Source organism: Bacillus sp. B4EP4a (assembly GCF_006680105.1).
In the GTDB taxonomy this organism is placed as follows: domain Bacteria; phylum Bacillota; class Bacilli; order Bacillales; family DSM-1321; genus Peribacillus; species Peribacillus simplex_E.
This window is the reverse complement of sequence record NZ_VHIK01000003.1, coordinates 115,343-173,013: the sequence shown is the minus strand read 5'-3', so window position 1 is coordinate 173,013 and position 57,671 is coordinate 115,343. Positions and strand designations below refer to the sequence as shown.

Below are 57,671 nucleotides of genomic sequence, written 5' to 3'. Positions count from 1 at the left end.
TTGAAGTAAATCCACGTTCAAGCCGAACCGTTCCATTCTTAAGTAAAATTACGAACGTGCCGATGGCTAACTTAGCCACAAAGGTCATCTTGGGCCACACGCTTGAAAGCCAAGGTTACAAATCGGGGTTAGTGCCAGAACAAACTGGAGTCTATGTGAAAGTGCCGGTCTTCTCTTTTGCGAAATTAAGAGGTGTGGACATCTCACTCGGACCTGAAATGAAATCGACTGGTGAAGTAATGGGGAAAGATAGCACTCTTGAAAAGGCTTTATACAAAGGGCTGGTCGCTTCCGGTTTCAAAATTAAGGGGCATGGTTCGGTGTTATTGACGATATCTGATAAAGATAAGCAAGAAGCGCTACTTTTAGCAAGACGTTTCCATAATATCGGTTTCAAGCTGATAGCCACCAGCGGAACCGCTGCCTTATTGAAGCAATCCGGCATCCCTACTGCGATTGTCGGTAAAATTGGCGAAGAAGGTACAAACCTGCTGGATGTTATCCGGAACGGGGAAGCACAATTTGTCATAAATACTTTGACAAAAGGTAAGCAGCCGGCCCGAGATGGTTTCAGAATCCGACGTGAATCGGTTGAAAATGGAGTGACATGCCTAACATCACTTGATACGGCAGAAGCTATTTTAAGAGTGATAGAATCCATGACTTTCTCGGCAGAAGCAATGGGAAAAACGGAAAAAAGTCGTGAGGTGAGCTATATATGATCAAGAAGGAAAGAATGAAGGTGTTAAATCATAAGGAACTGGCCCCATCCATTTTTGAACTTACTCTGCAAGGTGAATTGGTTTCAGAGATGAATCAGCCAGGCCAGTTTGTCCAAGTCAAGACAACAGATGGCACTGAGCCATTGTTAAGACGCCCGATTTCAATTTCTTCTTACAACAACAGTGAAAAACAGTTCACGATGATATACCGCGCTGAAGGTAAAGGAACGACGCTGTTATCACAGCGTAAAGAGGCGGAAGCGGTCGATATCCTTGGACCCCTTGGCAACGGATTTCCCGTTCATGAGGCCAAAAAGGGCGAAACGGCATTATTGGTTGGTGGCGGGATTGGGGTCCCGCCCCTGTATCAATTATCACGGATGTTGGTTGCGAAAGGTGTTAAGGTAATCCATGTATTGGGCTTCCAGACCAAGTCAGCCATCTTTTACGAAAAAGAATTCAGTGAATTAGGTGATACTTATATTGCCACGGTGGATGGTTCATATGGGACAAAAGGATTTGTTACGACTGTAATAGACAACCTGGAGCAAGAGTTTGCAACGATCTTTTCATGCGGGCCGACACCAATGTTAAAAGCGTTGGAAGCGGGCTATCGTGAGAAAAAGCTTTACCTGTCCCTTGAGGAAAGGATGGGGTGCGGCATCGGTGCATGCTTTGCCTGCGTGTGTCATACAGGGGATGATCCAACTGGTTTCAGTTATAAAAAGGTATGCAGTGATGGACCCGTATTCCGGGCAGGAGAGGTGGTATTATGAGCAGGCTTTCAGTTGAATTACCAGGATTAAACTTGAAAAACCCGGTCATGCCAGCATCTGGATGCTTTGGATTCGGCCGTGAATACAGTCAATTTTTCGACTTGGATATTCTTGGGGCGATCATGATCAAAGCGACCACTCCTGAGCCGAGGTTCGGTAACCCGACTCCGCGTGTTGCGGAAACCTCTTCGGGAATGCTGAACGCTATCGGTCTGCAGAATCCAGGTTTAGAAAAGGTCATCAGTGAAGAATTGGCCTGGCTAGGTGGGTATGATGTTCCCATCATCGCCAACGTTGCCGGTTCGCAAATAGATGACTATGTAAAGGTAGCCAGTGATATAAGTAAGGTGGGGAATGTAAAAGCACTTGAATTGAATATCTCTTGTCCGAATGTAAAAGAAGGTGGCATTGCTTTCGGTACGGTGCCGGAAGTTGCTAAAGAGGTGACCAAGGCGGTTAAGGAAGTGTCTTCCGTCCCTGTATATGTGAAGCTTTCACCGAATGTCAGTAATATTGTGGAAATGGCTAAAGCCGTAGAAGAAGGCGGTGCCGACGGTTTGACAATGATAAATACATTAGTCGGCATGCGATTGGATTTAAAAACTGGCAGACCGATCCTTTCTAACAGGACGGGTGGGTTATCTGGTCCTGCAATAAAACCTGTTGCGCTCCGGATGATTTATGAGGTAAGCCAGCAAGTGTCTATTCCGATCATCGGAATGGGCGGCATCGCTACAGCGGAAGACGTCATTGAATTTTTCTATGCGGGTGCAAGTGCCGTTGCGGTGGGAACCGCTAACTTCGTGGATCCCTTTGTATGCCCGACCATCATCGAAGAATTACCGAAATTGTTGGATGAGCTCGGATTTGACCATATTTCAGAATGTACCGGAAGGAGCTGGAAGCAGAATGAAGCAGTCACTAATTATCGCTCTTGATTTCCCTGACCTCATTCAAACAGAAGAATTCCTAAAACAGTTCCATTCGGAAAAACTGGCTGTAAAAGTGGGGATGGAATTATTTTATCAGAATGGACCATCAATAATTTCTTTCGTAAAAGAGCAAGGCCACGATGTGTTTTTGGACTTGAAGCTTCATGATATTCCGAATACGGTCAAAATGGCCATGACAGGATTGGCAACTTTAGGGGCTGACATGGTCAATGTACATGCGGCGGGTGGACAAAAGATGATGGAAGCAGCCATGGAAGGTTTGGATAAGGGAACGTCCGCTGGTAAAAAACGTCCATTATGCATAGGGGTTACCCAACTGACGAGCACGTCACAAGAACAAATGAATGTTGAGCAAAACATTGCCGGATCTCTGGAGGACTCGGTCCTCCATTATGCAAAACTTACTAGACAGGCAGGATTGGATGGCGTCGTCTGTTCCACCCATGAAGTAAAGAACATACATGAACGCATCGGTCATGAATTCTTAACGGTCACACCTGGAATCCGAAGTGCAGGTGGACAGGCGCATGATCAAAAGAGAATTGCCACGCCTGAACAGGCTAGGGATTTTGGAGCGGATGCCATCGTTGTAGGGAGAGCCATAACGGGGGCGGCAGATCCATTAAGGGCGTATTTGGATATGAAAGCAGCTTGGGAGGGAATATCATGTTAAATAATAAGATAGCTGAACATCTATTGGAAATAAAAGCAGTGTACCTACAGCCGAATGACCCCTTTACTTGGGCATCTGGAATTCAATCACCCATTTATTGTGACAACCGCTTAACCCTTTCATACCCAGAGGTTCGCAATGAAATAGCGGAAGGATTGAAAGGATTGATTGAACAGAATTTCCCTGAGGCTGAACTGATTGCAGGCACAGCAACTGCCGGCATTCCGCATGCAGCTTGGGTGAGTGAAAAATTAAATGCACCGATGTGCTATGTTCGATCCAAAGCCAAGGAGCACGGAAAGGGCAATCAAATCGAAGGCCGTGCTGTTCCAGGACAAAAAGTGGTGGTTGTGGAAGACTTGATTTCAACCGGCGGAAGTGTGATTACTGCTGTTAATGCACTGAAAGAAGCTGGCTGTGATGTTCTAGGAGTCGTTTCAATCTTTACTTATGAATTGGAAAAAGGAAAAGAAAAATTCGATGCTGAGGGCATTATTAACCATTCATTGAGTGACTACTCGACTTTGATAAAAGTCGCTAATGAAAAAGGGTACATCACAGCAGAAGAATTGGAAAAGCTAAAAAAATGGCGGGAGAATCCAGCTGATACGGCTTGGATTTCTGCATGAAAATAGAGGTGGCCCAATCACAAAGGATTGGGCCACCTCTATTTTTTTACCTTTCAATCCTTTACAGCTTCCTTTAAGCGTATGACAGTATCGGCATCAGGTGTAATATATACGGTCTGCTGCTGGTCGTAGATCACGAACCCGGGTTTGGAACCATTCGGTTTCTTAACATGGCGAACTTGTGTGAAGTCAACGGGCACTGAGCTCGATTGCTGTGCTTTACTGAAGAAAGCTGCTAATACGGCTGCCTCTTTTATCGTTTTTTCACTTGGCGATTCATTTCGAATCACAACATGTGAGCCAGGTATATCTTTGGTATGAAGCCATATTTCATCACGGCGTGCAAACTTATTCGTTAGATAATCATTTTGTTTATTATTCTTCCCGACAAAAATGAGATCTCCATCTGTAGCATAATATGTTTCAAGCTGCGGTTTTGCATTTGCAGGCTTTTTCATGCCTTTTTTCTTTTTTTGCCTAATGTATCCTTCTTCCTGAAGTTCTTCGCGAATCTCCTCTATATCTCTGGGTGAAGCTGATTGGAGCTGCTGATGCAAGGCTTCAAAGTAGGCCAATTCCAATTTTGTTTTTTCGATTTGTTCTTGGACGACTCCGACTGCATTTTTGGACTTTTGGTATCTGGAGAAGTACTTCTGTGCATTATCTGATGGATTTTTTAATGGGTCAAGCGGGATGGTGACCATACTTTGTTCTTCATCATAATAATTGACGACTTCTATTTCCTTCATGCCTTTTTTCATTTGATATAGATTAGCTGTAAGAAGCTCACCGAACAACTGATACTGTTCTCCGCGTTCCGTATCTTTTAATGTACGTTCGAGCTTCCCGATTTTTTTTGAGTTTTTTTCTATTTCATTAGTAATGAAACGTTCTACATCCTGGCTCTTTTGCTTAACCCGATCTCTTTCTGCCTTTCCGAAGTAATAGCGGTCGAGCATCTCGCTCAATGAAGGAAATGTACGTTGATTCCCATTCAGATGCTCTAGTGGAAGCATATAAAAAACTTCTTTATTTCCATCTTGTTTGATCATCGCAGTATAGTATTGCTCCGAGATTTCTTGGATAATCTTTAAAAAAGCTGATGGAAGGGTCGTGCTGTTGGCAAGTCCAGCCCGGTAAACGGCTTCCTTTGCAACTAATGGTGAAACTCCAGAAAAATGGGCAACAAGCTGTCGATCCAGCTTTCCTGCATTGAAGTCAATATTCTTCCTTATATCGTCCTCGGTAGCCTCGAATGGATTCTTCTTTTCTTGAGCGGGCGGGGCCAAATATTCCTGGCCAGGCAATATCGCCCGATAACTGTTAACGGCATGTGAAACATGCTTAATGCTGTCCAAAATCATATTTCGTTCTTTATCGACTAAAACAATGTTGCTGTGACGCCCCATGATTTCGATGATTAACTGCTTTTGAGAGACATCCCCAAGCTCATTGCGGCCCTTCACTTCAAAAATGATCATTCTATCAAGTCCATATTGATAAATATTTTCTATCGTATAGCCCTCGAGGTGCTTCCTAAGAAGCATACAGAACATGGGTGCCTCTTTGGGATTTTCATAACTCTCTTCGGTCATTTGCACCCTCGAATAACTTGGGTGGGCTGATAATAGGAGCTTATGGTTCTTACCTCCAGCACGAACAACCAGTATTACTTCATTTTTATAAGGCTGATGTACCTTATTGATTCGTCCACCTTTTAATAAAGAAGCGATTTCTTCCGTCATCGCTTTCGTGAATAATCCATCAAATGACATTCTATTTTTACTTCCTTTACATAAGATTTTCTAAGAACTCATTTTGGCTGCCCATTTTAGCTAATCCCAATTTTTTAGCGAACTGGGTGAAAAGCTGGAGTTGTTAGTTCAGGTAAATTGAATGGCTACTTTTTTTGGTTCCAGAGATTAAATACAAATTTGGGTCCATTCATCATGATTAGCGGTCGTTCATTCATTAAATTATCCGGATCGTTCTTCTTTCCGCAATTCTGTTTAATTATAGCATTATTTTGGACGAGTCTGAATAATCATGGAAGAAGAGCAGGTTGTTTTATGTATCGGTAAGCAGGCAGGTGTTGGATGAGTAAAGCAAAAAGCGCCTGTTGAGATGTATACAGGAGCCTATTTCATTCTATTCAAAGGGATGTGTGATACTTGATGGAGTTCAAGGAAATGAATAATCAAGAAATGGAGAAAGCGCTTCAAACAAACGTTACACACGGTTTGGACGATGATGAAGTAAAGGACAGGCTGCGAAAGCATGGCTTTAACGAATTGAAGGAAGGAGAAAAACAGTCAGCCATTCTTTTATTTTTCGCCCAATTCAAAGATTTCATGGTCATAGTTTTACTTGCCGCGACCTTAGTCTCCGGGATATTGGGTGAATATATCGATGCGATTGCCATCATGGCGATTGTTTTTTTGAATGGATTACTTGGGTTTTTTCAAGAACGGAAGGCCGAGAAATCCCTGGATGCCCTAAAGGAAATGGCTGCGCCGCAAGTTAACATACTTCGGGATGGCCAGTGGCTGAAAGTCCCATCGAGAGAAGTCGTAGTAGGGGATATCCTGAAGTTTTCGAGTGGTGACCGAATTGGTGCCGATTTACGGATCATCGACCAGTCAAGCCTTGAAATAGAAGAGTCTGCACTTACCGGCGAGTCACTCCCGGCCGTTAAATGTTCTGATCCATTGATGAATGAGGTTGAAGGTATCGGTGATCAGGAAAATATGGCGTTTATGGGAACGATGGTAACAAGAGGAAATGGGGTAGGAATCGTAATCGCTACAGGAATGAATACGGCGATGGGCAAGATTGCGGATCTCTTGCAGACTGCAGAAACAAAAGAAACACCGCTTCAACGGAGGTTGGAGCAGCTAGGCAAAATTTTGATCGTCACGGCTTTAATATTAACTGTAATCGTGGTCCTGACTGGCGTCATTCAAGGGCATGATCTTTATACGATGTTTTTGGCCGGGGTATCTTTGGCTGTTGCGGCGATTCCTGAAGGCTTGCCAGCCATTGTGACCGTAGCATTGTCTTTGGGCGTTCAGCGTATGATCAAACAAAAAGCGATTGTCCGCAAGCTTCCTGCCGTAGAAACGCTTGGCTGCGCAACGGTGATTTGCTCAGATAAGACAGGTACACTGACACAAAACAAAATGACGGTGACGAAGGTCTGGAGTGGAGGGAAAACTTGGGATGTTGGCGGTACTGGTTATAATCCTGTCGGAGAGTTTTCCTTAGAGGGAGTTTCAGTTGCCCCGAAAAACCATAATGCCTTGCTTCAAATAATTACATTCGGCATGCTCTGTAATAAAGCCGAGTTAAAGGAGGATGGTAAACGATATATTTTGGACGGTGATCCGACAGAAGGGGCGATGTTGGTCACGGCAATGAAAGCGGGCTTGACGAGGGAACACTTGTCTAAGAGGTTTACGATAGTCAAGGAGTTTCCATTTGACTCGAGCCGCAAAATGATGAGTGTCATAGTGAAGGATGATAAAGATAATCATTTCGTCATCGTAAAAGGGGCCCCTGATGTATTGATCGCCCAGTCCGACACGATTCTTTGGGAAGGAAAATCGGAAATATTGAATCAGAAGAGTAAGGAAAGGGTGCAACAGGACATGAATGAGCTTGCCTCTCAGGCACTTCGAATGATTGCTGTTGGTTATAAACCCCTTTCAAAAGGAACGATTTTGCTTCATGAAACCGAAGCTGAACGCAATTTGACCTTCATGGGACTGCAAGGCATGATCGATCCCCCACGTCCGGAAGTGAAGCAGGCAGTTAAGGAATGCAGGGATGCCGGAATCAAAACTGTCATGATTACTGGCGACCATGTAATAACAGCAAAGGCAATAGCTAAAGAACTTGGTATTTTAAAAGGAAAAGACCGCGTACTAGAAGGACGGCAATTGGCCGACATGGAAGTAGGGGAACTTGAGGAAGTTGTTGAAAGTGTTTCGGTATTTGCCCGCGTTTCCCCGGAACATAAGTTGAAAATCGTAAAAGCCTTGCAAAATAAAGGACATGTAGTTGCAATGACAGGGGATGGTGTCAATGATGCCCCTGCGATAAAATCAGCGGATATTGGTATATCCATGGGTATCACGGGTACTGATGTCGCTAAGGAAGCTTCTTCCTTGATATTGGTTGACGACAATTTTGCCACAATTAAATCGGCCATCAAAGAAGGCAGGAATATTTACGAAAACATCAGGAAGTTCATCCGTTATCTGCTTGCTTCCAATGTTGGGGAGATTTTGGTCATGTTTTTTGCGATGCTATGTGCCTTGCCGTTACCTTTGATACCAATCCAGATCTTATTCGTGAACCTTGTTACCGACGGACTGCCTGCGATGGCATTGGGACTGGATTCCGCAGAAGAAGATGTAATGAAAAGAAATCCAAGAAATGCTAATGAAGGTGTTTTTGGAAGAGGGCTTGGCTGGAAGATCATCTCTCGTGGTTTTCTGATCGGGATTTCTACATTGATCGCATTTTATGTGGTATACCGTGCAAATCCGGATAATCTTGCTTATGCACAAACGATTGCGTTCGCTACCTTGGTCCTGGCTCAGCTAATACATGTATTCGATTGCCGAAGCGAACGTTCGATCTTCTCGAGAAATCCATTCGGTAACCTTTATCTAGTGGGGGCGGTACTGTCCTCCCTATTATTGATGGTAGCCGTCATGTATGTGCAGCCTCTACAAACAATCTTTCATACGGTACCGATTTCGGGAAGGGATTGGCTATTAGTTATAGGGATGGCATCCATTCCAACTTTTTTACTGGCTGGAACCTTTTTAGCAAGAAAAGCACAATGATATATGATATAATCTTTAAGGTGGTAGAGTCATGCTCTATTGCCTTTTTATTTTTGTAGTATTTTATTTGTGAGCTTAAGTTTTCGTGCTGTAGCTAATATATAATGAAAGTTAAAGGCCAAATTACTACATTATGTTTGATAGGATGTGGAACCATGGTTACCAGTATGACGGGCTATGGAAGAGAAGAAGCGGAAAACGAACAGGTCAAGGTTTTTGCCGAAATTAAGACCGTGAACCATCGTTTTTGTGAATATACGATTCGGATTCCGCGCCAGCTTTTGGTTTTGGAAGAAAAGGTAAAGAAGAAGGCGAATCAATACATAAGAAGGGGACGGGTGGAAATCTTCATCACAGTGGAAGGTGAGAGCCTGGTTTCCAAAAAGGTGAAGATCGATTGGAATCTTGCGGATCAGTATGTGGGTTTGATGGATGAAGTCAAGCGAAAGTACAATCTGGAAAGTTCCATTGCATTACAGGATATGCTGCAACTTGAATCGATTTTCATAACGGAAGAAGTACCTGCGGTTCCTGCCGATTTGGAATCCCTGTTATTGAAGGCTGTCACGGGGGCATTGGAAAATCTGAAAAAAATGCGGAACCTGGAAGGTCAGGAACTGGCCTTGGACATGAAACGCCAGCTGAAAAAGTTCGGTGAGATTGTAGCAGGGGTCAAAATGCATGCACCTTCAGTCGTCGAGAAATATAAAGCCCGGTTGGAAATCAAACTGGCTGAGTTGACTGAAGGATTGATTGAAGATAGCCGCATTGTTACAGAAGCGGCCATTTTTGCTGATAAATGTGATATAAATGAAGAACTGACCAGACTCGATAGCCATGTACAGCAATTTTCAAGGACGCTTACCCATAGTGAACCAATTGGAAGGAAACTTGACTTCCTTGTCCAGGAAATGAACAGGGAAGTCAATACGATTGGATCAAAGGCAAATGATTCGGCCATTACCAAAGAAGTGGTGGAAATGAAAAGTCTTCTTGAAAAATTAAAGGAACAGGTTCAAAATATCGAGTAGTCGGTTTATGATGAACCTAACAAGGTGACAATAGATATGAATGGGGGACAAAAATGTCAATAAAGCTCATTAATATTGGTTTTGGGAATATCGTTTCCGCAAACCGGATCGTATCAATCGTGAGCCCGGAATCGGCTCCGATCAAAAGGATCATCCAAGACGCCCGGGACCGCGGATCCTTAATAGATGCTACATATGGTAGAAGAACCAGGGCCGTAATAATTACAGACAGCGACCATGTTATCTTATCTGCCGTTCAACCGGAAACGGTTGCCGCACGGCTCCAAGATAGAGATGACAGCGTAGAAGAGGGGTAACTGAAACAATATGAGAGAAAAAGGTTTATTAATCGTTTTGTCCGGTCCATCCGGTGTTGGTAAAGGAACTGTAAGGAAGGCAATTTTTTCACAGCCAGGAACGGCATTCGAATATTCAATTTCGATGACGACACGGCTGCCACGCCATGGTGAAGTGGACGGAGTGGACTATTTCTTCAAAAAACGCGAGGAATTCGAAGCACTTATCGAAGAAGGAAAATTGCTGGAATATGCTGAGTTCGTCGGTAATTATTATGGAACACCCGTGGATTATGTCCGTGAAACAATCGATTCCGGAAAAGATGTATTTCTGGAAATAGAAGTTCAAGGAGCTAAACAGGTCCGGGAGAAATTCCCTGAAGGACTTTTCATTTTCCTTGCTCCTCCGAGTTTGACTGAACTCGAAAGCCGCATCGTTACTCGCGGAACCGAGACGGAGGAAGCGATAAAAGGAAGGATGAAGGTGGCTAAGGAAGAAATAGAACTTATGGATCTGTACGATTATGTTGTTGAAAATGATCATGTGGATGCCGCATGTGCGCGAATTAATGCAATTGTAATTGCCGAGCATTGCCGTCGGGAAAGAGTTGCTGTTTTATATAAAAAAATGTTGGAGGCGGAATAAATTATGTTATATCCATCAATTGATTCTCTATTACTTAAAATCGATTCTAAATACTCACTTGTATCAGTGGCGGCTAAACGCGCCAGGGAAATGCAAATTAAAGATAACTGCCTCGTAAAACCGGTTTCCCATAAAGCGGTAGGTCGTGCCCTTGAAGAAATTCATTCCGGTAAATTGACTTATGATAATTCTTACGAGGAAAACTAAGAGAACACATAGCTTGACCTATCGGGCCTGACACCCTAAAGCAAACAGGAGCGTTACATTTGGAAAGTGCTTCCTTCCTGCGGCCAAGGTGTCAGGCCTGTTTGTTTTGATTTTTTTAAAAGTAACCAAAGTCATAGATGAAATCCTGAAAGATATGGAATGTTGGGGGAATCCATATGATATTGCGCATTTCAAATGAAATTTCTTCGGTTTTCCGTCATAATTAGAAAAAAAGAATGTATAGTTAGGGGAAATTTGCATGCTTATCGATAAAAAAGTACTTCTTTGTGTCACCGGCGGGATTGCTGTATATAAGGCTGCTGCCCTGACAAGTAAATTAACTCAGGAAGGTGCGCATGTAAAAGTGATCATGAGTGAATCGGCACGTAAGTTCGTGACGCCGCTCACCTTTCAGGCACTTTCGAGAAATGATGTTTATACAGATACTTTTGATGAGAAGGATTCTTCAGTCATTGCCCACATCGACTTGGCTGATTGGGCTGATATCATCCTGTTGGCCCCAGCTACAGCCAATGTCATTGGCAAGGTGGCCAATGGAATCGCGGATGATATGATCACGACCACGCTACTGGCAACGGAAGCACCTGTTTGGGTTGCGCCGGCAATGAATGTGCACATGTACGCCCATCCAGCGGTTCAGAAAAATATGGAGACACTTCGGTCGTTTGGATATCAATTCATTGAACCGGGTGAAGGGTATTTGGCCTGCGGTTATGTAGGAAAAGGGCGATTGGAGGAACCGGAAACAATCGTGGAACATCTTAATCGATATTTCGGTGAACGCAAATCACAGAAACAGCCTCTTAAAGGAAAGAAATATTTGATAACGGCAGGACCGACTCGTGAAGCGGTTGATCCGGTGCGTTACGTGACGAATCATTCCAGCGGCAAAATGGGCTATGCCCTAGCCGAAGAGGCAATTGAAATGGGTGCTGAAGTGACATTGATTACTGGCCCCGTGAACTTGACGCCACCTTTCAAGGCTAGAGTAATACCAGTGGAATCGGCAGCGGATATGTATGATGCGGTATTCGATCAGTTCGATTCCAGTGACGTCGTAATCATGACGGCTGCAGTGGCGGACTATAAACCAAAGATTTATCATGCTCAAAAGATGAAAAAGCAGCCAGGGGAAAATGTGATTGAATTTGAACGGACAAAGGATATCCTTAAGGAACTCGGTGAAAATAAAACTCATCAGATCTTGGTAGGTTTTGCGGCTGAAACGAACAACGTCGAAGAATACGCTAGAGGAAAATTAGTCAAAAAGAACGCAGATATGATCGTTGCCAATAATGTTACCGTCGCAGGGGCAGGATTTGGAACGGATACGAACATCGTGACCATTTACGATAAAGATGGAAGTGCGATCGAACTTCCAAAAATGAGTAAAGCGGATATAGCTAAAAGCATCCTGGCAGAAGTATCCCGCATGCAAAAGGAATGATGTCTTATGGATATAGCATCCGTCATCGTGGATGTACCTGCTAAACAAACGGATCGAGAATTCGACTATCGCATACCTGAAAAGTGGAACCAAGTCATCAAGCCCGGAATGCGGGTCATCGTCCCATTCGGTCCAAGAATGGTGCAGGGATTCGTCACAGGCTTAAAAGCTAAAAGCGACTTTGCGAAATTACGCAATATAAAGGAACCAATGGATTTGGAGCCTATCCTTAATGATGAATTGCTGCAGCTTGGTGACTGGTTGACTAAAGAGGCGATGTGTTTTAAAATTTCAGCGCTGCAGGCCATGCTTCCGGCAGCGATGAAAGCAAAGTATGAAAAAGTTATTAAAGTCGTTGAAGATAAAAAGGAGCAGCTGCCTCTCTTCATTCAAAACCTTTTCGGAAAAAATGATTCAATATCCTGGAAAGACGTGATTGAAGGGGAGAACGCCTCCCTCTTCCAAAAGGAAATGCAAAATGGCAATCTTGAACTCGTATATAATGTGAAAAACCGACTAAATAAGAAGACGGTCCGTGTCATTAAATCTTTGCTTTCCCCTAAGGAACTGAAAGAAATGGCATCAGCCATGTCCAGCCATGCAAAAAAACAACAGGAACTCCTTCAATACTTTATTGAACATCAAGAACCCATTCCGTTAAAGGAATTGCTTGAATTGATAAACACATCGAGCGGTACCGTCAAATCCCTAGTGGCAAAAGGGGCTTTGGCGGAAATGGATCAAGAAATATACCGTGATCCGTATGAAAACCGTGTGTTCGAAAAATCCACACCCTTTACACTAACAGCTGAACAAACAGCTGCCTTGAAGCCCATCAACGAGAAAATACATCATGATGAACATGATGTCTTTCTTTTATATGGTGTAACAGGCAGCGGGAAGACGGAAGTGTATCTACAGGCAATTGCCTCTGTCATTGAAAAAGGGAAGGAAGCCATCATGCTTGTACCTGAAATCTCCTTAACGCCACAGACAGTGAAGCGGTTTAAGGAACGATTTGGTGAGCAGGTAGCTGTCATGCATAGCGGTTTATCCGTAGGTGAAAAATATGATGAATGGCGGAAAATTCATCGTAAGGAAGTTAAAGTGGTGGTGGGGGCGCGTTCAGCCGTGTTTGCTCCTTTTGAAAACCTGGGGCTGATCATCATTGATGAAGAACATGAATCCAGTTATAAGCAAGAAGAAACCCCAAGGTACCACGCCAGGGATGTTGCCGTTGAAAGAGCAAAATCATATAAGTGTCCGGTAATTCTTGGCAGCGCCACACCTACACTTGAATCTTTTGCGCGTGCCAAGAAAAACGTCTATAAATTATTGACCCTTAGCCAGAGGATGAATAAAAATGCGTTGCCAGCAGTGGATATTGTAGATATGAGGGAAGAACTAAGAACGGGAAATCGTTCCATGTTTTCGGAGCTGCTCTTTACCAAGCTGAAAGACCGGCTTGAGAAGGGAGAGCAAACAGTCCTGATGCTAAATAAAAGGGGACATTCTTCCTTTGTGATGTGCCGAAGCTGCGGATTGGTCATCAACTGCCCTAATTGTGACATTTCACTTACTTATCATCGCTTTAATGATATAATGAAATGCCATTATTGTGGGTTTGAAGAGGGAATGCCTTCCGTTTGCCCTGAATGTGAAAGTGAACATATAAGGTTCTTCGGTACAGGCACTCAAAAGGTTGAAGAAGAGCTAGCAAAAATCCTCCCTGAAGCACGGGTCATACGAATGGATGTTGACACGACGAGCAAGAAAGGTTCACATGAGCGGTTGCTGAATGCTTTTGGTGAAGGGAAGGCCGATATATTGCTAGGTACCCAAATGATAGCAAAAGGCCTTGATTTTCCTAATATCACTCTTGTTGGAGTCCTATCAGCTGATACGATGCTGCATCTGCCTGATTTCCGTTCTTCTGAAAAGACATTCCAGCTGCTGACACAGGTAAGCGGAAGGGCGGGACGTCATCAGCTTCCGGGAGAAGTGGTCATCCAAACCTATACGCCTGAGCATTACAGCATCGAGCTTTCTGCCTTACAGGATTTTGATGCTTTTTATGAACGGGAGATGCATCTAAGGAGGCAAAGTCATTACCCTCCCTATTATTATGTTGTCCTTATAACCGTTTCACATGAAGACTTAATGAAGACGGTCAGTGTTACTGAAAAAATCACCAATTATTTAGGCTCACGATTGAATCGGGATTCTATCGTACTAGGTCCGGTTGCTTCTCCCATTAGTCGAATCAACAATAGATATCGCTATCAATGTCTGATAAAATACAAACGAGAGCCGGACCTTAATCAGCATCTACGCACACTTTTGGAGCATTACCAAAAAGAAACCGCTCAAAATCATCTGCAGATTTCAATAGATTTAAATCCACAGATCATGATGTAATTGTTTAAGAGATGGATGATTACCGCGAGCTGTTACAGCTTGCGTTTTTATATAATGAAGTGTTGTTTTTCATATCTAGGAGGGTACCTTTAATTTTGGCTATTTTACCGATTGTCTTGTTTCCTGAAAAAATTTTAGAACAAAAATGCGATAAAGTAACAAGTTTTGATAAAAAGTTGGCAAAGCTGTTAAATAATATGTATGAAACGATGGTGGAGGCGGATGGCGTTGGACTTGCAGCACCTCAGGTTGGCGTGAAAAAGCAAGTGGCCGTCGTTGAAATAGAGGAAGGATCAGGTGCTATCGAACTGATTAATCCGGAAGTGCTGGAAGTGGAAGGCGAACAGACAGGTGTTGAAGGATGCTTGAGCTTCCCGAGTTTATATGGCGAAGTATCGCGTCCATACCGTGTCAAAGTCCGGGCACAAGACCGAAAAGGATCGTTTTTCGAGATAGAAGCGGAGGATTTCCTCGCGAGGGCCCTTCAGCACGAAATTGATCATCTGCAAGGAGTTTTATTTACAAGTAAGGTTTCCCGGTATATTTCGGAAGAAGAGTTAGAAAGGTTTGGGGAAGAATGACAAAAATTATATTTATGGGTACGCCGGACTTTTCAGTGCCGGTATTGAGAAGAATCATTGATGAAGGGTATGAAGTGATCGCTGTGGTCACACAGCCCGATCGTCCAGTAGGTCGCAAAAAGGTGCTGACGCCGCCGCCAGTTAAGGTCGAAGCCGAAAAGCAGGGGATTCCCGTTTATCAGCCCGAAAAAATCCGTGAAAAAGAAGAACTTGAAAAAATCATTGCATTGAATCCTGACTTAGTGGTGACGGCTGCTTTCGGTCAAATCCTTCCGAATGAATTGCTGGATGCCCCTAAGTACGGCTGTATTAATGTACATGCCTCCCTGCTTCCTGAACTGCGTGGAGGGGCGCCAATTCATTATTCCATTTTACAAGGGAAAGAAAAGACGGGAATAACCATCATGTACATGGCGGAAAAATTGGATGCCGGTGATATATTGACTCAGGCGGAAGTTATTATAGAGGAAGAAGACAATGTAGGTTCACTGCATGATAAATTAAGCAAGATAGGATCGGATTTACTTGCAGAGACGCTTCCGAAACTTATAAATCAGGAGTTACAGGCGATCAAGCAGGATGAGGCAAAAGCGTCTTTTGCGCCTAACATAAAACGGTCTGAGGAAAAAATCGACTGGTCGAAATCAGGGGAAGACATCTATAACCATGTACGTGGCCTGAATCCTTGGCCTGTTGCTTATACAACCTTAGACGGGGCCATTTTGAAAATTTGGCAGGTAAAGAAACTTGAAGATGGCAATCAGGCAGTGCCGGGCACGGTCATTGATGTACAAAGTGATGGTTTCATCGTTTCGACAGGCAATGAGACGGCAATACTAGTTACAGAACTGCAGCCTTCAGGGAAGAAAAAAATGCCGGCGAAAGATTATTTGCGTGGAGCCGGATCGTTCATTAAAGCAGGCATGAAGTTAGGAGAACAGAATGAAGCAAACTAAAAAGGGAGTACGTGAAATCGCTCTCGATATCTTGGAATCTGTAGAGAAAAACCAATCCTACAGTAACCTATTATTGAACAATTTGATTAAAAAGCACCAGTTATCCGCCGTGGACAGCGGACTGCTTACAGAAATAAGCTACGGTACCATACAGCGGAAGATGACTTTGGATTATTATTTGAACCCATATATTAAACAACCGAAAAAAACGCAAAGCTGGGTCATCAATTTACTTAGACTTTCCGTTTACCAAATGGTCTATTTAGATAAAGTGCCTGATCATGCAATCATTTTCGAGGCCGTCGAAATTTCCAAAAAGCGCGGGCATAAAGGTACATCTTCGATGGTAAATGGTGTACTTCGTAATATTCAAAGAAATGGTGTTCCTTCTTTAGGTGATATTAAAGATGATCTGGAACGGCTTTCCATAGAAGTAAGTCACCCAATTTGGTTGGTCAAGCGTTGGGTAGAGCAATTTGGTTTTGAAAAAACCAAGGAAATGTGTGAAATCAACTTAACTGCGCCTTTACAGACGGGACGGGTTAATTTAAAGAAGATTTCACGCCGTGAACTGATCAGCATATTAACGGAAGAAGGATATGATGTTGAAGCAAGTGAAGTCGTTCCCGAAGCAATCGTCAGCTATAAAGGGAATCTTGCTCATTCAGAAAGCTACAAATTAGGGTATTTATCGATTCAGGACGAGAGTTCAATGCTTGTAGCCCATGCATTAGGTGCGAATGAAAATGATGCTGTACTCGATTGCTGTGCTGCACCTGGAGGGAAAACGACACATATCGCAGAAGGCTTGACCACTGGACAAGTATATGCGCTCGACCTTCATGAGCATAAGGTCAAGCTCATTAAAGAGCAGGCTGAGCGCCTTAAACTCAGAAACAATATTAAGACAATGGCCCTTGATAGCAGGAATGTGCAAGAACACTTTAATAAGGAAGGGTTTGACAGGGTGCTGATCGATGCACCATGTTCCGGATTGGGAGTCATGCGCCGGAAGCCTGATGTAAAGTACACTAAAACAAAAGATGATATAATGAAACTCTCAAGTATACAAAAACAATTATTGGAATCGGCTGCCCCGCTTGTCAAACAAGGCGGACGGTTAGTATATAGTACCTGTACGGTGGATAAAGAAGAAAATGACAAAGTCGCTGCAGCATTTTTGGAAAGCCATCCGGATTTTGAAAGCGATGCAACCTTGTCCACAAGAATGCCTGAAAGCGTTCAGCCATTTATCGAGGGTCATACGCTGCAAGTTTTTCCGCAATATTTTAGCAGTGACGGATTCTTTATTGCGAGTTTTAGAAAGAAGGTGCTGTAATGGCAGAAATCACTAAATCATCTAGAGTAAGAAAAGACACGACACCAGAAAAACCATCGATCTACTCATTAGAGCTTCACCAAATTAAAGAATGGCTTATTCAAAATGGAGAGAAGGCATTCCGGGCCGAACAAGTATATGACTGGCTTTATAAAAAGCGTGTCTCCAGTTTTGAAGATATGTCCAACCTTTCGAAAACATTACGGGATAAGCTGGAATCACAATTCACCTTCACGACATTGAAGACTTTGATTCAGCAAACGTCCAATGACGGAACGATGAAGTTTTTATTTGAACTCCATGATGGATATTCGATTGAAACGGTGCTGATGCGCCATGAATACGGAAACTCCATTTGCGTGACAACGCAGGTAGGATGTAGAATTGGCTGTACATTCTGTGCATCGACATTAGGCGGTTTAAAGCGTAATCTTGAATCAGGGGAAATTGTTGCCCAGGTCGTTAAAGTTCAGCAAGCACTTGACGAATCGGAAGAACGTGTTAGTTCTGTCGTTATCATGGGAATCGGTGAACCGTTTGATAACTACGATAATATGATGTCATTCTTGAAGAATATAAACCATGAAAAGGGCTTGAACATCGGGGCGCGTCATATTACCGTTTCCACAAGTGGAATCATTCCTAAAATCTATAAGTTTGCCGAAGAAAGCATGCAAATAAACTTTGCTGTTTCCCTTCATGCACCGAATACGGAATTGAGAAGTAAATTGATGCCGATCAATAAGGCCTACAAACTTCCAGACTTGATTGAAGCCATCAAATACTATACAGAAAAAACAGGTCGCCGTGTAAGTTTTGAATATGGTCTATTCGGTGGCGAAAATGATACAGTGGAGCACGCAGAAGAATTAGCAAGTTTAATAAAAGGGATAAAATGCCATGTTAACTTAATACCGGTTAACTATGTACCTGAACGCAACTATGTACGTACACCTCGGGACCAAATTTTTGAGTTTGAAAAAACATTGAAGAAGCTCGGCATTAATGTAACGATCCGAAGGGAACAAGGCAGTGATATTGACGCAGCCTGCGGCCAGCTTCGGGCCAAGGAGCGCAAAGAAGAGACGAGGTGACCCTATGAGGGCAATATTTAAGACAGACCGTGGAAAAGTCCGCCAGCATAATGAAGATAATGGCGGAATCTTTAAAAACTCGGAAGGCGTTCGCCTTGCCATCGTTGCAGATGGCATGGGCGGCCACCGTGCCGGGGATGTAGCCAGTGCAATGACGATAGACCTTCTGAAAAAGGGCTGGGAAGCATCTACAGGTATCGAAACGGCAAATGAGGCCGAGGATTGGCTGAAGCAGCAAATCGTCTTGGTCAATCAGTTGCTTTTTGAACATGCTGAATCGAATACGGAATGTAAGGGCATGGGGACCACCATTGTTGCAGCCATTTGCACCGACAAGTTTGCTACCATTGCTAACATCGGGGACAGCCGATGTTATTTGTATAATGAGAGCGGTTTTAAGCAGGTCACGGAAGACCATTCACTTGTTAATGAATTGGTCCGTTCCGGGCAGATTTCAAAGGAAGATGCCGAAAACCACCCACGGAAAAATGTTTTATTACGAGCCCTGGGGACAGAAATGCAAGTGGAAATGGACATTATGACTGTCATCTTCGAAGAAAATGATTTACTATTGCTTTGTTCGGATGGATTGACGAATAAAGTGAGTGAACAGGAACTGGAAGAAACCATAACCAATGAACAGTCACTTGAAGAAAAGGCGAATTCATTAATAGATAAGGCCAATCACTACGGTGGGGAAGATAATATCACCCTTGTGCTTGTTCAATTTACTGAAGAAAGTGAAAGCAGGTGAATTGAATGTTGATTGGTAGAAGAATCAACGGCCGTTATAAACTGATCGAGATGGTCGGCGGCGGCGGTATGGCGAATGTTTACCTTGCAAGGGATATGATCTTAGATAGGGACGTTGCATTGAAAATCCTTCGCATGGACTTTAATAATGACGAAGAGTTCATCAAGCGCTTCAATCGGGAAGCCCAATCGGCAACCAGTTTGGCCCATCCCAATATCGTAAGCATTTATGATGTTGGTGAAGAAGATTCAATCTATTATATTGTAATGGAATACGTGGACGGTTTTACTCTAAAGCAATACATACAAAAATATTATCCAATTCCAGTTGATGAAGCCCTGGATATCATGAAGCAAATCACGGCAGCGATTTCCCATGCCCATCACAATGGGATTATCCATCGTGACATCAAGCCACAGAACATTTTGATAGATAAAGAAGGAACCGTCAAGATTACGGACTTCGGTATTGCATTGGCCCTAAGTGCAACAAACATAACGCAGACCAACGCAGTCTTGGGCTCGGTTCATTACTTATCTCCGGAACAGGCCAGAGGCGGTATGGCCAATAAGAAATCGGACATTTATTCACTGGGCATCGTCATGTTTGAATTGTTGACGGGGAGATTGCCTTTTTCGGGTGAATCAGCCGTTTCGATCGCGCTTAAACATTTACAATCGGAAACTCCTTCGCCAAAACGCTGGAACTCTGAAATACCTCAGAGTGTGGAAAATATTATCCTGAAAGCGACAGCCAAAGATTCATATTACCGCTATGATAGCGTGGACTCAATGGAAGATGACATGCGGACTTCGCTTAATCCTGAGCGTTCAAATGAACTGCCTTTTGCCATTCCTGAAGATCATGATGCAACAAAAGCCATCCCCGTCATAACGGATGATCAGATTTCAAGCGTGGATGAGACAATCATAAGGGGTCCGGAAAAAAATACATTGGTCTATGCGGACGATGAAGAAAGTGAATCAGAAGCAGAGAGTAAATCGAAAAAGAAACAGAAAAAACAAAAGAAACAGAAAAAACAAAAAATCAAGTCGGAACATAAAGGTAAAAAACGAAAGAGCATGCCTGCGATCTTGGTGACCACCTTTTTAGTTCTTGCCCTGCTTGCTGTTTTATCTGTCACTGTTTTACCTCCCCTCCTTGTTTCGAAGGAAGTGACGATCCCGGACCTTAAAGGGGAAAAATTGGATGATGCCATTACTGAATTGCTTGAAATGGATTTGGAAATTGGGGACACGATCGAGATTGAAGATGAAGAGGTCGAAGCTGGTCTTGTGATCAAAACCAACCCTAAGGAAGGTAAGACGGTCAAGGAAGGTGCAGTGATCGATATTTATCAAAGCATTGGCAAAGAGACGATTTCATTGTCCAGTTATGAAGGTCGAGACTACTCTGATGTTAAATCCCTTCTTGAAAAAATGGGATTCAAAAACATAAGCGTGACCGAAAAATATGATGACAGTGCTGCCGGCACGATCATAGATCAATCGCCCTCGGGTGCCACTGAGGTCGTACCATCCGAAACGGAGCTTGAGCTAACGGTCAGTAAAGGGGCAGATCTGCTGAGCTTGAAGAACTTAACTGGGTTCAATCAAGCTGGCCTTGATGATTATTCCAATGAAAGTGGAATAAAGATCGATGTCGAAGAAGAAATCTATGATGATACAGTAGCAGAGGGGCTTGTCATTTCCCAGTCACCCGAACCTGCTACGAAGGTGGAAAAGGGCAGTACTGTGAAAGTGGTCATTTCAAAAGGGAAAGAAGAGATTCCTCCCAAGAGTGTAACGGAGGAAATCAAAATCGAGTATGATCCGGTTGAGCCAGGCAAAACGCAAAAAATACAAATTTTCATCGAGGATATCGACAATAGCATGACGGAGCCTCAAGAAACATTCTTTATCTTGGATGATGCCAAAAGAACGATCGAATTAATGGTTTCCCCGGATAAGAAAGCAGGATATAAAGTCATGCGGGACAATCAGGTCATCATTGACGAATCCGTCTCATATCCAGAATAAATTTAATAATTAGGAGTGTGGTTATGCCCGAAGGAAAAATTATCAAAGCATTAAGTGGATTTTATTATGTCCTTGATGGTGAAGAGGTCTATCAATGCCGCGGACGGGGAGTGTTCAGGAAAAATAAGGTAACGCCGCTTGTGGGTGATTATGTGGTTTTTGAAGCGGAAAATAAAACGGACGGGACCGTGACCGAAATAAAACCGCGAAAGAATGAATTGATTCGTCCGCAAATCTCGAATGTAGACCAGGCTATCCTTGTCTTTTCAGCAGTAGAGCCTGATTTCAGTCCGGCATTGCTTGATCGATTCCTCGTACTGATCGAAGATAACGAAATCGAACCCATTATCGTCGTGACGAAACTTGACTTGGTTACGGCTGAAAACCAAAAGAAATTGTCTCAGTATATCAAGGACTATCAGAAACTTGGCTATACTGTACTGGAAACATCTTCAGTTACTGCTGGAGGAATTGAAGGACTAGTGCCGTATTTAGAAGGAAAAACCAGTGTATTTGCCGGTCAGTCCGGCGTTGGGAAATCGTCTTTGCTGAATGCAATCAATCCTGACTTGGCTTTAAAGACGGATGACATTTCATCACATCTGGGTCGTGGGAAGCATACCACCCGCCACGTTGAATTGATTCATATTGGCTCTGGACTTGTCGCAGATACTCCAGGGTTCAGTTCACTTGAATTCATGGAAATGGAAGCTGAACGGTTATCTTATTGCTTCCCGGAAATGCATAAGTATGGGGAAGACTGTAAATTCCGTGCCTGCCTGCACGATAAAGAACCGAAGTGTGCAGTGAAGGAAGCGGTTGACGCCGGGGAAATTCCACGTTATCGATATGAGCATTATATGCAATTCTTAGAAGAAATCAGAGATAGAAAGCCGAGGTATTAAAATGGTTAAAATCGCACCATCCATTTTATCAGCTGACTTTGCAAAATTGGGAGAAGAAATTCTTGATGTGGAAAGGGGCGGAGCGGATTTAATCCATGTGGATGTCATGGATGGGCATTTCGTGCCGAATATAACGATAGGCTCACTAATTGTTGATGCTATCCGCCCGGTGACAAAACTTCCGCTTGATGTTCATTTAATGATCGAACAACCTGATCGTTATATCGAGGCTTTTGCGAAAGCGGGAGCCGATTATATAACTGTACATGTAGAGGCATGCACTCATTTGCATCGGACGATACAATTGATTAAATCTTTTGGTGTAAAGGCAGGCGTGGTGCTTAATCCAGCCACTCCGGCTTCCTTAATCCATCCTATAATCGAAGATATTGACATGGTATTGTTGATGACGGTCAATCCGGGTTTTGGCGGGCAAAAGTTCATTAAATCCGTTCTGCCGAAAATTGCCGAAGTGAAGGCGATGGCAGAAATGTATAATCAAAACCTCGAAATAGAGATTGATGGAGGAGTGAATGAAGAAACGGCTAAACTATGTATTGAACAAGGGGCGACAGTCCTGGTGGCCGGCTCGGCAATATATAATCAAGAAGATCGACACGCAGCGATTCAAAAGATTCGGGGAAAGTGATATAGGCCGACACTATCATATTCGTATGATGGTGGTCGGCTTTTTTTATCAATTAAACAAAGGCACCTTGGATATGATTAGATATAGAAAAGGATGATTTCAATGATTATTAGTATAATGGCTGGAGGTCCGGAATGCTTTTGGCCGGATCTGAAATGGTATGTGGAGAAGACTGATCTTTGGGTCGGGGTTGATAGGGGAGTATGGTCCTTGCTTGAAAAAGGTATCGAACCTAAGTACGGTTTTGGGGATTTTGATTCAGTTTCGGAAGGCGAATACAAGAAGATTGAGCAAAGGCTGGAACAAATCAATCTATATTCTTCGGAAAAGGATGAAACGGATTTAGAGATTGCATTTAAATGGGCAATAGGGCAAAAGCCAAGTGAAATTCATATCCTGGGCGCTACAGGGGGAAGAATGGACCATTTTCTTGGAAATATCCAGCTGCTCCAAAAAGAAAGTGTCCTCCCTTATCATGGCGATATAGAAATATACATAGTCGATCGGCAAAATATATTCACAGTAAAGACAGCAGGTTCATATGATGTCACTGCTTTGAAAGATAAGAAATACTTGTCATTGCTTCCTGTAACGGCGGAAGTCACCGGCATTACACTTTCGGGTTTCAAATACCCACTGAATGATGCAAGCGTGGAAATAGGTTCGACGCTTTGCATCAGCAATGAACTAATTTCCGATTCTGGGAATGTTTCATTTGAGAAAGGCATATTAATGGTGATAAGAAGCAGTGATTAAAATTCATGCTTAGAGCAGATTCGGATATAATTACGATCATCCTATATCCGCTTAAAAGCTTATGTTGTAATAGAAAAATTCCACTTCATCTTTAATTGTGGGATGCAAAGAGGAGGGGCATGATGAAATTTTATACGATTAAATTGCCAAAAGTTCTGGGCAGTTTGGTAAGGGCTATGCTCGGAGCGTTTAAAAAAGGCTGATACTTATCTCCATGACACCTCTCAAATTCAGGGAGGTGTTATTTTTCGGTAAAAGGGGAAGCCATCCATTAATGGGTGAAGGCTTTCTTCCTTGATGCAGACCAGCCTTGATCAACGAATTGAAACCTTCCCCATTAATACTGGCCATTACAAGTAAAAAGGCATCCTAAGAGGATGCCGTAACATTATACGCGTTCTACTTTGCCCGATTTAAGAGCTCTTGCAGAAACGTATACACGTTTAGGTTTACCGTCAACTAAAATACGTACTTTTTGAAGGTTAGCGCCCCATGTACGCTTGCTAGCGTTCATTGCGTGAGAGCGGCTGTTACCAGAACGAGTTCTTCTTCCAGTGATTACACATTTACGTGCCATGTTAAATTCCCTCCTAACTACAACAAGCTTAAGTTTTTCGCAGTCGTCTTAAGTCTTTGTAAAATACTTTAATAATTTATCATACCTACCGTTAGAATGCAATACTTCAGTTAATTACTTTCAAGAAAAAAACCTTGACATACATACTTCAAAATTGAATTATATACAGTACCGTATGACATTTACTTTTAAAACCATAGACATTATAGTAAAATGTCTTTAGTTGATTTGATTTTTTGGGAGGGAAAAGAAAATGTCTATCGAATTACAAACGAAGTATGGACAAATTGACATCTCTAATGATGTTATCGCTACTGTAGCAGGCGGAGCAGCCGTGGATTGCTACGGAATTATAGGAATGGCTTCCAAAAAACAATTTAAAGACGGCATTGCCGAAATTTTAAGAAAAGAAAACTTTACTAAGGGTGTAATAGTCCGTCAAGAAGAAGAAGAAGTTCATATCGATATGTATATTATCGTAAGTTATGGAACGAAAATCTCGGAAGTTGCACATAATGTGCAATCAAAGGTAAAGTATACTCTGGACAAAACTGTAGGATTAGCTGTTGATTCCGTCAACATTTTTGTGCAGGGAGTTCGTGTGACGAACCCTTAAATATAGGAGGAAAGTTTTGTGTCAATTACAAGTTTAAACGGAAAGCGCTTTGCAGAAATGATCATTCAAGGTGCCAACCATTTAGCGGCTAATGCCCAAATGGTTGATGCGTTGAATGTTTTCCCTGTTCCAGATGGAGATACAGGAACGAATATGAATTTATCGATGACTTCGGGAGCGAAGGAAGTGCAAAATAACGTCCAGGAACACATCGGGAAAGTGGGTACGTCCCTTTCAAGAGGACTGCTAATGGGCGCACGCGGCAATTCAGGAGTAATCCTTTCGCAACTGTTCCGCGGTTTTGCTAAAGCGATTGAACATAAATCGGAAATCAATAGTGAAGAATTTGCCCAAGCTTTTGAAGCAGGGGTTCAGACAGCTTATAAAGCTGTAATGAAACCTGTTGAAGGAACCATTTTAACGGTTGCAAAAGATGCGGCCAAGCAAGCGGTTTCATCAGCAGCAAGGCACCAAGACCTTATTCAAGTAATGGAAGAAATCGTTAGTGAGGCCAATGCCTCATTAAAACGCACACCGGATCTTCTTCCAGTCTTAAAAGAAGTGGGAGTCGTTGATAGCGGTGGGCAAGGGTTGGTGTTCGTTTATGAAGGTTTCCTTGCTGAGCTGAAAGGTGAAGCCCTTCCAGTCCGATCTTCAAATGGTCCAAGCATGGACGACATGATCAGTGCCGAACATCACATGAATGTACAAGGGCATATGAATACGGAAGATATCGTGTATGGCTACTGTACGGAATTCATGGTCCGATTGGAAAGTGAAAAACTTGCCAATCAACCATTTGATGAAGAAAAATTCAGAAATGATTTAAGTGAATACGGAGATTCATTATTAGTCATCTCAGATGATGAAGTCGTCAAAGTACATATTCACTCGGAACAGCCTGGCACGTGCCTGAATTATGGACAGCAATATGGTAGTTTAATAAAAATGAAAATCGATAATATGCGTGAACAGCATACTGCGATTGTCGGTGAGACGAATACACCGCTTCAAACTAAACCGTCCACCAAAGAGAAGTACGCTGTAGTGTCAGTGGCGATGGGTGCTGGCATCAGTGAATTATTCAAAAGCATCGGCGCTAAGTCCATCATCGAAGGCGGCCAAACGATGAATCCTAGCACGGAAGATATCGTTAAAGCTGTCGAAGAGGCATATGCAGATCATGTGATCATCTTGCCTAATAATAAAAATATCATCATGGCGGCCAATCAGGCTGCAGATGTGCTTGGGGATCATGTGACTGTCATTCCAACGAAAACAGTACCACAGGGAATGGCTGCATTGTTATCATTCAACCCTTCACTTGATGCTGAAGCGAATAAAAAAGCGATGATCGAAGCCCTTTCGCATGTGAAAACGGGCCAGATTACTTATGCTGTCCGGGATACAAACATTGACGGTCTAGCAATCGAGACCGGGGACTTCATGGGAATTGCTGAAGGCACCATCAAAGTGAAGGATAAAGACATGACTCAGGCGGCAAAAGATCTTCTCTCCGATATGATTGACGAAGATTCGGAAATCCTTACCATTTTATATGGGGAAGATGCCACTGCTGAAGATGTCGAAAATCTTGTTGCGTTTTGTAATGAGAATTTCGAAGACGTTGAAGTTGAAGTCCATAATGGGAAACAACCTTTATATTCTTTTATTTTTTCAATTGAATAAGTAGAGGATCATGAAGATAAGGGAGACTTATTCGTCATAATTTTTGAAGGATCCTGAAAAAAATAAAAGGCAATAAACTGCATATGTCATTAGGCTATGCAGTTTTATTTTTTTGAAAAGAAGGATTACGGACAGCGTGATTGTAATTACAATATATCAGGCTTTATTATTTAACTACTCCCAGTGTACAAAAGGAGGAGCAAATCATGAAATTTAGAAGTGTATTCGATATAATTGGTCCTGTTATGATCGGCCCCTCTAGTTCCCATACAGCAGGAGCAGCAAGGATCGGTAGGGTTGCCAGGAATTTATTCGACCGGGAACCAAAATGGGCACATATTTCTTTTTACGGATCGTTTGCCAAAACCTATAAAGGCCATGGAACGGATGTAGCCATTGTAGGAGGCTTACTTGATTTTGATACATTTGATGAGAGAATCAAAGAATCGCTGGAACTAGCCCGCAAAAAGAAAATGAAAATTACTTTTCGGGAAGAAGAAGCAGTGCCGGAACATCCCAATACTGCAAAAATAACAGTTGGTGATGATGATGGTGAACTGGAACTTGTCGGAATATCGATTGGCGGGGGAAAGATCGAAATCGTCGAACTGAATGGGTTTAAATTGAGGCTCTCCGGGCACAACCCTGCCATACTCGTCGTTCATGATGATCGATTTGGTGCCATTGCCAATGTTTCAAACATATTAGCCAAGCATCAAATCAATATTGGCCAGATGGAAGTCTCCCGAAAAGAGAAAGGGAAGATGGCCTTGATGACGATTGAAGTGGACCATAACCTAGAGGATCACGTCATCGCTGAAATTACGGCACTCCCCAACATCACTCAAGTAGCAAGGATTGTGGATTGACAGGGCAATCGTTTCCACTTAGGAAGGAGAATGAATCATGTTTCGAAATGTAGCGGAATTAGTAGAATTAGCTGAATCAAAGCAGAAAAGAATTTCAACGCTGATGATAGAGCAGGAAATGGAAGTAACGGGAAAAAGCCGTGAAGAAATCATCCGCCAGATGGGTGTCAACCTGGATGTAATGGAACAGGCAGTTGAAAAAGGACTTCAAGGTGTACGGTCCGTTTCCGGCCTGACGGGAGGGGATGCAGTTCTTCTTCAGAATTACATTAAATCCGGAAATTCCTTATCCGGTGAACTGCTGTTGGATGCGGTAAGCAAAGCCGTGGCAACAAACGAAGTGAACGCAGCCATGGGAACGATTTGTGCGACACCGACTGCCGGATCTGCTGGTGTTGTGCCTGGAACACTTTTTGCTTTGCAAAATAAATTAAAACCGACTCGGGAACAAAAAATTGAGTTCCTATTTACAGCAGGGGCTTTTGGTTTTGTTGTTGCGAATAATGCTTCGATCTCTGGAGCCGCAGGGGGCTGTCAGGCGGAGGTCGGTTCTGCCTCGGGCATGGCAGCTGCAGCCATCGTTGAAATGGCAGGTGGGACACCGGCACAAAGTGCAGAAGCGATGGCTATCACATTAAAGAACATGCTTGGTCTTGTATGTGACCCTGTTGCTGGGCTTGTGGAAGTGCCTTGTGTGAAGCGGAATGCCATGGGTGCAGCCAATGCAATGGTTGCCGCAGATATGGCGTTAGCGGGGATCACAAGCCGGATACCGTGTGATGAAGTGATTGATGCGATGTATAAAATCGGGCAAACGATGCCATCGGCACTTAGGGAAACTGCACAAGGAGGTTTAGCGGCTACACCGACTGGGCGGGAGTTGGAAGCGAAAATCTTTGGCTTGCCGCTGAATAAGAAGTGAAAGCAACTATACAGGAACCCATAACAGCAGTAAAAGGAATTGGGGCCGAAACGGCGGCAGCGTTGGGGGAAATGGGGATCCATACCGTCGCGGATCTCCTTGAGCATCTCCCATATCGCTATGAAGATTACCGGTTGAGGGATTTGGAAACGGTCGAGCACGATGAGCGGGTTACCGTGGAAGGCAAGGTTCATACGGTGCCCACTTTAGGATACTTCGGAAAGAAAAAATCTAGGCTTACGATTAAAGTATTGACTGGGAGATATTTAATAAATGTCATTTTTTTTAACCAGCCATACCTGAAGCAAAAGCTCGCGATAGGTGAAACCGTAACAGTTACAGGGAAGTGGGATCGTCATCGCCAAACCATTACAGGGTCGGAATGCCACGTTGGTGATCGTAGCCGGGAGAAAGAGTTCGAACCGGTGTACTCAGTGAAAGGCAGCATTACGGTCAAGGGTCTCCGCCGCTTTATCTCCAATGCATTTTCTGAATATGGGGCAATGATAGAAGAGAATCTGCCCCCGCAATTATTGACGGCATACAAACTGATGCCTCGTAACGATGCTCTTCATACAATGCATTTCCCTCTATCGGCCAATGAGGTGAAAAAGGCTCGACGCCGTTTTGTGTATGAAGAGTTTTTATTGTTTCAACTTAAAATGCAGGCACTTCGTAAAGTGCAGAGGGAGCAGTCAAAAGGGATAGGACAGGAGTTTGACATGGAGCAGCTGGAAGCGTTCATTGGAACTCTCCCTTTTCCTTTGACGAACGCTCAAAATAGGGTCGTCGAGGAAATAATGAATGACATGAAATCTCCTTACCGGATGAATCGTCTACTTCAAGGGGATGTCGGGTCTGGAAAAACGGTGGTTGCCGCCATATGCCTGAAGGCGACGATTACAGCAGGTTTCCAAGGTGCACTTATGGTCCCGACGGAAATCTTGGCTGAGCAGCATTCACAATCCCTGAAGGCAATGTTGGAACCGAGTGGAGTAAAGGTCGCATTGTTGACAAGTTCGGTAAAAGGCAAAAAACGCAAGGAACTATTGCAAATGTTGGAATCCGGTGAGTTAGATCTTTTGATAGGAACTCATGCATTGATACAGGATGAAGTGAATTTTCGGAATCTAGGTCTTGTCATAACGGATGAACAACATCGTTTCGGAGTGGAACAGCGCCGCATCCTTCGTGAAAAAGGTACGAATCCAGATGTCCTTTTCATGACGGCAACACCGATTCCGCGAACGCTTGCAATTACAGTGTTTGGGGAAATGGACGTCTCCACGATCGATGAAATGCCTGCCGGGCGAAAAGCGATAGAAACCTATTGGGCGAAACACCAAATGCTTGATCGGATCTTAACCTTTGTCGAAAAGGAACTAAAGAAAGGGAGACAGGCTTACGTCATCTGTCCCTTGATTGAGGAGTCGGAGAAACTCGATTCTTTACAGAATGTTCTCGATGTTCATGCAATGCTGACACAATACTTTGCAAACAGGTACAAAGTGGGTCTTATGCATGGAAGGCTGCCCGCGGATGAAAAAGATGAAGTGATGCAGCAGTTTAGTGCCAATGAAGCACAAATCCTTGTTTCTACGACGGTTGTCGAAGTTGGGGTGAATGTTCCAAATGCAACGGTAATGGTCATTTATGATGCAGAACGGTTTGGGCTTTCACAGTTGCATCAGTTACGCGGAAGAGTTGGGCGGGGGAGTGATCAGTCCTTTTGCATACTGCTGGCTGATCCGAAAACGGAAGTCGGCAAAGAACGGATGAAAATAATGACCGAGACAAACGATGGTTTTGCCCTTTCCGAAAAAGATTTGGAACTTCGTGGCCCCGGGGACTTCTTCGGTAAAAAACAAAGCGGCCTTCCCGAGTTCAAGGTAGCCGACATGGTCCATGATTATAGGACCCTGGAAGTGGCAAGGACGGATGCAGCAAAATTGATTGCCTCCCAAAGCTTTTGGCATTCCCCGGAGTATACTCCGCTTCGGAACTATTTAGAGGGGACGGGCGTATTCACGGGAGAAAAGCTAGACTGAACTGAATGAAAAACCAATAGCAGATTGTGAGATTTTACGCAATATCTTGCAATCTGTTTTTAAAATATATATACTACTATTAGTACCTAGTCATAATACTACGGATGGTGACCTTCAAATGCGAAGAAATAAGAAGGAACGCCAGCAATTATTAATCGAAACGATTAAACAGAATCCTTTTGTAACGGATGAGGAGCTGGCTGAAAAATATTCGGTGAGCGTCCAGACCATTAGGCTTGACCGTCTTGAATTATCGATACCGGAACTGCGTGAGCGTATTAAAAGCGTTGCCGAGAAAAAATTCAGTGACGAAATCAGGGCATTGCCTTTGGATGAGATCATCGGGGAAGTAATTGACCTTAATTTAGATGATAATGCAATTTCGATTTTGGATATAAATAAAGAGCATGTCTTTAAGCGGAATGGAATTGCAAGGGGACATCACCTTTTTGCCCAAGCGAATTCATTGGCTGTAGCAGTCATAAATGATGAACTGGCATTAACTGCAAAAGCATCCATTTTATTTACTCGTTCTGTAAAGGAAAATGAAAGAGTGGTAGCTAAAGCGAGGGTTAAAAGCGTGGACCACACCAACGATCGTTCCGTGGTGGAAGTCAGAAGCTACGTGGGTAATGAACTGGTTTTTAAAGGCGAGTTCGAAATGTATCGCTCTTAACTTTCTAGTAAAGGATGAAAGAAAATGAAGATTACGATAGATGCCATGGGTGGCGATAATGCTCCCGAGGCACAGGTTTTGGGAGCGATGAAAGCTGTCGAGAATTTTTCCGATGTGGAAATCACCTTGATAGGCAATCAAGCTGAAATTAACCAATACTTAGCGAAACATGACCGTATAAGGGTTATACATACTGATGAAAAAATATTGAGTACCGATGAACCGGTTCGTGCGGTCCGGCGCAAGAAAAGCGCCTCGATGGTGTTGGCAGCACAGCAAGTGGCTGACGGAGAAGCCGATGCATGTATTTCTTCCGGCAATACAGGGGCGCTAATGGCTGCGGGCTTGTTTGTGGTCGGAAGGATAGAAGGAATTGAACGTCCGGCATTGGCTCCCACCCTTCCGACAATCGATGGTAAAGGTTTTGTGCTACTGGATGTAGGTGCGAACTCCGATGCGAAACCGGAGCATCTCCTTCAATTCGCCATAATGGGGTCTGTTTATGCACAAAAAGTGCGGGGAATCGAAAAGCCCCGTGTCGGATTACTTAATATTGGCACAGAAGAAAAAAAAGGGAATGAACTGACAAAGCATGCCTTTACATTACTGCAGCAATCATCGGAGATATCCTTTATAGGTAACGTAGAGGCAAGGGACCTCCTGAACGGGCCGGCAGATGTTGTCGTAACGGACGGCTTCACGGGAAATATGGTATTAAAGACGCTTGAAGGTACTGCTATGGGCGTATTCAAAATGGTGAAAACGGCTTTGATGAGCAATCTCAAGAGTAAGTTGGCCGCAGCAATGGTAAAGCCTGAACTAAAAGGCATAAAAAATAAAATGGATTACTCGGAGTATGGCGGTGCCGGCCTATTCGGTTTGAAGGCCCCAGTCATTAAGGCTCATGGTTCTTCAGATGCGAATGCGGTCTATAATGCAATACGCCAGACTCGCGATATGGTTGGAAATGACGTCATATCGACAATTGCGGAGACGATAGAAAAACAATAATAAATCATAGAGGCAGGGGAGTAACAGATGGGTAAAATTGCTTTTGTCTTTCCAGGACAAGGTTCACAAACAATAGGAATGGGGCATGGCTTATTTCAGGAAAACGAGCGTGCTCAGCAAATTTTTCGAACAGCTGATGAAAAACTTGATTTTCCACTTTCCGAATTGATCTTTAATGGCACACAACAAGAATTAACGGTGACTTATAATGCACAGCCTGCTTTATTGACCACGAGTTATGCTTTTGTCAAGGAGTTGGAAGAAGCGGGGATCAAACCCGATTATACAGCCGGGCACAGTTTAGGTGAATATACGGCATTAGTGGCATCTGGTGCAATTTCTTTTGAGGATGCCGTATATACAGTGCGTAAGCGTGGTGAATTCATGGAAGCTGCGGTACCGAATGGTCAAGGCTCAATGGCTGCGATTTTGGGAATGGACCGGGAAGCTCTATCTGAAGTCACTTCTGAAATTACGGCCACAGGGGAATCCGTTCAATTGGCCAATATTAACTGTCCAGGGCAAATCGTCATTTCAGGCACCTCGGAAGGGGTTAAACTTGCGAGTGCAAAAGCTAAGGAAAATGGCGCTAAACGGGCTCTGCCTCTTGAAGTTAGTGGACCGTTCCATTCGGAATTGATGAAACCGGCAGCAGAAAAGTTACAGGGTGTCCTTGATGAAGTAAGCTTCAAACAGGCAGAAATTCCTGTTATTTCAAACGTAACGGCTAAGCCCATTACAGCACCTGCCGAAATAAAAGAAAAATTAATCGAACAACTGTATTCACCGGTCCTTTGGGAGGACAGTGTGAAAAATCTACTTGAATTGGGCGTGGATACGTTCATCGAGGTGGGCCCTGGGAAAGTATTGGGCGGATTGATTAAGAAAATTGATCGTTCCGTTCAAATTCACTCGGTATCCGATATAGATACTCTAACTAAAACAATTGAAACATTGAAGGGGGTACAAGCATGATCCTCGAAGGAAAAAAAGCACTTGTAACGGGAGCTTCACGAGGTATAGGCAGGGAAGTTGCATTAGAACTTGCCCGTCAGGGAGCAGATGTTGCCATCAACTATTCTGGCAGTGAAGCTAAAGCGAATGAAGTGGTTGACGAAATCAAGGCATTGGGCCGTAAAGCATTCGCCATACAATGCGATGTTGCAAATAGTGAATCGGTGACAAGCATGATCAAAGAGGTCGTCGAACAGTTTGGCAGAGTGGATATCCTGGTCAATAATGCTGGCATCACACGTGATAACCTATTGATGCGTATGAAAGAAGATGAATGGGATTCAGTGATCAATACGAATCTTAAAGGCGTGTTCCTATGCACCAAAGCGGTTACAAGGCAAATGATGAAACAGCGTAGCGGCAGGATCATCAATATGGCATCGATCGTCGGCGTCAGCGGAAATGCAGGGCAGGCTAATTATGTAGCGGCTAAAGCTGGTGTGATCGGCCTGACTAAAACCACGGCAAAGGAACTCGCTTCAAGAGGCATTACGGTCAATGCGATTGCCCCAGGTTTCATCTCAACGGATATGACGGGTGAATTGCCTGAAGACGTCCAAAAAGCCATGCTGGACCAAATTCCGCTTGCACGGTTCGGTGACCCTAAAGATATTGCTGCAGTGGCGTCTTTCCTCGCTTCTGATGCCAGCAAATATATGACTGGGCAAACTCTTCATGTAGATGGCGGCATGGTTATGTAAGTTTTCTTTGATTTTTTTCGAAATTAATTTATAATGTTTTGAGGGGAGGTGAACACATTGGCAGATGTATTAGAAAGAGTAACTAAAATCGTTGTAGATCGTTTGAACGTAGAAGAATCAGAGGTAAAACTTGAAGCTTCTTTCAAAGAAGATCTTGGTGCCGATTCCCTTGATGTAGTTGAACTAGTCATGGAATTCGAAGACGAGTTTGATATGGAAATTTCGGACGATGACGCTGAAAAAATCGCCACAGTAGGTGATGCTGTGAATTACATACAAAGCACTATGTAATGAATTGTCATTTGACTAAAAGCTCCGTTTTATAACGGGGCTTTCTCTTATTGCTTAAAGAAGTTTGATGCAGCGGCAGATAAGGAAATGAGCATGTACACGGTAAGTTCCGCCTGCATGGCAGTGGTCTTTTGCCTTTAGTTTTCTTTAAGCGGATAATAATGTATGATGGTACATAGGAAAGCTTGACAGGAATTCCTGCCAGGTTTCTTTTTATATATTGGAAAAATATGCTTTTTGAACCGTTGTGGAGGGTTTTGTGTGATGCGTAGGAACGGAAATAATCGTAAACCATCAATCAAGGATAATAAATTTAAACAGTTGCAAGAAAATCTGGGTTTTCATTTTAAAGATGAAAATCTATTAAAACAAGCTTTTACGCATTCATCTTATGTGAATGAGCATCGCCGTAAGCCTTATGAAGATAATGAAAGGCTTGAATTCTTAGGGGACGCTGTACTTGAATTGACCATCTCTAAATACTTATATCAAAAATATCCGATGATGAGCGAAGGTGAACTTACCAAACTAAGGGCAGCCATTGTGTGTGAGCCTTCACTTGTTGCTTTTGCAAATAGCCTTTCTTACGGGGAATATGTATTACTCGGAAAAGGGGAAGAAATGACAGGTGGAAGAGAACGCCCTGCCATGCTTGCGGATGTATTCGAAGCCTACATTGGTGCTTTGTACCTTGATCAAGGATTAGAGCCGGTTGTGCAGTTTTTGACGAATGTCGTGTTTCCGAAGATAGACGAGGGTGCTTTTTCTCATGTGATGGATTATAAGAGCCAGCTTCAGGAGCTGATCCAGCGGGATGCCATCGGTGTCCTGCAATATAAGATCTTGCAGGAAAAAGGACCGGCTCATAATCGGGAGTTTGTTTCGACCGTCTCCCTTAATGGGGAAGAACTGGGCTCTGGAATAGGAAAGTCCAAAAAAGAAGCGGAGCAGCATGCTGCCGAGCATGCATTGGTCGTTTTAAAAGATAAAAAATCAACAAGATAGTTTAACAGTAGAGGGGGAAAGGTCATGTTCCTCAAACGTTTGGACGTTGTAGGATTTAAATCTTTCGCAGAGAAAATTTCGATTGATTTTGTACCTGGTGTCACGGCAGTGGTTGGACCAAACGGAAGCGGTAAAAGTAATGTGACCGATGCAGTCCGATGGGTACTTGGAGAGCAGTCTGCGAAATCACTGCGTGGAGCAAAAATGGAAGATATCATCTTTTCGGGAAGTGACACGAGGAAAGCGTTGAATTTTGCGGAAGTATCATTGACCCTTGATAACGAGACCAATTCCCTACCGATCGACTTTCATGAAGTCAGTGTGACAAGGCGTGTATATCGATCGGGAGAAAGTGAATTTTTCATTAATAATCAAGGTTGCCGTCTGAAAGACATCATAGACCTTTTCATGGATTCTGGTCTGGGGAGAGAAGCATTTTCCATCATCAGCCAAGGGAAAGTGGAAGAAATCCTAAGCAGTAAGGCTGAAGAAAGACGAGTGATCTTTGAAGAGGCAGCCGGTGTCCTGAAGTATAAAACTAGAAAACGAAAAGCGGAATCGAAGCTGACGGAAACACAGGATAACTTAAACCGTGTCCATGATATCCTCCATGAATTGGAGGGGCAGGTGGAGCCGTTAAAAATTCAGTCTTCCCTCGCCAAGGAATTTTTGGCGAAGAAAGAAGAGCTTGAGCAAATAGAAGTGGCTTTAACCGTTTTTGAAATAGAAGAGCTTTATGAAAAATGGGAAAAACTGTCACGAGAACTTGAAAAACATAATGAAATGGAACAGCAAATGGCTGGACAGCTTCATGACAGGGAAGCGCATCTCAAAAAACAAAGGGATAGTCTCGCGACGCTTGAGACATCGATCAATGGACTTCAGGAAATTCTCCTGAATGCCAGCGAAGAACTTGAAAAGCTTGAAGGCCGTAAAGAGGTTTTGAAAGAACGGAAAAAAAATGCTGCCCAAAACAAGTCACAGCTAGAAAAGGCGATTGTGGAGGGTGAGGCTGCCGTCGAGCGTTTGGCTTTGCAAAAGGAAAGAGAAACGGAAATCCTGAATGCACTGAACTTGGAAGTGAAGGGGATTTCTGAAACCTTACATGAAAAACAAAAAAGCCTAGGCCTTTTCAATAGTGATATTGAAGCGATGATCGAAGCAAAAAAGAGTGACTATATCGAGTGGTTGAACAAGCAGGCATCGGCTAAAAACGAAAAACAATACCTACTCCAGCAATTAACGCAGCAGGAACATAAAAATGCTAAACTTGATATGGAAAATGAAAAGTTCTTAACCGAAAGAATGGATATCACTGCTAAAAAAATGGAATATTCACAGCTGATGGAAAATATGACCAAGCAGCTTGAAGAGCATGTCACTTATTTCCGAAATCAGCAGAATAAATTGAATGCTGCAAAAGATACGTATCAAAAACAAGAAACCACCCTTTATAAGGCCTATCAATTTCTTCAACAGGCAAAATCTCGTAAGGAACTTCTTGAAGAAATGGAAGATGATTATGCTGGCTTTTTTCAGGGTGTAAAAGAGGTTTTGAAAGCGAAAGAAACCCTTCGAGGCATTGAAGGGGCAGTTGCGGAATTGATAAAGGTTCCAAAGGAATATGAAACGGCCATCGAAACGGCTCTGGGCGGAGCGATGCAGCATGTTGTCGTGGAACGCGAAGAGCATGCACGGGAAGCCATTTCCTTCTTGAAGAAAAATAGGTATGGGCGTGCGACGTTCTTGCCTTTATCAGTCATAAAGGCAAGAGAGATATCAGCTAACCAACTATCGATGCTGAAGAGTCATTCAGCTTTTGTGGGGACGGGTTCCTCATTGATCCAATATGATGATAGGCATGCAGCGATTGCTGAAAACCTATTAGGAACCGTGATGATCACAACTGATTTAAAAGGTGCAAATGACCTGGCGAAAATGATGCAGCACCGTTTCCGCTTCGTAACACTTGAAGGGGATATCGTCAATCCAGGTGGTTCAATGACTGGTGGAGCCTTAAAGCAAAAAACGACCTCCCTGCTTTCAAGGAAAACGGAATTGGAAGAGCTCCATCAAAAACTTGCTGCCATGGAAGCTAAAACGAATCAGCTAGAAAAGCAAGTCAAACAGCTCAAAGTGGATTTGGGTGTTCAAGAGCAAACGCTTGAACAAACCAGAAAAACAGGAGAGAGACTTCGATTACAAGAACAAACCCTTAAGGGCGAACTCCGTGAAGTGGAACTGCAGGAAAGAAATGTGAATGAACGGCTGCATCTTTATGATTTGGATAAAAATTCATATTTGGAAGAACAACAGCAAAAAACAGCAAGACTTGAAGAGCTGGAAGAACTTTTGGAATCGTGTAAAACTGAGATTGAAGGGCTGGACCGGTTGATTTCCGAAATGACCGAACAAAAGCAATCTCAACAATCCTCAAAAGAGAGCCTTGCTGAAGAAACGAATGAACTGAGGGTAATGCTTGCCTCTAAGCGCGGCCAGCTGCAAAACCAAAAAGAGAAGATGGAACGCATTGAATCGGATCTTTCAAAGGAAACAAGCAGGCTTGCCGAAAACAAAGATGATTTAGGGCTCCTGACCAATGAAATGACAGACAGTTCAAGCGGGGAAGAGTCCCTGGAAGATATGGCTCAGCAGAAATTGCTCGATAAAAATGGAGCAATTGAAGGAATCGCCATAAAAAAACAGGAAAAAAACGAGCTTCTAACGGAAGTTGAAACGCTTGAACTGTCCTTGAAAGAAGAAAATCGACTTTATAGAGGCATTGTCGAAGTGATAAAGGATGAAGAAGTGAAATTAACTCGTCTGGATGTCGAACTGGAAAATCGCCTCGACCACTTGAGAGAAGAATATACCCTTTCCTTTGAAGGTGCTAAAGAACAGTATCCATTGATGATGCCTGCAGAAGAGGCTCAAAAAAGGGTGAAGCTCATCAAGCTTGCAATCGAGGAACTGGGGACGGTGAATCTAGGTGCAATTGATGAATACGCACGTGTAGCTGAACGCTATGAATTCCTTCTTAGTCAAAAGGAAGACCTTCAACAGGCGAAAGATACATTATTCCAAGTCATCGATGAAATGGATGATGAAATGAAGCGGCGCTTTGCGGATACCTTCTATTCGATCCGTGAAGAATTCGAACAAGTCTTCAAAGCTTTATTCGGCGGAGGCAGAGCGGAGCTGAAGCTGACAAATCCGGATGATTTACTAAATACAGGAGTAGATATCATTGCACAGCCTCCTGGGAAAAAACTGCAAAATTTGAGCCTCTTATCCGGGGGAGAACGAGCATTGACAGCCATAGCCCTTTTATTCTCCATTCTAAAAGTGCGTCCGGTGCCTTTCTGTATCCTTGATGAAGTCGAGGCAGCGCTTGATGAGGCGAATGTCGTCCGGTTCAGTCAATTTTTAAGGAAGTTCAGCAGGGAAACACAGTTCATCGTGATTACTCACCGCAAAGGCACGATGGAAGAGGCGGATGTCCTATATGGCATTACGATGCAGGAGTCAGGCGTCTCCAAACTTGTTTCAGTCCGGATGGAAGAATCAGAAAACTTTATTGAAGTTTAAAATTCATGAATTAGAGGAAGTGGGACAATGAGTTTTTTCAAAAAGCTAAAAGAGAAATTTACGACCCAGGAAGAAAAAGAAAAATCAGTTGAAGCAGAAGTATCCATAGGGGAAAAATTCAAGCAAGGTTTGACAAAGACGAGGAATTCCTTTACTGGAAGGGTTAATGAACTTGTTGCCCGTTACCGGAAAGTGGATGAGGACTTTTTTGAAGAACTTGAAGAAATCCTGATACAGGCTGATGTGGGCTTTGATACTGTGATGGAACTGATTGATCAATTAAAAATGGAAGTCAAGCTTCGCAATATCTCTGATACGAGGGAAGTGCAGTCCGTTATTTCCGAAAAGCTTGTTGAAATCTACCAAGGTGATGAAGAAGCGACTTCAAGCCTGAATATACAAGAAGAAGGTTTGACGGTCATTTTGTTTGTAGGGGTTAATGGGGTAGGTAAAACGACGACCATTGGTAAACTTGCCCATAAATTCAAAACGGCAGGTAAATCTGTCGTATTGGCTGCCGGGGATACCTTCCGTGCCGGTGCAATCGAACAGCTTGAGGTTTGGGGAGAGCGTGTCGGTGTCAGTGTAATCAAACAGGGTGAAGGCTCTGATCCTGCAGCGGTCATGTTCGATGCCATTCAGGCCGCCAAGGCACGAAAAGCGGATATACTGATCTGCGACACGGCTGGTCGCTTACAGAATAAAGTGAATTTAATGAAGGAATTGGAAAAGGTGAAACGTGTAATTGAACGTGAAGTACCAGGTGCACCACACGAGGTGTTGCTTGCCCTTGATGCTACAACTGGGCAAAATGCCCTTATTCAGGCCAAGACATTCAAGGAAGCGACCAATGTTTCCGGTATTGTTTTAACAAAGCTTGATGGCACCGCAAAAGGTGGAATTGTTTTGGCAATTCGCAATGAATTGGCCATTCCCGTTAAATTTGTCGGGCTAGGTGAAAAAATGGACGATCTACAGGAATTCGATGCTGAGAAATATGTTTATGGCCTTTTTGCTGATATCATCGATAAAGAAGAGATTTAGAAAAATTGTAAGCCAGAAGAGATATTTCTCTTCTGGTTTTTTGTTCACAGTGGTTATTTGGAGTAGCAATTGCATAAAGGTCTAAAAAAAAGGATGAAAAAAGAAAAAATAATGCTTTGCAAACAAGTGGTAAGGAGTTTAACTTGACATCAAATAAACTAGGCTTTACAATATAAACTTGTAAAGGGTTTTCACTTAACAGCAGGGAGGCTTGCTAAGATGCTTGAAAAGACAACGCGGATTAATTATTTGTATGACTTTTACCAATCGTTGTTAACAGAGAAGCAGCAGAGCTACATGTCCCTCTACTATCTGGATGATTACTCTCTTGGCGAGATTGCCGAAGAATACGAAGTCAGTAGGCAGGCAGTCTATGATAATATAAAAAGAACGGAAGCGATGCTTGAGGAATATGAAGCAAAGCTTTTGTTATTTCAAAAATTTCAAGAGCGTAACCAGTGGATTGCGAATATGAAGGGACTCATAGAAAAGGATTCCTTTTCAAAAGAGGAGCTGCTTGACGCAATCACAACGCTTGAGAAGTTGGATTAGGAGGCGGCAATATGGCATTTGAAGGATTGGCCGACCGACTGCAGAGCACGATGCAAAAAATCCGCGGAAAAGGGAAGGTCAACGAAGCGGACGTAAAAGAAATGATGCGTGAAGTTCGATTGGCCCTGCTGGAAGCGGATGTTAACTTTAAAGTCGTGAAGGATTTTGTAAAACGTGTCAGTGAACGTTCGGTAGGTCAGGAAGTGCTGAAAAGCTTAACCCCCGGTCAACAGGTAATTAAAGTAGTTAAGGAAGAATTGACGGAGCTGATGGGCGGCGAACAAAGCAAGATTGCCGTTGCCTCGAAACCACCGACTGTCATTATGATGGTAGGGCTTCAGGGTGCTGGTAAAACGACGACCACCGGAAAGCTTGCCAATCTTCTTAGAAAAAAATACAACCGCAAGCCATTGCTCGTTGCGGCTGATATTTACCGTCCGGCGGCGATTAAGCAGCTTGAAACACTTGGCAAACAATTAAGCATGCCTGTTTTCTCCCTTGGGGACCAGGTCAGCCCTGTTGAAATTGCCAAACAGGCAATTGAAAAAGCTAAGGAAGAACATCATGATTATGTGTTGATTGATACCGCAGGCCGCCTTCATGTTGATGAAAACTTGATGGGCGAACTGAAGGATATCAAAGAGTTGACAAAACCTGATGAAATCTTCCTGGTTGTCGATGCGATGACAGGTCAGGATGCGGTCAATGTTGCCCAAAGCTTCAATGAACAGCTAGGCCTGACTGGAGTCGTCTTAACGAAACTTGATGGGGATACACGTGGTGGTGCGGCACTTTCAATTCGTTCAGTCACCGACACGCCGATTAAATTCGTCGGTATGGGGGAAAAATTGGATGCACTTGAAGCGTTCCATCCAGAACGGATGGCGTCAAGGATTCTCGGCATGGGTGATGTATTGACCCTTATCGAAAAAGCACAGGCCAATGTAGATGAAGAAAAAGCGAAAGAATTAGAGAAAAAGATGCGTACAGCCACTTTTACCTTTGATGATTTCCTTGATCAGCTTGGTCAGGTGCGGAATATGGGACCGCTTGATGATATTCTGAAAATGATTCCCGGTGCGAATAAAATGAAAGGGATGGACAACCTTCAGATCGATGAGAAACAGATCGGTCATGTGGAAGCTATCATCCGTTCAATGACTACGCATGAAAAGGAACATCCGGAAACCATGAATGCATCCCGCAAGAAACGGATTGCCAAGGGAAGTGGCAGATCGATTCAAGAAGTGAACCGTCTACTGAAGCAATTCGAAGAAATGAAAAAGATGATGAAACAGGTTACGAACATGCAAAAAGGAAAGAAAAAGGGATTCAAATTCCCGTTCATGTAAGGTTTATTTTAGGTCGAAACTGAAGCGAAATACAGGTCGAAGCCATGTATTTCAACACTTTTTTCACCTGTTAAGAAAAAAACCTTTACAAACATGCAAGACATTTGATATTATACTATCTTGTGTGAAACTATTCGGAGGTGCTTATTTAAAATGGCAGTAAAAATTCGCTTAAAACGTATGGGAGCTAAAAAATCTCCTTTCTATCGTATTGTAGTTGCAGATTCTCGTTCACCACGTGACGGACGTTACATTGAAGTGGTAGGAACTTATAACCCGGTGACTCAACCAGCTAAAGTTGAAATCAACGAAGAGCTTGCTCTTAAATGGTTACAAGATGGAGCTAAACCATCTGATACAGTTCGTAACTTATTCTCTACACAAGGCATCATGGAAAAATTCCATGTTGCAAAAAACAGCAAGTAATCGACGGTAGTTGATGAAAGCACTGATTGAAACGATTGTTTCAGCACTTGTGGATTATCCGGAAGAGGTCATCGTGACCTCCAAGGAAGAATCCGACCGGATTGTTTATATCCTCTCCGTTCATAAAGAGGACATGGGCAAGGTGATCGGTAAACAAGGGCGTGTTGCTAAGGCGATTCGGACTGTGGTATATGCAGCAGGATCTTCACAGCAGAAGAAAATCTATTTGGAGATTTCCGAATAAGGAGGGTTAATACCCCTCCTTTTTTTGTACTTCAAGAAGGTGAAATTCCGACTGGGATCCTAATTGAATAGACCAGGACTTTAAACTTTACGCCTTTTTAAGACGCATCTTTTACCGATTTACGTTATACTTAAGAGAATGACCCCCATTTCAAAAAGATTACCCCATCATACATATTTTTTGAATGAAATAAGAAATCATAGATAATAGGAGGTGCTGGAATGAAAATTCTCCAAAATGTAATCGTTAACCAAGTATTAACGGAATCCAGCAAGAATCAGCTCCTCGAGAAATACAAGTCAAAACGCCTTCAGCTTCAAAAAGAGAGTGAACAGCTTCGCTTTGAACTGAAAAAACTTGAAAAAACAAGAACTCTCCAACCTGCTAGTCTCCGTGCTCATTTTGAAAAAGAAATAAACCAGAGGCAAGAAAAAATTAAACTGCTTGAATTTCAAATGGAGCAGTTGGAGATCCTTCCCGCAGGTAGTGAATTGAAGGAACGAGAAGTTCAAAGTATCATTGATGTGGAAATTGGGGCAGATTGGGACGAAATTATGGCAACGAAGACCATTGTCATTAAAGATGGAATCGTCTCGGAAATTCGTTAGAGGTGAAAGAATGGAAAAATGGTTTAATGTAGGTAAAATTGTCAACACACATGGCCTTTTAGGAGAAGTCCGTGTTATTTCTTCAACAGACTTTCCGGAAAAACGATACAAAGTGGGAAATACTCTGTATTTGTTTAGGAACACGGAGAAAAAACCTTTGCCGCTTATCATCAGGTCGCATCGCACCCATAAAAACTTTAACCTGTTGACGTTCGAGAACTATTATAACGTCGGACAGGTCGAGGCTTTTAAAAACGGGGTCCTGAAAGTCAAGGAAGCGCAGCTTGGTAAATTGGACGAAGGTGAGTTCTACTTCCATGAAATCATTGGCTGTTCGGTATTTACGGATGAAGGCATGGAAGTTGGGGAAATCATTGAGGTTCTTACGCCTGGTGCCAATGATGTTTGGGTCATTAAGAAAGCTGGCAGTAAGGACATCCTGATCCCATATATTGATCAAATTGTAAAAGAAGTGGATATTTCCGCTAAAAAGGTCATCATTACACCGATGGAAGGACTTTTGGACTGATGAAAATCGATGTGCTTTCGCTTTTTCCAGAAATGTTCGAAGGGGTATTTGGTTCGTCAATCTTAAAAAAGGCTGCGGAAAAGCAGGCTGTCAGCTACAAGGTGACCAACTTTCGAGATTATGCAGATAATAAACATTCGACGGTAGACGATTATCCGTATGGCGGCGGTGCCGGAATGGTATTGAAGGCACAACCGATCTTTGATGCTGTGGAAGCTCTAAAAGGGCAAGGTGAGCTAACCCCAAGGGTAGTCCTGCTTTGTCCCCAGGGAGAGCGTTACACGCAGAAAAAAGCCGAAGAGTTTGCTGAAGAGGAACATCTCATTTTCATTTGCGGGCATTATGAAGGCTATGATGAGCGCATCCGGGAGCATGTCGTCACTGATGAAATATCGATTGGTGACTTTGTGCTTACAGGTGGGGAATTGGGTGCAATGGTCATAATTGACAGCATTGTGCGCTTGCTGCCTGGCGTTCTTGGAAATGTTGACTCCCCGATTCTTGATTCCTATTCTTCTGGTTTGTTAGAGCATCCCCATTATACTAGACCTGCAGATTTCCGGGGGATGAAAGTTCCCGATCCGCTAATATCCGGGAATCATAAAAAAATCGATGAATGGCGGATGAAGGAATCTCTGCGCAGAACTTGGATTCGACGTCCGGATTTGCTCGATAGTTATGAACTATCGGAAGTTGAAAAAAAATTATTATCCGAGATTAAAAAAGAAGACTGATGTCTATTGCATCGACGTTTATAGTGTGATAGGATATAACTTGTGACTTGGGCAAAATGCTCAGTCTTATAACGATGTTCCGCTGCAAACAATAAGTATTTGCAAGAGCGTCCAGGAGGAGTTGAAATCGATGCAAAATCTTATTAACGAAATCACAAAAGAACAACTTCGCTCAGATCTTCCATCATTCAGACCTGGTGACACAGTACGTGTACACGTAAAGGTTATTGAAGGAACTCGCGAACGTATCCAGTTGTTTGAAGGCGTTGTAATCAAACGTCGTGGCGGCGGAGTTAGTGAAACTTTCACAGTACGTAAGATCTCTTACGGCGTTGGAGTAGAACGTGCTTTCCCTGTTCACACACCAAAAATTGCGAAACTAGAAGTTATCCGTCACGGTAAAGTACGTCGTGCGAAACTTTATTACCTACGCGAACTTCGTGGTAAAAAAGCACGTATTAAAGAAATTCGTCGTTAATCCTTCGAATATCTTCATGCGGGTTTACCATGATCCACATAAGGTGAATAACCAAACAGTATCATGCAAAAAAAGGGAGCTTGTTAATCAGGCTCCCTTTTTGCACTTTAAGAAACGATGAATACACATACGGTGAAAACTATATAGAATCCTGCTCGCTATAGCGTCCGCAACATGTTAAAATAATTGTTGATATGCTTCAAAAAGGGTGGGTAAGGATGGCGAAAAAGAAAAATGAATTGTGGGAATGGACGAAGGCGGTCATAATCGCGGTTATAGCGGCGACGCTGATTCGTTATTTCCTCCTGGCTCCTATTGTTGTGGACGGTAATTCCATGATGTCGACATTAAAGGATACGGACCGCATGATCGTTAATAAAATCTCCTATTCGATTGGCGAACCGAAAAGATTCGACATTATCGTTTTCGAAGCTCCTGAAGGCAAAGATTACATAAAACGGGTCATCGGATTGCCAGGGGAAAAAGTGGAATATAGAGATGATACTCTTTACGTGAATGGAAAAGCTTATGATGAGCCATACTTGGATGAATATAAAGAACAATTGATTGATGGCGGGGATTTGACGGAGCCTTTTACATTAAGTGATGTCATAGAACAAGGAACGGTACCTGAGGACACTCTATTTGTCCTAGGGGATAATCGTCGTTTTAGTAAGGATAGCCGCCATATTGGCGTAGGTGTCGTTCCTTACAATAAAGTGTTAGGAAAAACTAAATTAGTTTATTGGCCGATTGAAGACTTTCGATTGGCGGAATAGTAGGAAGGTGGATTCCATTGACAATACAGTGGTTCCCTGGCCATATGGCCAAAGCAAGACGGGAAGTAACAGAGAAATTAAAACTGATCGACATCATCTTTGAACTTGTGGATGCCCGGATTCCGGCATCTTCACGAAATCCGATGATCGATGAAATCATTCAGCATAAACCGAGGGTTATCCTATTGAATAAAGCTGATATGGCAGATCCGGTAAAAACTAATTTGTGGCTTGAGCATTATAAATCGCAGGGGAAAACGGCGATTGCCATTAATTCGCAGGCAGGAAACGGTTTAAACCAGATTACAGCTGCTGCCAAAAAACTTTTAAAAGAGAAGTATGAGCGGATGGAATCAAGAGGAATAAAGCCGAGAGCGATCCGTGCCATGATAGTCGGCATTCCGAACGTAGGGAAATCGACATTAATCAATCGACTTGCCAAAAAGAACATTGCCAAAACAGGGAATACTCCTGGCGTCACGAAAGCGCAGCAATGGATAAAAGTTGGTAAGGAATTGGAATTGCTGGATACGCCGGGGATTCTCTGGCCGAAATTCGAGGATCAAGAAGTTGGTTTGAAGCTGGCATTGACAGGTGCGATCAAGGATACGATTTTAAACTTGCACGAAGTCTCTTTATACGGTCTTCGCTTTTTGGAAAAAGAATATCCGGATAGAATGAAATCCCGTTATAACCTGGATGTAATTCCGCAGGAAACGCTCGAATTGTTCGATGCTGTCGGAAAGTTCAGGGGCTGTTTGGCATCTGGGGGCTTCATCGATTATGATAAAACCGCAGAGTTGGTCGTACGTGAAATCCGTTCAGAAAAGATGGGCCCGCTTACGTTTGAGGTCCCATTGGATTATGAAGAGGTTGATATCCCCGATTAACATGAAGTGATACGGAGCTGGAGTTGGATGTCGAAAAGATATTTCTTTTTGATGTCTCTTTTCCGCTCCGTATTTTTCTGAACTGAAAAAAGGAAGCAAGACTGCCGATAATTAATATGATGGGTGATAAAAGATGATAACTGCAATGAGCATTAAGGAAATCTCCTCAAAGTTAATGACAATAAGAGAGCCCGAAGATTCATTTTTACAAGAATGCCGGGAGGACGGAAGAAAGGGAGTAACCGACTTAGTAAGCAAATGGCAAAGAGCTTATGAAAAAGAACAACATCTAAGGGATGCTTTCACGGAAATGACAGAGTTTGAACGGCAATTGCGAAAACAGGGGTTTTCCATTTTGGCTGGTATCGATGAAGTGGGAAGAGGACCGCTCGCAGGACCAGTTGTGACGAGTGCAGTCATCTTGCCTGAATCTTTTTATTTGCCGGGTCTTAATGATTCTAAAAAAATTCCAGAGTCAAAAAGGGAACGGTTTTATGAGATGATTTTTAAGGAAGCACTATCAATAGGTGTGGGTGTTGTACATAGCGAAGTTATTGATGAAATCAATATATACCAAGCCACGAAAAAGGCGATGGTAGCCGCAGTGAACGATTTGACAGAACTTCCTGATCATTTGTTGATTGATGCGATGGAACTGGATGTGCCGATTCCGCAGCTTTCACTCATAAAGGGGGACGCAAGAAGCATTAGCATCTCTGCGGCCTCTATAATAGCGAAAGTGACCCGTGATAGGATGATGAAGGAATATGGTGAAAAATATCCGCAATATGGGTTCGAAAAGCACATGGGTTACGGGACGAGCCAACATTTAGAAGCACTCGGCACGCACGGGCTTACACCTTGGCATAGAAGAAGTTTTGCACCAGTTAAGGAAATCGCTGCACGAACGAAGGGCTAAGGGGGGATGAGTGGTGCAATCCATAACAAGCGGCAAACCCGTTTCTTCACCCATTGAAGTAAAAGGATTTGTGAGTTTGAAAAACGGGCAAATCCTTATCGGGAAGGTGAATAAGGTTTTTCCTGACCAAACAGCCGAGGTACAGATTGGCCATCAAAAAATGATTGCCAATCTCGAAATCCCGCTACGGTCAGGAGAAATGTACTGGTTTCAAGTGAGGCACCCAATAGAAGGGGGTGTCGTGTTAAAAGCTTTAGATTCCCCCGATTTGAACGTTTCCGGCTTAAAGGGAACGGCTGCGCAATTGATCGCTCATCTCGGCATGACGCCTGAACCGGCCGCTACGAAACTTGCCGAATACCTCCTGACAAATCGGCTTCCGATAACTAAGGAAACCTTTCAGTCCGCTTTGCAATGGTTAAAAGCTGCTGAAGCTGCAGAAGCTGGTCTACCTGTAATAAAATCGATGTTCATTCAGCAACTGCCATTTGTAAAAGATGTATTTGATGCATTATTTACACAGTACAAAGGTGAACCTTTCCACAAACTACTCAGTGTCTTCAAGCAACAGCTGCAAGATGTCGGGGCAGTAACGAGGACGGCCGTCAAGCTTATGGATGTATTGGACTCTTTACATGTTGTTAAACAGAACCAGCTTCAACAAAATGGTTTGCAAAACCTAGTGGCCACTTGGCTGGATCCCGATTCAACGCCAGAAATGAAATCCGGAGCATTTTCCCTGCTTCAAAAGACGGGTTTAATTCCAAAGGGAATTACAGAATCTGTCTTTCTGGAAAGCTTAATGGATGGAGCTGAGGCGAGGTCCGGTATGGCCAAGATTTCAGTGATTGATAAATTACACCAAGGATTGCAGTTGCTATCCGGGGCAAAAAGCGGTGCATTTGCAAAAGTTGAAGAGATCGAACCGACCATTAATCGCATATTTAACGGTCATGATCACCTGCCAGCTGATATCCACTCGATACAGAGAAAAAACATTTCTGCAGAAAAACTTTCCCCTCTTGCCTTTCATTTACTCCAAAGTGCTTTTACCGAAGCAACAGCTAAAAAGGCAATAGGCGAAAAAAAAGAAGTGAATGACCTTATAGGCTACTTGAATATGGATACAGAGCAAATAGAGGAGTCGAAGGGTATGGTGGCTGAATTACTGTTTCAGTCGCTTAATAAGCTTCCTGAAGCCCGATACGTTAGGATTAATGAGAAGCTTGTCCTTTCACATGTACTGGAAGCCGAGTTTCAAAAAAACGATTTCACCAATGGGCCTTCCGTTGCACACCAACTAAAAGAAATGACCAAGGTCCTTGGCCTTCAGCTGGAACATGCACTCATTAATCTTTCTGGAGATGATATGAAGGAGATCCCGAATGATTTAGAGACACTTAAACCGCTGCTGCTTAAATTGCTGAATGAGCAAATTCCGGCATCTATCAAGGAAATGGCAGAACAAATCCTAAACCGGATTACTGCGCAACAGATCCTTTCACAGGAAAATGGGCCGATTCAGAATTTGCTCCTGACACTTCCACTCAATTTGGGATCGATTCAAACGGACCTAACTTTACAATGGAGCGGAAGGAAAACAAAAGATGGCAAAATAGACCCGGATTACTGCCGAGTCCTATTTTATTTAGAATTGGAACGTCTTAAAGAAACGGTCATCGACATGCAGGTTCAAAACCGAATCATAAAAGTGACGGTCATCAATGGGCATGGTGCGGTCCTTGAAGGGGCAGCCGGTCAATATCTTGACATCCTAAGAGAGAATCTCGGAAAAATGGATTACAGATTATCAGGGGTTTCATTTGTAAAACCCGTGAATGAAAAAGAGCGGGACCTAAGGGTAAAACCGATTCCTTTTTCAGAAGCCGGTCCATATAGCGGAGTGGATATTCGAATATGATAAATGATCTACGAAAAGAAGCCATTGCCTTAAAGTATGATCAAAGAACATCCAAAGCGCCCGTCATATTGGCGAAGGGGAAAGGTAAAACGGCTGAAAAAATTCTGGAAAAGGCCATGAAACTGGATATACCGGTCCAGAGGGACGAATCGCTTGCTGCACTTTTAGGTCAATTTGATATAAATCAAACGATTCCCGAAGAATTATATGGAGCAGTTGCAGAGGTATTTGCATTCATTTATAAAGTTGACAAAGAAAAGAATCGGTAGGATCCTAGTTTTCCATGTGATTTCACCAAATGGAGTTCTGTTGGTTTATGTAGAATATTAGGGAAATCACTGGTGTATTTTCATTATATTAAAAAAATACTAAACTATTAACAAAAGGACAAGGCAATGGCTTTGTCCTTTTGCTTTTATTTAGGGTCAGTCAAAGGATAACCGTAATTTCTCATGAAAAGATCTCTGAGTCAATATGATGAAAAGGCTTTTATGATAGCGTTTTCACTAGATTTATAACAGTAATGACTTTTTTGTACAGAGTAAAAATAAATGATTTTAATAAGAAAAAAACCAACCGCAAAGAAGGTTTTTTCCATTTTACACAGGGGTATGGAAGTATATTATAATAATATTTTAAAAATTTTGTGAAAGAAAATTATGCACGAAGGAGAATTTTGTTGTAATATGATAGAGAAAACACGCATTAAATTCCGAAGTTGTTTTTTAGTAGATAAGGAGGATGGGAAATGAATATCCATGAGTATCAGGGGAAAGAGATATTGCGACAATACGGGGTATCCGTTCCAAATGGCCGGGTTGCCTTTACTGTTGATGAAGCAGTGGAAGCAGCGAAGGAGTTAGGTACGGAAGTTGTTGTCGTAAAAGCTCAAATTCATGCGGGCGGCCGCGGGAAAGCCGGCGGAGTCAAGGTAGCGAAGAATCTTGATGAAGCACGTACATATGCAGAAGAAATTCTTGGCAAGACGTTGGTGACCCATCAAACAGGACCTGCAGGCAAGGAAGTTAAGCGTTTACTTATTGAAGAGGGCTGCGACATTACGAAAGAGTATTATATCGGGCTGGTCCTTGACCGTGCTACGAACAGTGTCGTGTTGATGGCTTCTGAAGAAGGCGGAACGGAAATTGAGGAAGTGGCCGAAAAGACGCCAGAGAAAATTTTCAAAGAAGTAATCGATCCGGTTGTCGGCCTGACTGGCTTCCAAGCACGGAGAATTGCATTCAATATCAATATTCCGGCTTCACTTATAAATAAAGCTTCCAAGCTGATGGTTAACTTATATACTGCTTTCGTTGAAAAAGATTGCTCAATCGCAGAAATCAACCCATTAGTGGTTACGGGCGACGGCAATGTAATGGCACTTGATGCTAAATTGAATTTTGATGATAATGCGATTTACCGCCAAAAAGACATCGCGGAATTCCGTGATTTGGATGAAGAGGATGCAAAAGAGATTGAAGCATCCAAACATGGCCTTAGTTACATATCGCTTGACGGAAATATCGGATGCATGGTTAATGGTGCCGGGCTTGCTATGGCGACGATGGACATCATTAAACATTATATGGGAGATCCGGCTAACTTCCTTGACGTTGGTGGCGGCGCCACTGAGGAAAAAGTGAAAGAGGCTTTCAAAATCATCCTTTCCGATAAAAATGTTAAAGGCATCTTCGTTAATATCTTCGGAGGAATCATGAAATGTGACATCATCGCAACAGGCGTCGTGGCTGCTGCTAAAGAGCTTGGCCTGGATGTCCCTCTTGTTGTTCGTCTTGAAGGAACGAATGTGGACCTTGGCAAAAAGATTCTAAAAGAGTCAGGTTTAAATATTACGGCTGCTGAATCAATGGCTGATGGAGCACAAAAAATAGTATCACTTGTAGGATAATAGGCAGGGGGGAACATAATGAGCGTTTATATTAATAAAGATACGAAAGTGATCGTTCAGGGAATCACTGGTGCAACAGCATTATTTCATACAAAACAAATGTTGGAATACGGCACGAAAATCGTTGGAGGAGTCACTCCGGGTAAAGGTGGAACAGAGGCGGAAGGGGTACCTGTATTCAATACAGTTTCCGAAGCTGTCACTGAAACCGGAGCGAATGCTTCCGTTATCTATGTACCGGCGCCATTTGCTGCTGATGCAATTCTGGAAGCCGTAGACGCAGAACTTGATCTTGTCATTTGTATCACGGAACATATTCCTGTCCTGGATATGGTCAAGGTTAAGCGGTACATGGAAGGCAAAAAAACTCGCTTGATCGGACCGAACTGCCCAGGTGTCATTACTCCTGAAGAGTGTAAGATTGGTATCATGCCAGGATATATCCACAAAAAAGGCCATGTAGGTGTAGTTTCACGTTCTGGAACTTTAACGTACGAAGCTGTTCACCAATTATCGCAAGCAGGCATCGGGCAATCTTCGGCTGTCGGTATCGGTGGGGATCCAGTTAATGGAACGGATTTCATTGACGTATTGAAGGCATTCAATGATGATCCGGAAACACATGCTGTGATTATGATCGGGGAAATCGGCGGAACGGCAGAAGAAGAAGCAGCAATCTGGGTGAAGGAAAATATGACTAAGCCAGTTGTTGGTTTCATTGGTGGCCGTACGGCTCCTGCCGGTAAACGCATGGGACATGCTGGTGCCATTATCTCAGGAGGAAAAGGAACTGCTGACGAGAAAATCCGCGTTATGAACGAATGTGGAATTAAAGTTGCCGAAACTCCATCCGTAATGGGTGAAACATTGATTTCCGTCTTGAAAGAAAAAGAGATATACGAACCTTGTAAAACACATTAATTTAAGCTGGGCCGACCTTTTTTTGGGTCGGTCTTATTTTCCTCCAATTTCCTCGGGAGACACCTAGTACATCACTATCAACCTACCACTAAAAATATCCGATTAGGGGCGTTTCAAATTGAATAAAAAAGAAAAGTTAATCCATCTCCATCATTGCCGCGGGGCAGGATGGAAATCAATCCAAACAATCATGTCCAAAGACCCGTCATTATCTTCCCTGTTCACGACGGATTACGTTGAATGGGCAAAAATGCTCCCTATCCCTTCAAATAAGCTTAACCTCTTTTTCAAAGATTTACATTCACTCAATACCATCGATAAACTTAAAAATTACGAAGATAGCCAAATCCATTGTTTGACGATCTTCGATGATGAATATCCTTTTTTGCTGAAGCAAATATTCGATCCTCCGTGGGTTCTTTATTATAAAGGTGATAAGAAGCTTTTAACAAGGAAGAATACGCTAGGTGTTGTTGGAACACGTAAGCCAACCTCGTATGGTCTGGAGGCCTTAAAATCGATTCTATTACCGCTTGTAAAGAAAAAGTTCGTGATCATAAGCGGAGTGGCGGCTGGAATCGATGCAGAGTCACATAAGATCACATTAAGGGGAGGCGGAGATACGATTGGGGTTTTAGGAGGGGGGCTTATGCAAATATATCCGAAATTCAATGTTACCCTTGCTGAAGAAATCATCAATAAAGGCCTGCTTATATCTGAGACTCCACCGGAAATGAAGGCGGAACCTTGGATGTTTCCGCTTAGGAATCGAATCATCAGTGGATTATCACAGGGAGTATTCGTGGTCGAGGCAAAAGAAAGAAGCGGTTCCCTTATTACGGCACAAGCTGCTTTGGAACACGGCAGGGAGGTATTTGCGCTTCCTGGCAATGTTACGAGCCCTGAATCACTGGGGACCAATCAATTGATTTCCGATGGTGCCAAACTTGTTTTGAGTTACAGGCAGATCGAGGAAGAGTTTTGAACAATATAATATAGAAGATAGACGGAGAATCAAACGAGAAAAAAGAAAAAAAGGTGCTTTTTTAGAAGGATGGGTTGAATTATTAGACAAAAAGGTTGAAAATATTGTAAAACTGTTATAAGTTTTGCAAATGGCACCTCTTGTCAAAATACCTATTAATAAATGAATCAGCATGCTTTGAAAAGTAAAGAGGTGTTGACAAATGATTTTTGAATGATTAATAATAGTGAAGATTTATATTACCTCTTTGAGGAGGATTTATTGGATGTCAGAATACTTAGTGATTGTGGAATCGCCCGCAAAGGCGAAAACAATAGAACGTTACTTGGGAAAAAAATATAAAGTAAAGGCTTCCATGGGGCATGTTCGAGATTTGCCTAAAAGTCAAATGGGTGTCGATGTTGAACATGAATATGAACCTAAATATATAACTATCCGCGGCAAAGGCCCGGTTTTAAAAGAATTGAAAACCGCTGCGAAAAAAGCGAAAAAAATTTATCTCGCGGCTGACCCCGACAGGGAAGGGGAAGCCATTGCCTGGCATTTGGCTCACAGTCTTGATGTTGACGTTAACTCAGATTGCCGCGTGGTATTCAACGAGATCACGAAAGAGGCTATCAAAGAATCATTTAAATCGCCGAGGCCAATAAATATGAAATTGGTTGATGCCCAGCAGGCAAGAAGGATCTTGGATCGTTTAGTCGGATACAATATAAGCCCGCTTTTGTGGAAAAAGGTGAAAAAAGGCTTAAGCGCGGGACGGGTCCAATCGGTTGCTGTACGGATGATCATTGACCGGGAGAAGGAGATCAAAGATTTTATCCCGGAAGAGTATTGGACAATCAAGGCTGATTTTGTAAAAGGAAAAGAACAGTTTGAAGGTTCCTTCTTCAGCCTTGGTGGCGAGAAGAAGGAATTAAATACCGAAGAGGACGTCAAAAAAGTGCTCGCTTCTTTAAATGGCGGCGAATTTACGATAGGAGCTGTGGCTAAAAAGGAAAGAAGGCGCAATCCAGCTTCCCCTTTTACAACTTCTTCCCTGCAACAGGAAGCGGCACGTAAATTGAATTTCCGTGCAAAGAAAACCATGATGCTTGCTCAGCAGCTTTATGAAGGAATCGAGCTTGGCAAGGAAGGTACAGTCGGGTTAATCACTTATATGAGAACCGATTCAACCCGGATTTCCGATGTTGCGAAAGAGGAAGTCCATACCTTCATTCAAAATAATTATGGTAAAGATTATGTTCAGGTTGAACAGCGCAAGGAGAAAAAACAAACTAATGCCCAGGACGCCCATGAAGCAGTCAGGCCAACAAGCACATTACGTGAACCGGGTGTAGTCAAGGAGTTCTTATCCAGAGATCAATTCCGTCTTTATAAATTGATATGGGAACGATTCGTTTCTAGTCAAATGTCTTCGGCAGTCATGGATACGATGAGCATCGACCTGCATAACGAAGATGTCATCTTCAGGGCAAATGGTTCAAAAATTAAATTTCCGGGTTTCATGAAGGTATATGTTGAAGGGTCCGATGACTCGGTGGAAGAAAAGGAAAATGCACTTCCGGATGTGAAAAAAGGAGATCAATTCTTTTCAAAAGATATCGAGCCGAAGCAGCATTTCACACAGCCTCCGCCCCGATATACTGAAGCCCGTCTTGTCAAAACCCTAGAGGAACTGGGAATAGGCCGTCCTTCTACATATGCCCCTACCTTGGATACGATTCAAAAACGGGGCTATGTTACCTTGGATAATAAACGGTTCATCCCGACAGAGCTTGGTGAGATCGTTCTTGAATTGATACGCGAATTCTTCCCGGATATTCTTGATGCAGAGTTCACTGCCAAGATGGAACAGGAATTCGACAGCGTCGAGGAAGGCAGTATCGAATGGATAAAGGTCATTGATGAATTTTATAAAGAATTTGCAGTTCATCTGGCTAAAGCCGAAGTCGAGATGGAGAAAATTGAAATTAAAGATGAACCTGCTGGTGAAGATTGCGTGGAATGCGGACATGGGATGGTCTTTAAGATGGGGCGTTATGGAAAGTTCATGGCATGCAGTAATTTCCCGGATTGCCGTAACACAAAGCCAATCGTTAAAGAAATCGGTGTCAAATGCCCAAAATGTAAAGAAGGAAACATCATTGAAAGGAAAAGTAAAAAACGCCGCATATTTTACGGGTGTGATACCTACCCTGGATGTGACTTCATATCATGGGATAAACCACTGCCGCGGAGTTGTCCAAAATGTGAAGGTACACTTGTTGAGAAAAAACTCAAAAAAGGCGTCCAGGTCCAGTGTATGGATTGTGATTTCAAAGAAATGCCCCAAGCATAGAAAAGACCGTGAAATCGTTTACTTTCCCTGTGAATTATCGAAAAACCCTAAATATAAATTGACTCGGCTTCTGCCGGGTTTCTTTATGTTCAGGAAAGTATGATATCATGATAATATGTGGATTCGCTTCCAAGAAGAAAATGGATAAAGCTTGAAACTTTTTTATTTAGGCCATGTGATGTAAAATTCAGTGGACAAGTACATTCTTTTAAAGATATAATTCCTATTTGCGTCCGTTACCCTTTTTAAAAAGATGGATTGCAGGAAGAATGCCGGCTTTGTGGCATATGCTTTAAAATTATCGTTAGCAGGAATGAGTATTTCGGGTATAAATACATAGATATCGTTAAAAATGAAACTTTTATGAAAGCAGTTTTAATGATAAATGATCCTGTCTTATCATATCTATACATGGAGGTTCGAAAAATGAAAGAAACAAAAGTAAGTGTAATCGGTGCTGGGCTTGCTGGAAGTGAAGCGGCGTGGCAGTTAGCTAAAAGAGGAATTAAAGTCGATCTATATGAAATGCGCCCTGTAAAACAAACGCCAGCCCATCATACCGATAAATTCGCTGAACTTGTTTGTTCCAATTCACTTCGGGCAAATACTTTAACAAATGCAGTTGGTGTATTAAAAGAAGAAATGCGTATCCTGGATTCGGTCATCATGTCCGCAGCAGATGCTTGTGCTGTACCGGCTGGTGGTGCTTTAGCTGTTGATCGTCATGAATTTGCCGGTCTTGTTACGGAAAGGGTCAAAAATCATCCAAATGTGACTGTCATTAATGAAGAAGTGACGGAAATTCCGGAAGGTCCTACCGTCATTGCAACCGGTCCGCTTACAAGTCAGTCACTATCTGACAGCTTAAAGCAAATCATGGATGAAGAATACTTGTACTTTTATGATGCTGCCGCGCCAATTCTTGAAAAAGACAGCATCAACATGGATAAAGTATATTTGAAATCCCGTTATGATAAAGGGGAAGCAGCTTATTTGAACTGTCCGATGACGGAAGAAGAGTTTGACCGCTTTTATGAAGCATTGATCGCTGCTGAAACAGTACCACTTAAAGAATTCGAAAAGGAAATCTTTTTTGAAGGCTGCATGCCCATTGAAGTGATGGCATCACGTGGGAAGAAAACAATGTTATTTGGTCCATTGAAGCCAGTTGGCTTAGAAGATCCAAAAACGGGAAAACGTCCTTTTGCTGTAGTTCAATTGCGTCAAGATGATGCGGCAGGAACACTTTACAATATTGTTGGTTTTCAGACACATTTGAAATGGGGGCCGCAAAAAGAAGTATTGCAGCTTATACCTGGTTTGGAAAATGCGGAAATTGTGCGTTATGGAGTTATGCATCGAAACACATTCATAAACTCACCTAATGTATTGAAGCCTACGTATCAATTCAAGAATCGGGATGATTTATTCTTTGCCGGTCAGATGACTGGTGTCGAAGGGTATGTAGAATCTGCTGCATCAGGACTTGTTGCAGGTATCAATGCTGCAAGGATCGTCCAAGGATTGGAGCCTATCATATTCCCTGCGGAGACGACGATGGGCAGCATGGCAAGGTATATAACGTCGACGAATGGTAAGAGCTTCCAACCGATGAATGCCAACTTTGGATTGCTTCCAGACCTAGAAGTGAGAATCAAATCAAAAAAAGAGCGGAACGAAACGCATGCTAAACGCGCTTTGGACACAATTCAGAACTTTGTGAAAAATTTGTAAAATATTTGCCTGCTGTTTTAAAGTATGATACTATTTATTAGCCTTTGCGAGGTGTTTCCATGATTAATCAAAAAAAGGCATTATCATCCTTCATCGAATATTTACAGATTGAAAAAAACAGTTCACAATACACCATTGAAAATTACAAACGTGATATTCACGAATTTTTTCTGTTCCTTAATGAACAGGGCATTGAGGATATCACGTCCGTTGAATATTTTGATGTCCGGTTATATTTAACGAATTTATATGAGAAAAACCTTTCTAAGCGCACAGTAGCAAGAAAAACATCTTGCTTGCGGAGCCTTTATAGATTTTTACTACGTGAAGGTGATGTGAAAGATAATCCTTTTTCTTTGGCTTCTTTACCTAAAAAGGATCAAAGACTGCCACGTTTTCTTTATGAGAAGGAAATGAATCAGTTGTTTTCTTCTTTAAAGAAGGATTCACCGATAGGAATAAGGAACAATGCCTTACTGGAATTATTGTATGCTACAGGAATTCGTGTAAGTGAATGTTGTGAGATTAAACTGCAGGATATCGATCTTTCCTT

At 42.8% G+C, this 57,671-nt stretch carries 56 protein-coding genes (2 of these 56 running past the window's edge); 54 read left to right on the top strand and 2 right to left on the bottom strand.

Features of this window, described 5'->3' with window-relative positions; all coding sequences use genetic code 11:
• The 5 genes in view from carB to pyrE are tightly spaced (each overlapping or abutting the next) and all read left to right on the top strand, a layout consistent with a single transcriptional unit that may run on beyond the window.
• Positions 1 to 722, top strand: the end of a protein-coding gene (carB, locus tag FNK51_RS01295; protein ID WP_141992207.1) for a carbamoyl-phosphate synthase large subunit. Its footprint begins 2,485 nt before the window's first position; only the last 722 of its 3,207 coding nucleotides appear in the window; its start codon lies off the left edge, out of view; the stop codon is at positions 720 to 722.
• Complete coding sequence (locus tag FNK51_RS01290) at positions 719 to 1,498, top strand: dihydroorotate dehydrogenase electron transfer subunit (RefSeq protein WP_098371063.1); 780 nt, start codon at positions 719 to 721, stop codon at positions 1,496 to 1,498. The genes carB and FNK51_RS01290 overlap by 4 nt, the downstream gene beginning before the upstream one ends.
• Positions 1,495 to 2,436, top strand: coding sequence for a dihydroorotate dehydrogenase (locus tag FNK51_RS01285; RefSeq protein ID WP_098371062.1), 942 nt, complete (start codon positions 1,495 to 1,497; stop codon positions 2,434 to 2,436). Before FNK51_RS01290 ends, FNK51_RS01285 begins: the two co-directional genes overlap by 4 nt.
• Positions 2,408 to 3,124, top strand: a complete 717-nt coding sequence (gene pyrF, locus FNK51_RS01280; protein WP_141992206.1) for an orotidine-5'-phosphate decarboxylase — start codon at positions 2,408 to 2,410, stop codon at positions 3,122 to 3,124. Before FNK51_RS01285 ends, pyrF begins: the two co-directional genes overlap by 29 nt.
• On the top strand, positions 3,118 to 3,753 hold the full coding sequence (pyrE, locus tag FNK51_RS01275; protein WP_098371060.1) for an orotate phosphoribosyltransferase: 636 nt from the start codon (positions 3,118 to 3,120) through the stop codon (positions 3,751 to 3,753). Before pyrF ends, pyrE begins: the two co-directional genes overlap by 7 nt.
• 53 nt (positions 3,754 to 3,806) lie before the next feature.
• Here pyrE and FNK51_RS01270 read toward each other — a convergent pair whose 3' ends face one another.
• A complete protein-coding gene (locus FNK51_RS01270; RefSeq protein WP_141992205.1) occupies positions 3,807 to 5,528 on the bottom strand; it encodes an Rqc2 family fibronectin-binding protein in 1,722 nt (573 codons plus the stop codon).
• A gap of 399 nt (positions 5,529 to 5,927) precedes the next feature.
• Between FNK51_RS01270 and FNK51_RS01265 the strand changes: the two genes are divergently transcribed.
• The 17 genes from FNK51_RS01265 to spoVM all read left to right on the top strand — a co-directional run bounded on the left by FNK51_RS01265 (position 5,928) and on the right by spoVM (position 23,948).
• Positions 5,928 to 8,606 (top strand): calcium-translocating P-type ATPase, SERCA-type, encoded by a 2,679-nt coding sequence (locus FNK51_RS01265; protein WP_141992229.1) that lies wholly within the window; start codon positions 5,928 to 5,930, stop codon positions 8,604 to 8,606.
• Between the two features lie 155 nt (positions 8,607 to 8,761).
• On the top strand, positions 8,762 to 9,637 hold the full coding sequence (locus FNK51_RS01260) for a YicC/YloC family endoribonuclease (RefSeq protein WP_141992204.1): 876 nt from the start codon (positions 8,762 to 8,764) through the stop codon (positions 9,635 to 9,637).
• A 53-nt stretch (positions 9,638 to 9,690) separates the two neighbouring features.
• Complete coding sequence (gene remA / locus FNK51_RS01255; RefSeq protein WP_034313813.1) at positions 9,691 to 9,954, top strand: extracellular matrix/biofilm regulator RemA; 264 nt, start codon at positions 9,691 to 9,693, stop codon at positions 9,952 to 9,954.
• A gap of 10 nt (positions 9,955 to 9,964) precedes the next feature.
• Entirely contained in the window at positions 9,965 to 10,579 is a 615-nt protein-coding gene (gene gmk, locus FNK51_RS01250) for a guanylate kinase (RefSeq protein ID WP_034313809.1), read from the top strand.
• Between the two features lie 3 nt (positions 10,580 to 10,582).
• Positions 10,583 to 10,786, top strand: a complete 204-nt coding sequence (gene rpoZ / locus FNK51_RS01245) for a DNA-directed RNA polymerase subunit omega (protein WP_076366615.1) — start codon at positions 10,583 to 10,585, stop codon at positions 10,784 to 10,786.
• A 259-nt stretch (positions 10,787 to 11,045) separates the two neighbouring features.
• The gene (gene coaBC / locus FNK51_RS01240) at positions 11,046 to 12,254 is read left to right on the top strand and encodes a bifunctional phosphopantothenoylcysteine decarboxylase/phosphopantothenate--cysteine ligase CoaBC (RefSeq protein ID WP_141992203.1); all 1,209 of its coding nucleotides are present in this window, start codon (positions 11,046 to 11,048) and stop codon (positions 12,252 to 12,254) included.
• Between the two features lie 6 nt (positions 12,255 to 12,260).
• Positions 12,261 to 14,672, top strand: a complete 2,412-nt coding sequence (gene priA, locus FNK51_RS01235; protein WP_141992202.1) for a primosomal protein N' — start codon at positions 12,261 to 12,263, stop codon at positions 14,670 to 14,672.
• 95 nt (positions 14,673 to 14,767) lie between these two features.
• Positions 14,768 to 15,253, top strand: a complete 486-nt coding sequence (gene def / locus FNK51_RS01230) for a peptide deformylase (protein WP_098371054.1) — start codon at positions 14,768 to 14,770, stop codon at positions 15,251 to 15,253.
• Positions 15,250 to 16,209, top strand: a complete 960-nt coding sequence (gene fmt / locus FNK51_RS01225) for a methionyl-tRNA formyltransferase (RefSeq protein WP_098371053.1) — start codon at positions 15,250 to 15,252, stop codon at positions 16,207 to 16,209. Before def ends, fmt begins: the two co-directional genes overlap by 4 nt.
• Positions 16,196 to 17,548 (top strand): 16S rRNA (cytosine(967)-C(5))-methyltransferase RsmB, encoded by a 1,353-nt coding sequence (rsmB, locus tag FNK51_RS01220; protein WP_141992201.1) that lies wholly within the window; start codon positions 16,196 to 16,198, stop codon positions 17,546 to 17,548. The genes fmt and rsmB overlap by 14 nt, the downstream gene beginning before the upstream one ends.
• On the top strand, positions 17,548 to 18,642 hold the full coding sequence (rlmN, locus tag FNK51_RS01215) for a dual-specificity RNA methyltransferase RlmN (RefSeq protein WP_141992200.1): 1,095 nt from the start codon (positions 17,548 to 17,550) through the stop codon (positions 18,640 to 18,642). Before rsmB ends, rlmN begins: the two co-directional genes overlap by 1 nt.
• 4 nt (positions 18,643 to 18,646) lie before the next feature.
• A complete protein-coding gene (locus FNK51_RS01210) occupies positions 18,647 to 19,396 on the top strand; it encodes a Stp1/IreP family PP2C-type Ser/Thr phosphatase (RefSeq protein ID WP_141992199.1) in 750 nt (249 codons plus the stop codon).
• A gap of 5 nt (positions 19,397 to 19,401) precedes the next feature.
• Positions 19,402 to 21,435, top strand: coding sequence for a Stk1 family PASTA domain-containing Ser/Thr kinase (gene pknB, locus FNK51_RS01205; protein WP_141992198.1), 2,034 nt, complete (start codon positions 19,402 to 19,404; stop codon positions 21,433 to 21,435).
• Positions 21,436 to 21,458: 23 nt separating this feature from the next.
• Positions 21,459 to 22,340, top strand: a complete 882-nt coding sequence (gene rsgA, locus FNK51_RS01200; RefSeq protein ID WP_141992197.1) for a ribosome small subunit-dependent GTPase A — start codon at positions 21,459 to 21,461, stop codon at positions 22,338 to 22,340.
• 1 nt (position 22,341) lies between these two features.
• Positions 22,342 to 22,989 carry a ribulose-phosphate 3-epimerase gene (rpe, locus tag FNK51_RS01195; RefSeq protein ID WP_141992196.1) on the top strand — a complete coding sequence of 216 codons (648 nt, stop codon included), beginning with the start codon at positions 22,342 to 22,344 and terminating at the stop codon, positions 22,987 to 22,989.
• A 102-nt stretch (positions 22,990 to 23,091) separates the two neighbouring features.
• On the top strand, positions 23,092 to 23,745 hold the full coding sequence (locus FNK51_RS01190; RefSeq protein ID WP_141992195.1) for a thiamine diphosphokinase: 654 nt from the start codon (positions 23,092 to 23,094) through the stop codon (positions 23,743 to 23,745).
• Between the two features lie 122 nt (positions 23,746 to 23,867).
• Positions 23,868 to 23,948 carry a stage V sporulation protein SpoVM gene (gene spoVM, locus FNK51_RS01185; RefSeq protein WP_034313769.1) on the top strand — a complete coding sequence of 27 codons (81 nt, stop codon included), beginning with the start codon at positions 23,868 to 23,870 and terminating at the stop codon, positions 23,946 to 23,948.
• Positions 23,949 to 24,133: 185 nt separating this feature from the next.
• Here the strand turns inward: spoVM and rpmB are convergent, their stop codons facing one another.
• The gene (gene rpmB, locus FNK51_RS01180) at positions 24,134 to 24,322 is read right to left on the bottom strand and encodes a 50S ribosomal protein L28 (RefSeq protein WP_034313767.1); all 189 of its coding nucleotides are present in this window, start codon (positions 24,320 to 24,322) and stop codon (positions 24,134 to 24,136) included.
• A gap of 253 nt (positions 24,323 to 24,575) precedes the next feature.
• Here rpmB and FNK51_RS01175 point away from each other — a divergent pair, with 253 nt between their 5' ends.
• From FNK51_RS01175 to xerC, 32 genes are all read left to right on the top strand, one after another.
• The gene (locus tag FNK51_RS01175) at positions 24,576 to 24,938 is read left to right on the top strand and encodes an Asp23/Gls24 family envelope stress response protein (RefSeq protein WP_048684651.1); all 363 of its coding nucleotides are present in this window, start codon (positions 24,576 to 24,578) and stop codon (positions 24,936 to 24,938) included.
• Between the two features lie 18 nt (positions 24,939 to 24,956).
• Positions 24,957 to 26,627 (top strand): DAK2 domain-containing protein, encoded by a 1,671-nt coding sequence (locus FNK51_RS01170; protein WP_141992194.1) that lies wholly within the window; start codon positions 24,957 to 24,959, stop codon positions 26,625 to 26,627.
• Positions 26,628 to 26,833: 206 nt separating this feature from the next.
• Positions 26,834 to 27,496, top strand: coding sequence for an L-serine ammonia-lyase, iron-sulfur-dependent subunit beta (gene sdaAB / locus FNK51_RS01165; protein WP_098371044.1), 663 nt, complete (start codon positions 26,834 to 26,836; stop codon positions 27,494 to 27,496).
• 37 nt (positions 27,497 to 27,533) lie between these two features.
• A complete protein-coding gene (gene sdaAA, locus FNK51_RS01160) occupies positions 27,534 to 28,418 on the top strand; it encodes an L-serine ammonia-lyase, iron-sulfur-dependent, subunit alpha (protein ID WP_141992193.1) in 885 nt (294 codons plus the stop codon).
• On the top strand, positions 28,415 to 30,466 hold the full coding sequence (recG, locus tag FNK51_RS01155; protein WP_098371042.1) for an ATP-dependent DNA helicase RecG: 2,052 nt from the start codon (positions 28,415 to 28,417) through the stop codon (positions 30,464 to 30,466). The genes sdaAA and recG overlap by 4 nt, the downstream gene beginning before the upstream one ends.
• 118 nt (positions 30,467 to 30,584) lie before the next feature.
• Positions 30,585 to 31,142, top strand: a complete 558-nt coding sequence (gene fapR, locus FNK51_RS01150; protein WP_098371041.1) for a transcription factor FapR — start codon at positions 30,585 to 30,587, stop codon at positions 31,140 to 31,142.
• 24 nt (positions 31,143 to 31,166) lie between these two features.
• Positions 31,167 to 32,153 carry a phosphate acyltransferase PlsX gene (gene plsX, locus FNK51_RS01145; RefSeq protein WP_098371040.1) on the top strand — a complete coding sequence of 329 codons (987 nt, stop codon included), beginning with the start codon at positions 31,167 to 31,169 and terminating at the stop codon, positions 32,151 to 32,153.
• A 27-nt stretch (positions 32,154 to 32,180) separates the two neighbouring features.
• Positions 32,181 to 33,128, top strand: coding sequence for an ACP S-malonyltransferase (gene fabD / locus FNK51_RS01140; protein ID WP_098371039.1), 948 nt, complete (start codon positions 32,181 to 32,183; stop codon positions 33,126 to 33,128).
• Complete coding sequence (fabG, locus tag FNK51_RS01135) at positions 33,128 to 33,868, top strand: 3-oxoacyl-[acyl-carrier-protein] reductase (protein WP_179891053.1); 741 nt, start codon at positions 33,128 to 33,130, stop codon at positions 33,866 to 33,868. The genes fabD and fabG overlap by 1 nt, the downstream gene beginning before the upstream one ends.
• Before the next feature lie 57 nt (positions 33,869 to 33,925).
• Positions 33,926 to 34,159: an acyl carrier protein gene (locus FNK51_RS01130; protein ID WP_034313729.1), complete on the top strand. Its 234-nt coding sequence runs from the start codon at positions 33,926 to 33,928 to the stop codon at positions 34,157 to 34,159.
• Positions 34,160 to 34,423: 264 nt separating this feature from the next.
• Complete coding sequence (gene rnc, locus FNK51_RS01125) at positions 34,424 to 35,164, top strand: ribonuclease III (protein ID WP_098371037.1); 741 nt, start codon at positions 34,424 to 34,426, stop codon at positions 35,162 to 35,164.
• A 24-nt stretch (positions 35,165 to 35,188) separates the two neighbouring features.
• Entirely contained in the window at positions 35,189 to 38,752 is a 3,564-nt protein-coding gene (gene smc, locus FNK51_RS01120) for a chromosome segregation protein SMC (protein ID WP_141992192.1), read from the top strand.
• Between the two features lie 27 nt (positions 38,753 to 38,779).
• Positions 38,780 to 39,796 (top strand): signal recognition particle-docking protein FtsY, encoded by a 1,017-nt coding sequence (gene ftsY / locus FNK51_RS01115; protein WP_141992191.1) that lies wholly within the window; start codon positions 38,780 to 38,782, stop codon positions 39,794 to 39,796.
• Between the two features lie 219 nt (positions 39,797 to 40,015).
• The gene (locus tag FNK51_RS01110; RefSeq protein ID WP_076366571.1) at positions 40,016 to 40,348 is read left to right on the top strand and encodes a putative DNA-binding protein; all 333 of its coding nucleotides are present in this window, start codon (positions 40,016 to 40,018) and stop codon (positions 40,346 to 40,348) included.
• 11 nt (positions 40,349 to 40,359) lie between these two features.
• Positions 40,360 to 41,700, top strand: coding sequence for a signal recognition particle protein (gene ffh, locus FNK51_RS01105; protein WP_034313716.1), 1,341 nt, complete (start codon positions 40,360 to 40,362; stop codon positions 41,698 to 41,700).
• 153 nt (positions 41,701 to 41,853) lie between these two features.
• Positions 41,854 to 42,126 (top strand): 30S ribosomal protein S16, encoded by a 273-nt coding sequence (gene rpsP / locus FNK51_RS01100; protein ID WP_034313715.1) that lies wholly within the window; start codon positions 41,854 to 41,856, stop codon positions 42,124 to 42,126.
• Positions 42,127 to 42,139: 13 nt separating this feature from the next.
• Complete coding sequence (locus FNK51_RS01095) at positions 42,140 to 42,370, top strand: KH domain-containing protein (RefSeq protein WP_048684915.1); 231 nt, start codon at positions 42,140 to 42,142, stop codon at positions 42,368 to 42,370.
• A 221-nt stretch (positions 42,371 to 42,591) separates the two neighbouring features.
• Entirely contained in the window at positions 42,592 to 42,978 is a 387-nt protein-coding gene (locus FNK51_RS01090; RefSeq protein WP_034313711.1) for a YlqD family protein, read from the top strand.
• Positions 42,979 to 42,988: 10 nt separating this feature from the next.
• Positions 42,989 to 43,507, top strand: a complete 519-nt coding sequence (gene rimM / locus FNK51_RS01085; RefSeq protein ID WP_141992190.1) for a ribosome maturation factor RimM — start codon at positions 42,989 to 42,991, stop codon at positions 43,505 to 43,507.
• Positions 43,507 to 44,241 carry a tRNA (guanosine(37)-N1)-methyltransferase TrmD gene (gene trmD, locus FNK51_RS01080; protein ID WP_141992189.1) on the top strand — a complete coding sequence of 245 codons (735 nt, stop codon included), beginning with the start codon at positions 43,507 to 43,509 and terminating at the stop codon, positions 44,239 to 44,241. The genes rimM and trmD overlap by 1 nt, the downstream gene beginning before the upstream one ends.
• Before the next feature lie 130 nt (positions 44,242 to 44,371).
• A complete protein-coding gene (gene rplS / locus FNK51_RS01075) occupies positions 44,372 to 44,719 on the top strand; it encodes a 50S ribosomal protein L19 (protein WP_034313702.1) in 348 nt (115 codons plus the stop codon).
• Positions 44,720 to 44,937: 218 nt separating this feature from the next.
• Entirely contained in the window at positions 44,938 to 45,498 is a 561-nt protein-coding gene (lepB, locus tag FNK51_RS01070) for a signal peptidase I (RefSeq protein ID WP_141992188.1), read from the top strand.
• A 17-nt stretch (positions 45,499 to 45,515) separates the two neighbouring features.
• A complete protein-coding gene (gene ylqF / locus FNK51_RS01065; protein ID WP_141992187.1) occupies positions 45,516 to 46,388 on the top strand; it encodes a ribosome biogenesis GTPase YlqF in 873 nt (290 codons plus the stop codon).
• 136 nt (positions 46,389 to 46,524) lie between these two features.
• Positions 46,525 to 47,307, top strand: coding sequence for a ribonuclease HII (locus FNK51_RS01060; RefSeq protein WP_480339234.1), 783 nt, complete (start codon positions 46,525 to 46,527; stop codon positions 47,305 to 47,307).
• A gap of 13 nt (positions 47,308 to 47,320) precedes the next feature.
• Positions 47,321 to 49,228, top strand: a complete 1,908-nt coding sequence (locus FNK51_RS01055; protein ID WP_141992186.1) for a hypothetical protein — start codon at positions 47,321 to 47,323, stop codon at positions 49,226 to 49,228.
• Positions 49,225 to 49,497, top strand: coding sequence for an EscU/YscU/HrcU family type III secretion system export apparatus switch protein (locus FNK51_RS01050; protein WP_098371030.1), 273 nt, complete (start codon positions 49,225 to 49,227; stop codon positions 49,495 to 49,497). Before FNK51_RS01055 ends, FNK51_RS01050 begins: the two co-directional genes overlap by 4 nt.
• 479 nt (positions 49,498 to 49,976) lie before the next feature.
• Positions 49,977 to 51,137, top strand: coding sequence for an ADP-forming succinate--CoA ligase subunit beta (gene sucC, locus FNK51_RS01045; protein WP_076366553.1), 1,161 nt, complete (start codon positions 49,977 to 49,979; stop codon positions 51,135 to 51,137).
• A gap of 18 nt (positions 51,138 to 51,155) precedes the next feature.
• Complete coding sequence (gene sucD / locus FNK51_RS01040; protein ID WP_076366551.1) at positions 51,156 to 52,058, top strand: succinate--CoA ligase subunit alpha; 903 nt, start codon at positions 51,156 to 51,158, stop codon at positions 52,056 to 52,058.
• A 118-nt stretch (positions 52,059 to 52,176) separates the two neighbouring features.
• Complete coding sequence (gene dprA, locus FNK51_RS01035) at positions 52,177 to 53,043, top strand: DNA-processing protein DprA (RefSeq protein WP_260397994.1); 867 nt, start codon at positions 52,177 to 52,179, stop codon at positions 53,041 to 53,043.
• Positions 53,044 to 53,308: 265 nt separating this feature from the next.
• Positions 53,309 to 55,384, top strand: coding sequence for a type I DNA topoisomerase (topA, locus tag FNK51_RS01030; protein WP_098371029.1), 2,076 nt, complete (start codon positions 53,309 to 53,311; stop codon positions 55,382 to 55,384).
• Positions 55,385 to 55,810: 426 nt separating this feature from the next.
• Entirely contained in the window at positions 55,811 to 57,118 is a 1,308-nt protein-coding gene (trmFO, locus tag FNK51_RS01025; RefSeq protein ID WP_063231875.1) for an FADH(2)-oxidizing methylenetetrahydrofolate--tRNA-(uracil(54)-C(5))-methyltransferase TrmFO, read from the top strand.
• Positions 57,119 to 57,177: 59 nt separating this feature from the next.
• Positions 57,178 to 57,671: the 5' portion of a tyrosine recombinase XerC gene (xerC, locus tag FNK51_RS01020; protein ID WP_098371028.1), read on the top strand. It continues 409 nt past the right edge of the window; only the first 494 of its 903 coding nucleotides appear in the window; it begins with the start codon at positions 57,178 to 57,180; the stop codon falls past the right edge of the window.

Bases quoted from the DNA above. Each gene is read 5' to 3' on its own strand.
- FNK51_RS01290 (WP_098371063.1), top strand. From the start codon at position 719: ATGATCAAGAAGGAAAGAATGAAGGTGTTAAATCATAAGGAACTGGCC.
- FNK51_RS01285 (WP_098371062.1), top strand. From the start codon at position 1,495: ATGAGCAGGCTTTCAGTTGAATTACCAGGATTAAACTTGAAAAACCCG.
- pyrF (WP_141992206.1), top strand. From the start codon at position 2,408: ATGAAGCAGTCACTAATTATCGCTCTTGATTTCCCTGACCTCATTCAA.
- pyrE (WP_098371060.1), top strand. From the start codon at position 3,118: ATGTTAAATAATAAGATAGCTGAACATCTATTGGAAATAAAAGCAGTG.
- FNK51_RS01270 (WP_141992205.1), bottom strand. From the start codon at position 5,528: ATGTCATTTGATGGATTATTCACGAAAGCGATGACGGAAGAAATCGCT.
- FNK51_RS01265 (WP_141992229.1), top strand. From the start codon at position 5,928: ATGGAGTTCAAGGAAATGAATAATCAAGAAATGGAGAAAGCGCTTCAA.
- FNK51_RS01260 (WP_141992204.1), top strand. From the start codon at position 8,762: ATGGTTACCAGTATGACGGGCTATGGAAGAGAAGAAGCGGAAAACGAA.
- remA (WP_034313813.1), top strand. From the start codon at position 9,691: ATGTCAATAAAGCTCATTAATATTGGTTTTGGGAATATCGTTTCCGCA.
- gmk (WP_034313809.1), top strand. From the start codon at position 9,965: ATGAGAGAAAAAGGTTTATTAATCGTTTTGTCCGGTCCATCCGGTGTT.
- rpoZ (WP_076366615.1), top strand. From the start codon at position 10,583: ATGTTATATCCATCAATTGATTCTCTATTACTTAAAATCGATTCTAAA.
- coaBC (WP_141992203.1), top strand. From the start codon at position 11,046: ATGCTTATCGATAAAAAAGTACTTCTTTGTGTCACCGGCGGGATTGCT.
- priA (WP_141992202.1), top strand. From the start codon at position 12,261: ATGGATATAGCATCCGTCATCGTGGATGTACCTGCTAAACAAACGGAT.
- fmt (WP_098371053.1), top strand. From the start codon at position 15,250: ATGACAAAAATTATATTTATGGGTACGCCGGACTTTTCAGTGCCGGTA.
- rsmB (WP_141992201.1), top strand. From the start codon at position 16,196: ATGAAGCAAACTAAAAAGGGAGTACGTGAAATCGCTCTCGATATCTTG.
- rlmN (WP_141992200.1), top strand. From the start codon at position 17,548: ATGGCAGAAATCACTAAATCATCTAGAGTAAGAAAAGACACGACACCA.
- FNK51_RS01210 (WP_141992199.1), top strand. From the start codon at position 18,647: ATGAGGGCAATATTTAAGACAGACCGTGGAAAAGTCCGCCAGCATAAT.
- pknB (WP_141992198.1), top strand. From the start codon at position 19,402: ATGTTGATTGGTAGAAGAATCAACGGCCGTTATAAACTGATCGAGATG.
- rsgA (WP_141992197.1), top strand. From the start codon at position 21,459: ATGCCCGAAGGAAAAATTATCAAAGCATTAAGTGGATTTTATTATGTC.
- rpe (WP_141992196.1), top strand. From the start codon at position 22,342: ATGGTTAAAATCGCACCATCCATTTTATCAGCTGACTTTGCAAAATTG.
- FNK51_RS01190 (WP_141992195.1), top strand. From the start codon at position 23,092: ATGATTATTAGTATAATGGCTGGAGGTCCGGAATGCTTTTGGCCGGAT.
- spoVM (WP_034313769.1), top strand. From the start codon at position 23,868: ATGAAATTTTATACGATTAAATTGCCAAAAGTTCTGGGCAGTTTGGTA.
- rpmB (WP_034313767.1), bottom strand. From the start codon at position 24,322: ATGGCACGTAAATGTGTAATCACTGGAAGAAGAACTCGTTCTGGTAAC.
- FNK51_RS01175 (WP_048684651.1), top strand. From the start codon at position 24,576: ATGTCTATCGAATTACAAACGAAGTATGGACAAATTGACATCTCTAAT.
- sdaAB (WP_098371044.1), top strand. From the start codon at position 26,834: ATGAAATTTAGAAGTGTATTCGATATAATTGGTCCTGTTATGATCGGC.
- sdaAA (WP_141992193.1), top strand. From the start codon at position 27,534: ATGTTTCGAAATGTAGCGGAATTAGTAGAATTAGCTGAATCAAAGCAG.
- fapR (WP_098371041.1), top strand. From the start codon at position 30,585: ATGCGAAGAAATAAGAAGGAACGCCAGCAATTATTAATCGAAACGATT.
- plsX (WP_098371040.1), top strand. From the start codon at position 31,167: ATGAAGATTACGATAGATGCCATGGGTGGCGATAATGCTCCCGAGGCA.
- fabD (WP_098371039.1), top strand. From the start codon at position 32,181: ATGGGTAAAATTGCTTTTGTCTTTCCAGGACAAGGTTCACAAACAATA.
- rnc (WP_098371037.1), top strand. From the start codon at position 34,424: ATGCGTAGGAACGGAAATAATCGTAAACCATCAATCAAGGATAATAAA.
- smc (WP_141992192.1), top strand. From the start codon at position 35,189: ATGTTCCTCAAACGTTTGGACGTTGTAGGATTTAAATCTTTCGCAGAG.
- ftsY (WP_141992191.1), top strand. From the start codon at position 38,780: ATGAGTTTTTTCAAAAAGCTAAAAGAGAAATTTACGACCCAGGAAGAA.
- FNK51_RS01110 (WP_076366571.1), top strand. From the start codon at position 40,016: ATGCTTGAAAAGACAACGCGGATTAATTATTTGTATGACTTTTACCAA.
- ffh (WP_034313716.1), top strand. From the start codon at position 40,360: ATGGCATTTGAAGGATTGGCCGACCGACTGCAGAGCACGATGCAAAAA.
- rpsP (WP_034313715.1), top strand. From the start codon at position 41,854: ATGGCAGTAAAAATTCGCTTAAAACGTATGGGAGCTAAAAAATCTCCT.
- FNK51_RS01095 (WP_048684915.1), top strand. From the start codon at position 42,140: ATGAAAGCACTGATTGAAACGATTGTTTCAGCACTTGTGGATTATCCG.
- FNK51_RS01090 (WP_034313711.1), top strand. From the start codon at position 42,592: ATGAAAATTCTCCAAAATGTAATCGTTAACCAAGTATTAACGGAATCC.
- rimM (WP_141992190.1), top strand. From the start codon at position 42,989: ATGGAAAAATGGTTTAATGTAGGTAAAATTGTCAACACACATGGCCTT.
- trmD (WP_141992189.1), top strand. From the start codon at position 43,507: ATGAAAATCGATGTGCTTTCGCTTTTTCCAGAAATGTTCGAAGGGGTA.
- rplS (WP_034313702.1), top strand. From the start codon at position 44,372: ATGCAAAATCTTATTAACGAAATCACAAAAGAACAACTTCGCTCAGAT.
- lepB (WP_141992188.1), top strand. From the start codon at position 44,938: ATGGCGAAAAAGAAAAATGAATTGTGGGAATGGACGAAGGCGGTCATA.
- FNK51_RS01050 (WP_098371030.1), top strand. From the start codon at position 49,225: ATGATAAATGATCTACGAAAAGAAGCCATTGCCTTAAAGTATGATCAA.
- sucC (WP_076366553.1), top strand. From the start codon at position 49,977: ATGAATATCCATGAGTATCAGGGGAAAGAGATATTGCGACAATACGGG.
- sucD (WP_076366551.1), top strand. From the start codon at position 51,156: ATGAGCGTTTATATTAATAAAGATACGAAAGTGATCGTTCAGGGAATC.
- topA (WP_098371029.1), top strand. From the start codon at position 53,309: ATGTCAGAATACTTAGTGATTGTGGAATCGCCCGCAAAGGCGAAAACA.
- trmFO (WP_063231875.1), top strand. From the start codon at position 55,811: ATGAAAGAAACAAAAGTAAGTGTAATCGGTGCTGGGCTTGCTGGAAGT.